The organism is Amycolatopsis vancoresmycina, from assembly GCF_000716785.1.
Classification (GTDB): Bacteria; Actinomycetota; Actinomycetes; order Mycobacteriales; family Pseudonocardiaceae; genus Amycolatopsis; species Amycolatopsis vancoresmycina.
In genome coordinates this window covers 1-57,671 of sequence record NZ_JNYY01000021.1, presented here as the reverse complement: position 1 = coordinate 57,671, position 57,671 = coordinate 1, and the positions used below count along the sequence as shown (strand labels likewise).

At 72.5% G+C, this 57,671-nt stretch carries 40 protein-coding genes (1 of these 40 running past the window's edge); 20 read left to right on the top strand and 20 right to left on the bottom strand.

Features of this window, described 5'->3' with window-relative positions:
- Positions 1–46 carry the beginning of an aldehyde dehydrogenase gene (locus OO60_RS36595; RefSeq protein WP_003083453.1) on the bottom strand. The gene continues 1,445 nt to the left of window position 1, outside the view, so 46 of the gene's 1,491 nt are visible here — the first part of the coding sequence; its start codon is at positions 44–46; the stop codon falls past the left edge of the window.
- Positions 47–161: 115 nt separating this feature from the next.
- On the opposite strand from OO60_RS36595, the gene OO60_RS36590 reads away from it, so the two are divergent.
- Positions 162–722, top strand: coding sequence for a TetR/AcrR family transcriptional regulator (locus tag OO60_RS36590; RefSeq protein ID WP_003083451.1), 561 nt, complete (start codon positions 162–164; stop codon positions 720–722).
- Between the two features lie 33 nt (positions 723–755).
- Here the strand turns inward: OO60_RS36590 and OO60_RS36585 are convergent, their stop codons facing one another.
- Entirely contained in the window at positions 756–1,415 is a 660-nt protein-coding gene (locus tag OO60_RS36585; protein WP_033263067.1) for a lytic polysaccharide monooxygenase auxiliary activity family 9 protein, read from the bottom strand.
- A gap of 170 nt (positions 1,416–1,585) precedes the next feature.
- Between OO60_RS36585 and OO60_RS36580 the strand changes: the two genes are divergently transcribed.
- Both OO60_RS36580 and OO60_RS36575 read left to right on the top strand, forming a co-directional pair.
- A complete protein-coding gene (locus OO60_RS36580) occupies positions 1,586–2,965 on the top strand; it encodes a DHA2 family efflux MFS transporter permease subunit (protein ID WP_063963007.1) in 1,380 nt (459 codons plus the stop codon).
- Entirely contained in the window at positions 2,962–3,411 is a 450-nt protein-coding gene (locus OO60_RS36575) for a MarR family transcriptional regulator (protein ID WP_003083447.1), read from the top strand. The genes OO60_RS36580 and OO60_RS36575 overlap by 4 nt, the downstream gene beginning before the upstream one ends.
- A 139-nt stretch (positions 3,412–3,550) precedes the next feature.
- Here OO60_RS36575 and OO60_RS36570 read toward each other — a convergent pair whose 3' ends face one another.
- A complete protein-coding gene (locus OO60_RS36570) occupies positions 3,551–4,444 on the bottom strand; it encodes a TIGR03619 family F420-dependent LLM class oxidoreductase (RefSeq protein WP_003083445.1) in 894 nt (297 codons plus the stop codon).
- A gap of 205 nt (positions 4,445–4,649) precedes the next feature.
- Here OO60_RS36570 and OO60_RS36565 point away from each other — a divergent pair, with 205 nt between their 5' ends.
- From OO60_RS36565 to OO60_RS36550, 4 genes are all read left to right on the top strand, one after another.
- Positions 4,650–5,012, top strand: coding sequence for a YciI family protein (locus OO60_RS36565; protein WP_003083444.1), 363 nt, complete (start codon positions 4,650–4,652; stop codon positions 5,010–5,012).
- 8 nt (positions 5,013–5,020) lie between these two features.
- On the top strand, positions 5,021–6,223 hold the full coding sequence (locus OO60_RS36560; RefSeq protein ID WP_033263086.1) for an RNA polymerase sigma factor: 1,203 nt from the start codon (positions 5,021–5,023) through the stop codon (positions 6,221–6,223).
- Between the two features lie 85 nt (positions 6,224–6,308).
- Positions 6,309–7,205: an ankyrin repeat domain-containing protein gene (locus OO60_RS45205; protein WP_004561356.1), complete on the top strand. Its 897-nt coding sequence runs from the start codon at positions 6,309–6,311 to the stop codon at positions 7,203–7,205.
- Positions 7,206–7,279: 74 nt separating this feature from the next.
- A complete protein-coding gene (locus tag OO60_RS36550; RefSeq protein WP_155849060.1) occupies positions 7,280–8,794 on the top strand; it encodes a hypothetical protein in 1,515 nt (504 codons plus the stop codon).
- Here the strand turns inward: OO60_RS36550 and mhpA are convergent.
- Genes mhpA through OO60_RS36530 form a run of 4 tightly spaced genes read right to left on the bottom strand, consistent with a single transcriptional unit; the run spans position 8,721 to position 14,228 of the window.
- Complete coding sequence (mhpA, locus tag OO60_RS36545; RefSeq protein WP_004561354.1) at positions 8,721–10,289, bottom strand: bifunctional 3-(3-hydroxy-phenyl)propionate/3-hydroxycinnamic acid hydroxylase MhpA; 1,569 nt, start codon at positions 10,287–10,289, stop codon at positions 8,721–8,723. The genes OO60_RS36550 and mhpA overlap by 74 nt on opposite strands.
- Positions 10,286–12,175 carry an acyl-CoA synthetase gene (locus OO60_RS36540; RefSeq protein WP_004561353.1) on the bottom strand — a complete coding sequence of 630 codons (1,890 nt, stop codon included), beginning with the start codon at positions 12,173–12,175 and terminating at the stop codon, positions 10,286–10,288. Before OO60_RS36540 ends, mhpA begins: the two co-directional genes overlap by 4 nt.
- Positions 12,172–13,107, bottom strand: coding sequence for a fumarylacetoacetate hydrolase family protein (locus OO60_RS36535; protein ID WP_004561352.1), 936 nt, complete (start codon positions 13,105–13,107; stop codon positions 12,172–12,174). Before OO60_RS36535 ends, OO60_RS36540 begins: the two co-directional genes overlap by 4 nt.
- On the bottom strand, positions 13,104–14,228 hold the full coding sequence (locus tag OO60_RS36530) for a VOC family protein (protein WP_004561351.1): 1,125 nt from the start codon (positions 14,226–14,228) through the stop codon (positions 13,104–13,106). The genes OO60_RS36535 and OO60_RS36530 overlap by 4 nt, the downstream gene beginning before the upstream one ends.
- A gap of 116 nt (positions 14,229–14,344) precedes the next feature.
- Between OO60_RS36530 and OO60_RS36525 the strand changes: the two genes are divergently transcribed.
- On the top strand, positions 14,345–14,983 hold the full coding sequence (locus OO60_RS36525; protein ID WP_004561350.1) for a TetR/AcrR family transcriptional regulator: 639 nt from the start codon (positions 14,345–14,347) through the stop codon (positions 14,981–14,983).
- On the opposite strand, the gene OO60_RS36520 is transcribed toward OO60_RS36525, so the two are convergent.
- On the bottom strand, positions 14,970–15,620 hold the full coding sequence (locus tag OO60_RS36520; RefSeq protein WP_004561349.1) for a TetR/AcrR family transcriptional regulator: 651 nt from the start codon (positions 15,618–15,620) through the stop codon (positions 14,970–14,972). The genes OO60_RS36525 and OO60_RS36520 overlap by 14 nt on opposite strands.
- A 108-nt stretch (positions 15,621–15,728) precedes the next feature.
- Between OO60_RS36520 and OO60_RS36515 the strand changes: the two genes are divergently transcribed.
- The 3 genes from OO60_RS36515 to OO60_RS36505 are packed head-to-tail and all read left to right on the top strand — an operon-like array spanning position 15,729 to position 21,348.
- Complete coding sequence (locus OO60_RS36515; protein WP_004561348.1) at positions 15,729–18,401, top strand: MMPL family transporter; 2,673 nt, start codon at positions 15,729–15,731, stop codon at positions 18,399–18,401.
- Positions 18,401–20,359, top strand: coding sequence for a YhgE/Pip family protein (locus tag OO60_RS36510; protein ID WP_033263066.1), 1,959 nt, complete (start codon positions 18,401–18,403; stop codon positions 20,357–20,359). Before OO60_RS36515 ends, OO60_RS36510 begins: the two co-directional genes overlap by 1 nt.
- Before the next feature lie 17 nt (positions 20,360–20,376).
- Entirely contained in the window at positions 20,377–21,348 is a 972-nt protein-coding gene (locus OO60_RS36505) for an amidohydrolase family protein (RefSeq protein WP_004558908.1), read from the top strand.
- Positions 21,349–21,354: 6 nt separating this feature from the next.
- On the opposite strand, the gene OO60_RS36500 is transcribed toward OO60_RS36505, so the two are convergent.
- Positions 21,355–22,770: a M1 family metallopeptidase gene (locus tag OO60_RS36500; protein WP_240490826.1), complete on the bottom strand. Its 1,416-nt coding sequence runs from the start codon at positions 22,768–22,770 to the stop codon at positions 21,355–21,357.
- A gap of 116 nt (positions 22,771–22,886) precedes the next feature.
- A complete protein-coding gene (locus tag OO60_RS36495; RefSeq protein ID WP_004558906.1) occupies positions 22,887–26,555 on the bottom strand; it encodes a P-loop NTPase fold protein in 3,669 nt (1,222 codons plus the stop codon).
- Positions 26,556–26,757: 202 nt separating this feature from the next.
- Here OO60_RS36495 and OO60_RS36490 point away from each other — a divergent pair, with 202 nt between their 5' ends.
- From OO60_RS36490 to OO60_RS36465, 6 genes are read left to right on the top strand one after another with little or no spacing between them, the layout of a single operon-like run.
- A complete protein-coding gene (locus tag OO60_RS36490; RefSeq protein ID WP_162186960.1) occupies positions 26,758–29,028 on the top strand; it encodes a VWA domain-containing protein in 2,271 nt (756 codons plus the stop codon).
- Positions 29,029–29,073: 45 nt separating this feature from the next.
- Positions 29,074–32,214, top strand: coding sequence for a tubulin-like doman-containing protein (locus tag OO60_RS36485; protein ID WP_004558904.1), 3,141 nt, complete (start codon positions 29,074–29,076; stop codon positions 32,212–32,214).
- Positions 32,211–34,376 carry a serine/threonine-protein kinase gene (locus tag OO60_RS36480; RefSeq protein ID WP_156081345.1) on the top strand — a complete coding sequence of 722 codons (2,166 nt, stop codon included), beginning with the start codon at positions 32,211–32,213 and terminating at the stop codon, positions 34,374–34,376. The genes OO60_RS36485 and OO60_RS36480 overlap by 4 nt, the downstream gene beginning before the upstream one ends.
- Positions 34,373–35,326 carry a hypothetical protein gene (locus tag OO60_RS36475; protein ID WP_033263064.1) on the top strand — a complete coding sequence of 318 codons (954 nt, stop codon included), beginning with the start codon at positions 34,373–34,375 and terminating at the stop codon, positions 35,324–35,326. Before OO60_RS36480 ends, OO60_RS36475 begins: the two co-directional genes overlap by 4 nt.
- A complete protein-coding gene (locus tag OO60_RS36470) occupies positions 35,323–36,423 on the top strand; it encodes a hypothetical protein (protein ID WP_003084173.1) in 1,101 nt (366 codons plus the stop codon). The genes OO60_RS36475 and OO60_RS36470 overlap by 4 nt, the downstream gene beginning before the upstream one ends.
- Complete coding sequence (locus tag OO60_RS36465; protein WP_003084174.1) at positions 36,420–37,667, top strand: PqqD family protein; 1,248 nt, start codon at positions 36,420–36,422, stop codon at positions 37,665–37,667. The genes OO60_RS36470 and OO60_RS36465 overlap by 4 nt, the downstream gene beginning before the upstream one ends.
- Positions 37,668–37,697: 30 nt before the next feature.
- On the opposite strand, the gene OO60_RS36460 is transcribed toward OO60_RS36465, so the two are convergent.
- Together OO60_RS36460 and OO60_RS36455 are read right to left on the bottom strand one after the other, a co-directional pair.
- Complete coding sequence (locus tag OO60_RS36460) at positions 37,698–38,576, bottom strand: helix-turn-helix transcriptional regulator (protein WP_003084175.1); 879 nt, start codon at positions 38,574–38,576, stop codon at positions 37,698–37,700.
- A 52-nt stretch (positions 38,577–38,628) separates the two neighbouring features.
- Positions 38,629–39,411: an SDR family oxidoreductase gene (locus tag OO60_RS36455; protein WP_003084176.1), complete on the bottom strand. Its 783-nt coding sequence runs from the start codon at positions 39,409–39,411 to the stop codon at positions 38,629–38,631.
- 135 nt (positions 39,412–39,546) lie between these two features.
- Between OO60_RS36455 and OO60_RS36450 the strand changes: the two genes are divergently transcribed.
- Positions 39,547–40,815, top strand: a complete 1,269-nt coding sequence (locus OO60_RS36450) for a glycosyltransferase (protein WP_003084179.1) — start codon at positions 39,547–39,549, stop codon at positions 40,813–40,815.
- A 9-nt stretch (positions 40,816–40,824) separates the two neighbouring features.
- Here OO60_RS36450 and OO60_RS36445 read toward each other — a convergent pair whose 3' ends face one another.
- Positions 40,825–43,677 (bottom strand): ATP-binding protein, encoded by a 2,853-nt coding sequence (locus tag OO60_RS36445; protein WP_051767872.1) that lies wholly within the window; start codon positions 43,675–43,677, stop codon positions 40,825–40,827.
- A gap of 36 nt (positions 43,678–43,713) precedes the next feature.
- Complete coding sequence (locus OO60_RS36440) at positions 43,714–44,607, bottom strand: LLM class flavin-dependent oxidoreductase (RefSeq protein ID WP_240490716.1); 894 nt, start codon at positions 44,605–44,607, stop codon at positions 43,714–43,716.
- A 54-nt stretch (positions 44,608–44,661) separates the two neighbouring features.
- On the opposite strand from OO60_RS36440, the gene OO60_RS36435 reads away from it, so the two are divergent.
- Positions 44,662–45,531: a LysR family transcriptional regulator gene (locus OO60_RS36435; protein ID WP_003090279.1), complete on the top strand. Its 870-nt coding sequence runs from the start codon at positions 44,662–44,664 to the stop codon at positions 45,529–45,531.
- A 16-nt stretch (positions 45,532–45,547) separates the two neighbouring features.
- On the opposite strand, the gene OO60_RS36430 is transcribed toward OO60_RS36435, so the two are convergent.
- Genes OO60_RS36430 through OO60_RS45200 form a run of 4 tightly spaced genes read right to left on the bottom strand, consistent with a single transcriptional unit; the run spans position 45,548 to position 51,458 of the window.
- Entirely contained in the window at positions 45,548–46,027 is a 480-nt protein-coding gene (locus tag OO60_RS36430) for a hypothetical protein (RefSeq protein WP_003090269.1), read from the bottom strand.
- Positions 46,028–46,075: 48 nt separating this feature from the next.
- Positions 46,076–47,641: a hypothetical protein gene (locus OO60_RS36425; protein WP_003090266.1), complete on the bottom strand. Its 1,566-nt coding sequence runs from the start codon at positions 47,639–47,641 to the stop codon at positions 46,076–46,078.
- Between the two features lie 8 nt (positions 47,642–47,649).
- Positions 47,650–48,687 carry a hypothetical protein gene (locus OO60_RS36420; protein WP_003090263.1) on the bottom strand — a complete coding sequence of 346 codons (1,038 nt, stop codon included), beginning with the start codon at positions 48,685–48,687 and terminating at the stop codon, positions 47,650–47,652.
- A gap of 2 nt (positions 48,688–48,689) precedes the next feature.
- Positions 48,690–51,458 carry a hypothetical protein gene (locus OO60_RS45200; protein ID WP_003090260.1) on the bottom strand — a complete coding sequence of 923 codons (2,769 nt, stop codon included), beginning with the start codon at positions 51,456–51,458 and terminating at the stop codon, positions 48,690–48,692.
- A 70-nt stretch (positions 51,459–51,528) separates the two neighbouring features.
- Here OO60_RS45200 and OO60_RS36410 point away from each other — a divergent pair, with 70 nt between their 5' ends.
- On the top strand, positions 51,529–51,747 hold the full coding sequence (locus OO60_RS36410; RefSeq protein WP_033263063.1) for a hypothetical protein: 219 nt from the start codon (positions 51,529–51,531) through the stop codon (positions 51,745–51,747).
- A 45-nt stretch (positions 51,748–51,792) separates the two neighbouring features.
- Here OO60_RS36410 and OO60_RS36405 read toward each other — a convergent pair whose 3' ends face one another.
- Both OO60_RS36405 and OO60_RS36400 read right to left on the bottom strand, forming a co-directional pair.
- Complete coding sequence (locus OO60_RS36405) at positions 51,793–52,995, bottom strand: cytochrome P450 (protein ID WP_003090253.1); 1,203 nt, start codon at positions 52,993–52,995, stop codon at positions 51,793–51,795.
- Positions 52,995–57,671 (bottom strand): RHS repeat-associated core domain-containing protein (locus tag OO60_RS36400; RefSeq protein ID WP_051767871.1); only part of this gene is annotated, 4,677 nt, incomplete at its 5' end. The genes OO60_RS36400 and OO60_RS36405, both read right to left, overlap by 1 nt.

The window sequence follows — 57,671 nt, the reverse complement described above, 5'->3', positions numbered from 1 at the left end:
GGGTGGTCCACGTGCCGCCGATGAAGAGCTGGTGGTGGGTGATCACGGCTAACCTCCTATGTGTCACATCAACGTAGCACTTCATCAAGATAGGTGACGCTTCTGTGAGACGTTGCACAAGTAGTGCCTCACCGCTGTGGCGCTTGGCGTAGGTTGACGACATGAGAGCCGACGCCGCCCGCAACCTCGAACTGCTGCTGACGACGGGCGCCCGCATGCTCGCGGAAGACCCCGCCACGAGCATCGCGGCGATCGCGGCGGCGGCTGGCGTGGACCGCCGGACCGTCTACCGCCGGTTCGCGGGCCGCGAAGAGCTGCTGACGGCGGTCTACCAGGCCCGGCTGGCCGCGATCGAGGCGGCGATCGAGGCCGCCCGGCTCCGCGAGGCGCCGGTGCCGGTGGCCCTGCACCGGTACGTCGAGGGGATCGTCGGGGTGAACCGCACCTGGCCGACCGAGATCAGCCGGATGCGCACCGACCCGGAGATCTGGGCCCGCCGCCTGCGGGCGGTCGACGAGGTGGACCGCTTCCTGCAGCGAGCCACCGACGAGGGCCACCTCCGGCCGGGCCTGCCCGACCGGTGGGCGGGCAACGTACTCGGCCAGCTGGTGCATCTGTCCACAAAGGACTTGCCAGGACTGGGCGACGCGCAGGCCGCCGACGTCATCGTCGAGACGTTCCTGCGCGCCTTCGGGAACGTCGTGAGTGGTAAGGAGAGTTAGAACTCGCCTTACCACTCACGACAGCTGGGATCGCTAGCCGAAAACCACGTCACTGCACCACATGTACGTCTGGTCCTGGTGCGAAGCCTGCCAGATCGTGAACACGACGTGGTGTCCCGTGTAGCCCGACGTCTTCACGTCGAACGTGATGTCCTTGGCCGGGGCGTAGCGGCCGGTCTGCGTGATGAAGTCGAGGTTGCCCCAGCCGAGGCGCTGGGTGGTGGGGTCGAACCCGTTCTTGCTCACGTAGACCCGGAAGTAGTCGGCGCCGTGGCTGGCCTGGTCGTACAGGTGCATCGAGAAGTTCGCGCCGATGGTGCTGGTCCGCCACGGGCCTGGGGTGTTCAGGGAGTTGTTGCGCGACAGGGCGTTGCTGCAGAGCTGGCCGTCGGGGGTGGCGCCCTGGAAGTTGCCCTTCAGGCCGTCCCGCAGGGCGCTCATCCAGTTCCACATGGTGTCGGCGTTGGCCTGGAACGCCTGGTAGCACATGGGATCCTGCTGCTGCATGGCCGGATTCGTGTGCTGGTTGCCCCAGTCCTGCCAGCACTGGTAGGCGCGCGTGCGGGGGCTGACGATGGTGCCGTGCGCCGAAGCGGCCGGGACACCGACGAACACGCACGTCAGCAGGGCGACGACGAGTGCGATCACGCTCCGCCGTCCGGTGCCGGACCGGGGGATGCCGCGCATACGCATGATGGGCCTCCATTCTCGGGTGATCGAGCGTTGGTGATCCATGTGGGAGCGCTCCCAGCGTAGGTGGCAGCGTATCCGTGATCCGGACAAACCTCAACCAAGAAATCGGTCATCGCGGCAGCTGATCACCCACATCGCCGAACAAGTAGTTGTTGTGCAACAATTACTTCGTGGAGACGCGGGGGATCGTGCTGGCGACGTGCTGTCTCAGCGTGGTCGTGGCCGGGCTGGACACGACGATCGCCAACGTGGCGCTGCCCTCGATCCGGCAGTCCCTGAACGCGCCGGTCAGCGGACTGCAGTGGGTGGTCGACGCCTACGTGCTCGTCATCGCGACCCTGCTGCTGTTCGCGGGCTCGGTGGCCGACCGGTTCGGCCGCCGCCGGGTGTTCCAGACCGGGCTCGGGCTGTTTTCGCTCGGCTCCCTGCTGTGCGGCCTCGCGCCTTCGCTCGGGGCGCTGGTCGCGTTCCGCGCGCTGCAGGCCGTCGGCGGCGCGATGCTGAACCCGGTCGCGATGTCGATCGTCGCCACCACCTTCCCCGAGCCGAAGGAGCGCGCCCGCGCGGTCGGCACCTGGGGCGCGGTGGCGGGGCTGGGCGGGGCCTGCGGGCCGGTGCTCGGCGGGCTGCTGGTCAGCGGCCTGGGGTGGCGGTCGATCTTCTGGGTCAACGTGCCGATCGGCCTGCTGGCCATCGGCCTGGCGCAGCGGTTCGTCCCGGAGTCCCGAGCAGCGCGCGCCAGGCGGTTCGACCCGCTCGGCCAGCTGCTCGTCGTCACGTTCCTCGGCCCGGTGACCGCCGCCGTCATCGAAGGACCCCGGCACGGCTGGGCCTCGCCCCTGGTCGTCGGGCTGTTCGTGCTGGCCGCGGTCTCGGTGTGCGGCCTGGTGCTGACCGAGTCCCGGCGCGCCGAGCCGCTGGTGGACGTCCGCGTCTTCCGCAGCCCGGCGTTTTCGGGCGCGGCGGTCATCGCGCTGCTCGTCCTGACGGCGGTGGGCGGGTTCCTCTTCCTCACCACGCTCTACCTGCAGGAGGTCCGCGGGTACCGCGCGCTGCACGCCGGCCTGCTCACGATCCCGATGGCGGCCGCGGGGGCGGTGTGCGCGACGGTGTCCGGGCGCGTCGTCGCGGCCCGGGGCGCCCGGCTGCCGCTCGTGCTGGCCGGGCTGCTGCTGACGGTGGGCGCCGGCCTGCTCGCCGGGTCCGGGCCGTCGACCGGAGCCGGCTACCTCGTGCTCGCCTACCTGCTGTTCGGCGCCGGGTTCGGCCTGGCCGGGACGCCGATGACCACCGCGGCGCTGGCCGGGCTGCCCCGCGACCAGGCGGGCGTCGCGGGGGCGATCGCGTCGACCTGCCGCCAGACCGGCGGCGCGATCGGCGTGGCGGTGTGCGGTTCGCTGGTCGCGAGCGGCGTGCCCGCCGCGACGGCGTGGACCGTGCTCGCCGGCTGCGGTGCCGCCACGGTGCCGCTCGGCCTGCTCTCGACCGGCCGCCGGGCCCGCTACAGTGGCGGCCGGTCGAGCGAGCAAGCGATGGACGTGGCCCGATGAACCCCGAACCGACCCCGGCGGCGCAGGTCTGGACGGAGATGCTGGCCTTCGTCACCGGCCAGGACCGGCTCCGCGCGCTGCGCCTCGAGCTGGACCTGGGCGTGGGCAAGGCGGAGCTGCTGATCAAACTGGCCGAAGCCCCGATGACCCTGCGCGAGATCGCCCAGGCGGCGGAGGTGGACCCCTCCGCGGCGACGGTCGCGGTCGACCGCCTGGAGCGCCGCGGCCTGGCCGAGCGCCGCGCCAACCCCGGTGACAAGCGCAGCCGGCTGGTCCACCTCACGGAGGCGGGCCTGCAGGCCGCGGCGGCGGCCCGGCGCATCCTGACCGAACCACCGGCGGCGTTGGCCGCGCTCGAAGCGGCGGACTTGGCGACGTTGACGCGCATCTTCGCCACTATGGCCGCCGGACTGCCCGGAAAAGATGGCGGCGGCCGGCCGCGGTGACCGTCGCGCCTGCCGCCCCGACGGCAGGGTGATCACCACGGCGAGCCGCCGCCTACCCCGGACGAGCCCGCATCCAGGACCCGTCCCCGGTGACGTGCCCACGGACGCGGGATCTCAACCGTCCCGTCCGGAACCCGGGTCAGCCCTCGGCCGTCAGCTCCAGCAGGCGGCCGGTCTTGTCGAGCTGTTCTTCGACGCTGCCGACCACGTAGGAGAGGTCGACGAAGGTGTGGTCCGGCTTGACCAGCTCGACGATCTTGGTCACCGAAGCGGCGATCGTTTCCAGATCCGTGCCGGGGGCGGCGTTCACCCGCAGGGCCACGCCGAGCGCCTGCGGGTCGCGGCCGGCGCGCTCGGCCTCGGCGCGGAGCTGGGCCAGGGTCGAGGTGATCACATCGGCGGGGAACGCCTCGGGGATCGACCACGCGGGCAGCCAGCCGTCCGCCCGCCGGGCGACCCGCTGCAGCGCCTTCCCGCCGAACCCGGCCAGGTGGACGGGCGGCTTCCGCACCGGTTTCAGGTCGATGTGCGAGGCCGGGACCGTGTACCCGATGCCGTCGTGCGACACGATGTCCCGGGTCCACCAGGTCTCGAGGAAGTCGAGCAGGTCGTCCAGCCGCCGGCCGCGTTCGCCCATCGGCACGCCGACGGCGTCGTACTCGTCCGGCGACCAGCCGATGCCGAAGCCGGGCAGCAGCCGGCCGTTGCTCGCGACGTCGATGCTGGTCAGCAGCCGCGCGAGGTTCGCGGGCTGGTACTGGGTCGCGTTGATGGTGCTGGAACCGAGCACCGCGGTCTCGGTCACGGCGGCGGCGATGGCCAGCGCGGTGAAGGGGTCCTGCGCGGTGTGGAACTCCTCGGGCATGGTCTCGTAGCCCGGGTAGGGCACGACCGGGGCGACGGGCGACAGCAGCCGGTCGCCGACCCAGAGCCCGGCCGCTCCCGCCCGCTCCGCCTCGCGCGCGTAGTACGCGATCCCGCCCGGTGTGGCCGCCGCCTTGCCGAAAACCGGAAGGGTGAACCCAAGTGGCATTGCTTCTCCCCTGAAGAGTGAACGGACGCTGTCGGTCCTCCTGCCACTACTACGCGCATCTAGTTGTTCGTTCAAGCAGTTCTCGCCGGGGTCGGCGCTAGGCTCGCGGCGCCGGGGTGCGAAAAGTTTTCTCCGGGGCCGTGTCGATCCGCGCGCCGGCCGTTCGACCAGGGGGCGCACAGGCCCACTGGAGAAGGAGCACACGGTGTCGAAGTACATGCTGATCATGCGGGGCACGGACGAGTCGAACGCGGCCATGATGGCGAACATCGACGAGATGATGGCCACGAGCCGCCAGTTCATCGAGGACCTGCTGAAGGCGGGCGTCTACGTCGGGGCCGAAGGGCTGGACGATCCGCAGCAGGGGGTCGTGGTCGACTTCAGCGGGGAGACGCCGGTGGTCACGGACGGGCCGTACGGGGAGACCAAGGAGCTGTTCGGCGGGTACTTCTTGGTCGACGTCGCCTCGAAGGCGGAGGCGGTCGAGTGGGCCAAGCGCGTCCCGGCGGCGCCCGGGGCGAAGGTCGAGGTCCGGCGGGTGCCGGGCAGCGACGAGGTCCCGCAGTGACCGTCGACGTGGCGGCCGTCTGGCGGATCGAGTCGGCGCGGATCGTCGCCGCGCTGACCCGGTTCACCGGCGACTTCGGGCTGGCCGAGGACGCGGCCCAGGAGGCGGTGGCCGAAGCGCTGGTGTCGTGGCCGCGCACCGCCCCGGCCGATCCGGCCGGCTGGCTGATGGCCACCGCCCGGCGGCGCGCGATCGACGCGATCCGCCGCCGGGCGGCCCTGCGCGACCGGTACGCCACGCTGGCGGCCGACGCGCCGGCGGTCGTCGACGAGGTCGACCCCGACCGGATCGACGACGACGTGCTGGCGCTGATGTTCGTCAGCTGCCACCCGGTGCTCTCGCCGGAGTCCCGGGTGGCGCTCACCCTGCGCGTGGTCGCGGGCCTGTCGAGCGCGGAGATCGCCCGGGCGTTCCTGGTGCCGGTGCCGACCGTCCAGGCCCGCATCACCCGCGGCAAGAAGACCATCGCGGCGGCCGGGGTCCCGTTCGAGCTGCCCTCGGCGGCCGAGCGCCGCGAGCGGCTGGGCGGCGTGCTGAGCGTGCTCTACGTGATCTTCACGGAGGGCGCGACGGCCACGGCAGGCGACCGGCTGGTCCGTCCCGAAGTGGCGTACGAGGCGATCCGGCTGGCCCGGACCCTGGCGGCGCTGCAGCCGGACGAGCCGGAGGTCCACGGCCTCTTGGCCCTGTGCGAGCTGACGGCGGCCCGGTTCCCGGCCCGGACGGCCCCGGACGGCACCCCGGTCCTGCTCGAGGACCAGGACCGGCGCCGCTGGGACGTGCCGGCGATCCACCGCGGCCTGGCGGCCCTGGCCAAGGCGGCCCCACGGGGTCTCGGCCCCTACGGCCTCCAGGCGGCGATCGCGGCGGTCCACGCGTCGGCGCCGTCGGCCGGGGAGACGGACTGGGACTGGATCGTGGTGCTGTACGAGGCTTTGGGCCGGGTGGCGCCCTCCCCGGTGGTCGAGCTCAACCGCGCGGTCGCGGTGGCGATGGCGTCGGGCCCGGGGGCGGCGCTGCGGATCGTGGACGAGCTGGTCGCGTCGGATCGGCTGCCGGGTTCGCACCTGGTCCCGACGGTGCGCGGCGAGCTGTTGTCCCGGCTCGGCCGGGCCGGGGAGGCGCGGGCGGAGCTGGAGCTGGCGGCCCGGCTGTGCGGGAACGAGCAGGAACGTTCGGTCCTGCTGCGCAAGGCGGCCGCGCTGGACTGACTCGCCGGCCGGAGGCGGGAATCGCTGCCCGTCCGGACGTTGTGCACCGGTTCGTCCCGATTCATCATGGGGGCGGAGGGTGGCCATGCGCACGGACGAGCGGATCGGCAGGGCACTCGCCGCGCGTGACGGCGCCGCCATCGCCGGACTGGCCGAGCAGGGGGTCGATCTCGGCGACATCGCCGTCGACACGGTGGCGGGCGCGCGGACGCTGTTGGACGAGGTGCTGCGCCTCGGTGACGTCGAGCTGCTCCGGGCCGTGCTCGCGGCGCCCGGCATCTCGGCCGCCCGCGGGCTCCCGGACCACGGCTACTGGGAGTGGGCGCAGGACGCCCCGCTGCCGGTCATCCGGGAGTTCCTCGTCGCGCCGGGAGCGGACCTCGCGCACGCCGACGCGGACGGGTACACGATCCTGCACGAGGTCGCCGCCGGCCGCGCGGATCCCGCGGTGCTCGGCTGGCTGGCCGGCCGGATGCCGGCCGACCCGGTGGCGGCGAACGGGACGACGCCGTTCTTCGCCGCGGCGGTCCACGGGCACCTCGAAGCGGCGTCGGTCCTGCTGCGGGCCGGTGCGGACCCGAACGCGGTCAACCGGGACACGGGCTGGACGGCGCTGACCACCGCGGTCGTCGCCGGGCGGGACGACCTCGTGCGCGGCCTGCTCGCGTTCGACGGGGTCGACGTCAACCACGCCGACGCCGAAGGCGCCACCGCCCTGCACCACGCCGCCCGGCTCGGGCTCGGCTCCACCGTCGAACTCCTGGTGTCCCGGCCGGGCACCGATCCGTCCCTTGTGGACGATCTGGGCCGCACGGCCGTGATGGACGCCGCGCTGCGCGGCCACACCGCCGTCGTCGACGTGCTGCGGAGGGCCGATCCGGACGCCCCGGTCGACGCGCCGCCACCACCACCGCCGGTGGACGACCTGCCCGAGCCGAACCCGGTGCCCCCCATCGCCGATCCGCCGCCGGGTGCACCATGATCCACCGCGAAGAAGCCGCCGCGCCACGCCGACCGCACGCTGCCCGAGCCGAAGCCACCTCCGAAACCAGGCCCTTGTCCTTGCTGACCATGCAGCGGACGGCGGGCAACCGGGCGATCGGCGCGCTGCTGTCCGGGCGCGTCCAGGCGCATCCCGTTGCCGTGCAACGCCGCCGCGTGCCGACCGGTGCGCAGACCGGGCCGCTGACGTCGGTCGGCGCGACCGACCGCGCCCAGCACACGGCCGGCCTCGAGCGGGTCAACGAGCGGGCGCTCACCGAGCTCGCCCCGGCGGACCGCGCCGCGGTGCTGACCCGGGCGCACACCCTCGCCGGCTCGCCGGCGGCGTACAACGCCTTGCCTGCACCGGATCGGGCGCGGCTGCTCGCCGAGGCGATCCGCGCGCAGGCCCCCGGTCTCGTGCTCGGCGACCCGGCGTTGATCAACATCGGCGTCCGGCCGGGGGCACTGGGTGTCGCGGACGCCGCCAACATCGCCGCGCTCGTCACCAACGCCACCGCGTTGATCAACACCGTGATCGGCGGTGCGCACGACGGCGACCTGCGCCAGGTGTTCGGGCCACCGAACGTCGCGACGGCCAAGGCCCGCTACCGGGCGGCCCGCGACCGGATGAACTACCTGCACACGCACCACCGGATCGTCACCGACCGGTCCGGCTACAGCGCCGAAGCGGGCGTGGGCGGGCTGACCGACGCGAACCGGATCTCCCTCATGCCCGGCGCGATCGACCACCCGGCGAACGACGAGAACGTGGTGCTGATCATCCACGAGGCGATGCACGCCGGGAACTTCGGTGTGGTCGACGACCGCGGCTACCCGGCGTCGCCGTCGTTCGTGAGCCTGCGGGCCGTCGACAAGCTCGGCAACGCCGCGCACTACGAGGTCGTGCCCCGGCGGGTGCGCGGGCTGCCGAACTCGTTCCTCCACACGGTCTTCGTCCCGGCCGGCTCGTCGGTCACCCTCGGCGGGCACACCCACACGGCGCCGCCGTTGACGACCACCGAACAGGCGGCGCGGCAGGCGTCCGAGGCGGCGCGGGCCGCCTGGAACATGGGTCTCAACCTGCACACGCTGTGGGTGCGGCTCCACCTGCACCCGGCGGACTGGACCGGCGCGGCACTGGCCGGCGAATTCGGCCCGGGCACGGCCGCGACCTTCTCGGCCTGCATGCCCTACTGGTCGCTGGTCCAAGGGCTGACCGTGCACACCCGGCCGGGCCTGAGCGCCGCCGCGGCCACCCCGTCGGCCGCACCGGTGACCGCGGTGGACGTCGCCCTGTCGGAGGGCCTGGTCCGCCTGCTGTCGCTCGCGACGCAGACGGTGGACACCCAGTTCGCGTCGGCGGCGGCCACGAACGCGTTCCTGCTGGCCCAGACGACGGCACCGGAACGCGCGGCGGCCTCGACGATCCCGTTGCTGAAGGAACTGCTCCTGATCGCCGTGCGCCGTTCGGTCGGCGAGCTGACGGGAACGCCGTTCCGCGACGTCCGGGTCATCACGACGATGGCCGCGGCGGCGCCGACGTATGCGCTGATGCTGGCGCCACGGGCGCCCGCGGGATTTCCCTGACGCGGTACGGAGGGATCGCCGCGCAGAGGGCGGCCAGGTCGCGGCCGGCGCGGTGGACCGTCGCGTCGGGACGGACGACGGCCGCGCGGGCGAAGCCGCGGCGCAGCCAGTCGTGCAGCGGGCTCCCCGGCCGGGCCACCACGAGCACGGCGCCGCGGTGTTCGATTTCCGCGCGCTGCGCGGGCGACGGCTCGGTGGTGCTGACGAAGGCGAACCGGCCGGCCGTCACGTCGTCGAGGCGACGGCCGCCGCCGACCGGGGCGTTGGGACACTGCCGGCCGGCCAGCGACGGCCGCAGGCGCGGGCGCACCACCAGCGGGGAGCGGTGGAGCGCCGGGGTTTCGGTGCTGAGCACGCGCTTGCGCAGGCCGGGCACGAGGTGCAGGCGGGGTGCGGCGACGCGGCGGAGGAGGCTGCCGAATTCGCCCCCTTCGGTCATCGCGGTGCCCATCAGCTTCGCGAGCCGGATCATGGTGGTGACGTGGGGTTTGCGTTCCGTCTCGTAGCTGCCGAGGACGGATTCGGGCAGCGTCCCGTCGAGCACGCCGGCGAGCTTCCAGGCGAGGTTCATCGCGTCGCGCATCCCGGCGCCCATGCCCTGGCCGATGAACGGCGGGGTGAGGTGGGCGGCGTCGCCGAGGAGGAAGACCCGCCGGTCGCGCCAGCGGTCCGCGACCTGGGCGCGAAAGGTGTATTCGGCGACGCGGACGACATCCAGGCGATCGGCCGGAGTCTCTCCGGTCCACGGCTTCAGCAACGGGAGCAGCGCGGCCGGTTCGCGGTAGCCGTCGGCCGTTTCGCCGTCGGCCAGCTGGAATTCCCAGCGGTAGCGGTCCTCGCCGACGCGCATGTAGGTGGCGGCGCGGGCCGGGTCGGAGACCTGGTGCACCCCGTCCCAGGCGCCGAGTTCCGCGTCGGTGCGGATGTCGGCGACCAGCCAGCGCTGGGTGAACCCGAGGTCGCGCCGGACGGCGCCGATCGACGTCCGGGTCGAGCCGTTCGCCCCGTCGCAGCCGAGGACGTACTGCGCGCGCACGGATTCCGGCCGGCCGGACTCGGTGAACGCGACCCGCACCCCGCCCGCCTCCGGGGCGAGTGACGTGACCTCCGCGCCGCCGCGCAGGGTGGCCGCGCGGTGGCGCCGGAGCCCCGACCGCAGGAGCGCTTCCAGCTCGGGCTGGTCGAACATGCTGGCCTCGGGGTAGCCGTGCCTGCCGTGCGCCGCGTCGCGCCGGAACTCCGCGAGCACGTGCAGTTCCCGGTCCACGAGCCGCAGTCCGTTGCCGGGCCGGGAAATCGCCGAGAACTCCGCGAAGAGACCGAGCCGGCCGAGGATGCGGCAGATCTCGTCGTCGAGGTGGACCGCGCGGGGCTGGGGGCAGATGGTCTCCCACCGGTCGAGGACGAGGGACTCGACGCCGTGCTGGGCCAGCAGGGCGGCGGCGGTGAGGCCGGTCGGGCCCGCACCGATGATCACCACGGGCACGTCGGTCACGAGGCACCGGCCAGTCGCCAGCCGATCGCGTAGCGGCCGAGGACCGCCTTGACCGCCGGCTCGTCGGCGTCGCCCGAAGTCCGAACCACCGCGACGACCGAGCCGTCCTCGACCTCGGCGCCGACGTCGATCACGCCGGGCAGCCCGGCCAGCGCTTCGGTGAGCTCGCGGCGGGTGGCGTCGGCGCGCAGCGCGGGCTTGTACGGCTTGCCGAGGTCGGTGAGCGGCAGGGCGTCGAGCACCGTGACGGTCTTCGGCGCGGCCGCGGGCTCGGGAGCCTGCTCGCGTGCCCAGCCGGCCAGCTCCTGCTCGGTGACCGCGGAGCCGGGAGCGAGCGTCACGTAGGCGACGGGGACCTCGCCGGCGTGGGCGTCCGGCCGGCCCACCGCGCCGGCGGCGGTGACCGCGGGGTGGGCGAGCAGGGCGTCCTCGACGAGCGCGGGGTCGATGTTGTGGCCACCGCGGATGATGAGGTCCTTGGCGCGGCCGGCGAGGTGGACGAACCCGTCGGCGTCGATGCGGCCGAGGTCGCCGGTGTCCAGCCAGCCGTCGACGAGCTTGCCGAGGCCGTCGAGGACGTGGCCGTGTTCGTCCTGCCCGGTGACGTAGCCGGGGAACACCGTCGGACCGCTGATCGCGAGCACGCCGGTGTGGCCGGGTGGAAGGTCCTCCCAGGTGCCGTTTTCGCGGACGCGCACGGTTTTCAGGCGCTGGTAAGGCAACCGCTGGCCGACCGAGCCGGGCCGGGGCGCGCCGGGGAAGCTGCGTGCGCTGGCACAGGTCGCTTCGGTCAGGCCGTAGCCTTCGACGAGCGTGACGCCGGTGTGGGACTGGAAGCTTTCGCGGACGGCGGCGGGCAGGGGCGCGGCCCCGACCATGGCGAAGCGCAAGCTGCTGATGTCCGCGTCGACCGGGCACTGCGCGAGCACGGCGTAAACCGTGGGGACGGCGCTCATCGTGGCGATCCGGTGGTGTTCGACGATCTTCCAGAACTCGCCGTAGAGCGGGACGTCGCGGTAGCCCAGCGGCCCGGCCCACACCGTCGGCTGTCCCTTGAACAGCGGTGTGAGCAGGGTGACGACCAGCGCGTTGACGTGGAACAGCGGCAGCGCGGCGAAGAGGGTGGCGTGCTCGTCGAGCAGCGAGTTGGCGCCCAGCATCCAGGCGTCGGTGACTTCGACGGCGTGGGTGTGCGCGGCCAGTTTCGGCGCGCCGGTGGTGCCGCCGGTCGGGAAGAACGCCGCCAGGTCCTCCGGGCGGGGCGGTTCACCGAGGAAGGCCGTCGAGTCCTGCCCGGCCGCCAGCTCGCCGAGGTATCCGACGTGGACCCCGGGCAGGCTCGGCAGGTCCGGGGCCGGGCCGGCGGCGCCGGTGGGCCGGAGGACCAGGAGGGCGTCCACGAGCCCGTCCCGGGCGAGGGCCTGCGCGGTCTCCCACACGGCCGGGGCCAGCTCGGGACCGGCGGTGACGAGCACCCGCGCGCCGGACCGGCGGAGGAGCTCGGCGAGGTGCCGGCGCGAAAGGCCGCCGTTGAGGGGCGCCGCGATCCCGGCGAGCTGCGCGGCCAGGATCGTGGGCACCAGCTCGGCGGTGTTGGGCGACAGGAGCGCGACCGCGTCCCGCCGTCGGACACCGAGTCCGTGCAACAGGTTCGCGTAGCGGTGGACGTCGCCGAGCAGTTCGGCGAAGGTGCGCCGCTCGGGTTCGCGCCAGCGCGCGGCTTCCGGCAGCACGGTGATCGCGGTGCGGTCCGGCCAGGTGGTGGCGGCGCGCGTCACGAGGGCGTAGGTGGAGGCGGGGAGGCCGCGTGCCGCCAGCGGCACGGCTTCGATCGCGGCGACGTCGGCGGGCGCGGAGTACTCCGGCCAGAGCGGGTTTCCGGTCATCGCGCGTGCCTCACGACCGTGCGCTGGGTGCCCAGGTCGATCGCGCCGTCGTCGGTGGCCACGCCGGCCTCGATGACGTCGCCGTCCTGGAGGTACCGCGGATTCCGTTGCTGGCCACGGAAGAACAGCTTCCACTTGAGCGCCGGTGGCAGGAGGGAGCCGATGATTTCCAGGGGCTTCGGCGGAGCGGACAACGCCGTGCCGACCGGGGTGCCGGTCAGGACGAGGTCGCCCGGGTCGAGCCGCTGGAAGCGCGCGAGGGCGCGGAGGGCGGCGGCGGGGCGGTGGATCATGTCGGCGACCGTCCGGTCCTGGCGGGTTTCGCCGTTGACCCGCAGCCGCAGCCGCAGGTCGGTGAACCGCTTGAGCTCGTCGGCGTCGAGCAGGACCAGCGCGGGCCCGGTGGGGGTGAACGTCGGGTACGACTTGGCTTCGTAGAACTGGGTCTGGGGCAGCTGGATGTCCCGCGCGGAGACGTCGTCGGTCACCACGAGGCCCGCGACGTACTCCGCGAGGTCGTCGCCGATCTCCGTGCCGACCGGGATCTCGGTGCCGATGACCAGGCCGATCTCGACTTCGTAGTCCAGGAGCCGCACGTGGGCGGGCCGCACCACGTCGTCGTGCGGACCGCTGATCGAGCCGGACGACTTGCGGAAGAACGTCAGCGGCACGGTGTCCGGGTTCCCGCCGGTGTCCTCGACGTGCGAGGCGAAGTTGGTCATCTGGGCCACGACCCGGCACGGGGCGGTGACCGGCGAGACGAGCTCGAGGGTTTCCACGCCGACCGTGCGCCCGCTCGCCGCCGCGGCGTCGAGGGCCGGGCGGTCGGCGAGCAGCTGGGCGGTGGTCGTGGCACGGGTGACGACCTCGGCCGCCCCGGCCGGGGTGGCCACCCACCACTTGTCGGCGGTGCGCAGGACGGAAATGCTCATGACACAGCTACTTTCAGCAGGCCGCGAAGGCGGTCGAAGTCGAATTCGTTGTCCTCGCGCAGCGCGCCGATGACGGCACGCAGCTCACGGAACGCGTCCCGGCCGGGTTTCACGCCGAGGAAGTCCTTGGTGGCGGGCGGGCCCCACTGGGCGAGTCCGGACGCGGTCATCGGCGCCCAGCCGGGCTCGAGCGAGCTGTCGAACAGGTCGCCGTCGCTGAAGTGCTCGACGAGGAACCCGTCGGGGTCGCGCCAGTAGTCGAACAGCTGGCTGCCCTGGATGTGCCTGCCGATGCCCCACGACCGGCGGTAGCCCCGGTCGAGCAGGTACTCGCCGCCGGCGGCCAGCGCGTCGAGGTCGGCCACCTGGTAGGCCGAGTGCACGTACCGGTTCGCCGGCCCGAGCACCACCGCGAGGGTGTGGTGGTCGGCCGGGGTGGCACCGCGGTCGCAGCGGATGAAGCTCATCACCGGGCCGCGGCCGCGCTGCCCGGGGTAGTAGAGGAAGTCGCTCACGATCAGGCCCAGGTGGGCCAGGTACCAGTCGAGCGTTTCGCGGTACTTCCGGGTCTGCAGCACGACGTGGCCGAGCCGCTGCACCTTGACCGGCTCGCGCCGCGGCCGCTGGGTGGCGTTCACCCGGGTGACGTCGTGCCCGAAGTTGAAGGTCGGCGGGTCCTGCTCCGGCAGCGCCGGGAGTTCGTGCGTGCCGGACACGACCCGCACCCGGGCGCCACTCGGGTCGGGCAGGTCCACGGTGACCCCGCCGAGGCTTTCCGGCAGGGGGGTGACCCGGTGCCCGGTCGCCTCCGCCAGGCGAAGCACGTCCGCCGGATCGGCGGCCCGGAACGCCGGTCCGGTGAACCGCGAGCGCGCGCCGCGGCGGATCAGGACGCAGGGCGCGCCGGGTTCGGTGCCGCGCAGCTGCAGCTCGTCCGCCGTGCGCAGCGACGTGGTGAAACCGAAGGCACGGGCGAACAGCTCGGCCTTGCCCAGGTCCGGTTTCTCGAACTCCAGCCACGCCAGGTCGTGGACCTTGACGACCGGATTGGGCGCCCGTCCCGGGTGTTCCCCGGGCAGCGCGCCGTGCTCGCTGTGCAGGTCGGCGTGCGGATCGGTCATCACCCCTCCTTTGGGTTGACGATATCGTCACTTGCGATGACATCGTCAGTCAAGTACTTCTGACGATTTCCTCATTTCTGAGGTGATCCGCTAAGGTGACGCCGGGAGGTGCGGGCATGACCGAGGAAGTGGCCGTCGACCGGTCGGCGCGGCGCAAGGCGCGGACGCGTGCCGCGCTGCTCCGGGCGGCACAGGCCTTCATCGCGGCCGGGAACACGAACGTCCCGATCCTGGAGCTCACGCAGGCCGCCGACGTCGGGATGGGGTCGTTCTACAACCACTTCGAGAGCAAGGAACAGCTCTACCGGGCCGCGGTGGAGGACGCGCTGGACCGGTACGGCGCCCTGCTCGACGAGCTGACCGCGGACCTGGACGACCCGGCGCTGGCGTTCGCGCAGAGCTTCCGGTTGAGCGGCCGCCTGCACCGGCTGCAGCCCGAGCTGAGCCGGGTGTTGCTGAACAACGGGCTCGCGCTGGCGACGTCGGAGCGCGGGCTGGCGCCCCGGGCGCGCCGGGACATCGAGGCCGCCGTCGCAGCCGGCCGGTTCACCGTGCGCGACCCCGAGCTCGCCATGGTCACGGTGGCCGGCGCACTGCTGTGCCTCGGCCAGTTGCTGCACGACCGGCCGGAGCGGGACGCCGCGGCGGCGGCCGACCAGGTCGCCGAGGACCTGCTGCGGATGCTCGGCCTGTCCGACGGCGAAGCTCGCGAACTGTGCGGGCGCCCCTTGCCCGAAGCGGTCAGCTCGACGTGACCAAGGCCGTGAACAGCCGGGGGAGCACGTCGGTCAGGTACCGGTTGTCGGCCCGGTCCGGGAGTTCGTCGAGGATCGCGCGTTCGAGCATGGTCTCGTAGAGGGCCACGATCGTGACGACGGCGCTGCGCGGGTCGACGGTCAGCCGCAGGTTGAGCCGGGCGAGCAGGTTCTCCAGGACGCCGGCGAGCGCGTCGTGGAACCGGCGCTCGGCGGCCGCGGCCGGCGCGCGCAGTTCCGGCTGCCGCATGGCCTGGGCGCGGAACTCGGCGTTGAGCAGGTACCACGTCTCGTCGGCGGCGAGGGACTCCATGAACAGGAGGCCGGCTTCCCGGAGCACCCGGTCGATGGTGCCCGGCTCCGCGGCGCCGGCGGCTTCGTCCACGGCGACGCGCAGCCGTTCGGCGCGCTCTTGCATCTCCACCTCGTAGATCGCCAGGAACAGCGCTTCCTTGCTGGCGAAGTTGGAGTAGAAGGCGCCGCGGGTGAAGCCCGCCCGGTCGCAGATCAGCTCGACCGGGGCGTCGCGGATGCCCAGCTCGGTGAACACGTCGTAGGCCGCCGCCATGACCCGCCGCCGGGTCTCCGCGCGCCGGCGGGTCATGCCCTTCGGGGTGCCCAGATCCGCGGTCGCCATGTCGGTCACCTTACTTTCCGCCTCACTCGGAGGAGTGACGGGATCCACTATGCATCGGATACATCGAGTATTACGATACACGACGTATCCGACCTGTAGGGAGCCCTCGTGTCGTCGTTCCTTTACCGGCTTGGCCGCGCCGCCGCCCGGGCCAAGGTGCTCGTGGTGGCGCTGTGGGTGGTGGTGCTGGCGGCGGCCGGCGGCGCGGCACTGGTGGTCAACCAGGGCACCGACGACGCCTTCGCCATCCCCGGGTCGGAGTCGCAGGACGCGCTGGACCACCTCGGCCGGGTCTTCCCGGAGGTCAGCGGCACGTCGGCGCAGCTGGTCCTGGTCGTCCCCGCCGGCGCGAAGGCCGACACCCCGCCGAACCGCGCCGCGGTGGCGCGGGCGGTGACGCGGATCGGGCAGCTGGACCAGGTCGCCACCGTCGTGAACCCGTTCGGCGAGAACGTCGGCGGCGCGGTGTCGGGCGACGGCCGGGCCGCGCTGATCGCCGTGCCGTTGAAGGTGCAGCTCGCCGCGGTCGACCCGGCCACCAAGACGCAGCTCGCGGCGATCGCCGACGACCTCGGGAAGCAGACCGGCGCGCAGGTGCACACCGGCGGCGACGCCTTCTCGAACCGCGTCCCGAAGCTCAGTCCCACCGAGGGCATCGGCCTGCTCATCGCCCTGCTGGTCCTGGTGCTGATGTTCCGCTCCCTGGTCGCCGCGGTCATGCCGCTGGTCACCGCGGTCCTCGGGGTCGGCGTCGCGATCGGGCTGATCTTCCTGGCCACCCCCGTCACGCCCATCTCCTCGACCGCGCCGATGCTGGCGGTGATGATCGGGCTCGCGGTCGGCATCGACTACGCCCTGTTCCTGCTGTCCCGGCACCGCGACCAGCTGGCCGAGGGCCTCGACGCCGAGGAGTCGATCGCCCGCGCCACCGCCACCGCGGGATCCGCGGTCGTCTTCGCCGGGCTGACCGTCGTCATCGCCCTGCTCGGGCTGGCCGTGGCGGGGATCCCGTTCCTGACCACCATGGGCGTCGCCGCCGCGGTCGCCGTGGCGCTGGCGGTCGCGATCGCCGTCACGCTGGTGCCGGCGCTGATGTCCTTCGCGGGCTGGCGGTTGCGGCCGCGCACCCCGAAGCCGAAGCGGCGACGGCGGAAGCCCCGGGTCGCGCGCTGGTGGGTGCGCACCGCGACGAAGGCGCCGCTGGTCACCGTGCTGGTCGTGGTCGCCGGGCTGGCCGTCTGCGCGATCCCGGCCACGAGCCTGCGGCTGGCGCTACCGGACAACGGCACCGAGGAGCACGGCAGCCCGGCCCGCGACACCTACGAGGTCGTCAGCGAGCACTTCGGGCCCGGCTACAACGGCCCGCTGATCGTCACCGCCGACATCATCACCAGCACCGACCCGGTCGGCCTGGTAAACCGGATCGCCGGCGAGATCCGGCACGTCCCCGGCGTCGCCTCGGTGCCACTGGCCACCCCGAACCCCAAGGGTGACACCGGCATCATCCAGGTCGTCCCCACCACCGCGCCGGATTCCGCGCAGACCGATGAACTCGTCGCGCGGCTGCGCGGGCTGGAGCCGCACTTCCGTGACGGCTACGGGACGCAGACCGCGGTCACCGGCATCACCGCCGTCGGCATCGACGTCTCGGCCCAGCTCGGCAGCGCCCTGCTGCCGTTCGGGATCCTCGTCGTCGGGCTCTCGCTGATCCTGCTGGCCATGGTGTTCCGCTCGATCTGGGTGCCGATCAAGGCCACCGCCGGCTACCTGCTCTCGGTCGCCGCGGCCTTCGGTGCGACGTCCTTCGTGTTCGTGCAAGGACACTTCGCGGCCGCCCTCGGCGTGACGCACACCGGCAGCGTGATCAGCTTCCTGCCGATCATCCTGATGGGTGTCCTCTTCGGACTCGCCATGGACTACGAGGTCTTCCTCGTCTCGCGGATCCGCGAGGACTACGTCCACTCCCGCGATCCGCACCACGCGATCGAATCCGGGTTCGTCTCCGCCGCCCGCGTGGTGGTCGCGGCGGCGGTGATCATGTTCGCGGTGTTCGCCGCGTTCGTCCCCGAAGGCAGCGCCACCATCAAACCCATCGCGTTCAGCCTCGCCGTTGGGGTCTTCGTCGACGCCTTCGTCGTGCGCATGACGCTGGTGCCCGCGGTGCTGGCGCTGCTGGGCCGCCGGGCCTGGGGCCTGCCGCCGAAGCTCGACCGGGCCCTGCCGGTGTTCGACGCCGAAGGCGACGCCCTCGTCCACGAACTGCGGCTCGCGGACTGGCCCGGCACCGACGAGGCGGTCAGCGCCCGCGGCCTGCGCCTGGAGGACGACCGCGGCCGTCCGGCGTACCGCGACGTCGACCTGCGCGTCCCCCACGGCGGGGTGCTGGTGCTGCACGGCACCGGCGCCTGTGGCAAGACCGCGCTGGCGTACACGCTCGCCGGCCGGGTCACCAAGTTCACCGGCGACCTCAAGGTGCTCGGCCGGGTGCTGCCCCAGCACACCCACGCGCTGCGCCGCGAGGTCGCCGTCATCCCGTGCCGCGGCACGCGGGACCCGGCCCGCCAGATCGCCCTCGACGGCGACGCCGGGCTCGTCGTGGTCGACGACGTCGACCTCGTGCTGCGCGCGGACCTCCGCGACCACGTGCGCCGGCTCGTCGCCGAGCGGGGAACCACGACCTTCGTGCTGACCTGCCAGGACCCCGAGCGCATCGGGGACCTGCTGCCCGCGGCCGCGCACCTGCACGCCCTCACCGCCGTCCAGCCCGCCGAGGTTTCCTGATGCTCAAGCCCTTCGCCGATTCCGCCCGCGCCCTCGCCACGGGCCCGCTGACCTGGCGCACCTGGACCGGTCTGATCGCCGTGCCGCTCCTCGTCATGGGGTTGCTGACGTGGGCGTTCTGGGCACCGGACACCAACCACGGCACCGCGAAGGCCGCCGTGGTCAACAACGACCAGCCCGTCCAGGTCGGCGGCCGGACGATCCCGCTCGGCCGTCAGCTGGCGGGAAACCTCACCCACAGCGGCGATTCGGCCTACGACTGGGTCCTCACCGACGCCGGTGACGCCGCCGCGGGCCTCGCCGACGGCAGCTACGCGGCCACGGTGACGATCCCGGAGGACTTCTCCGCCCGCGCCACCTCCAGCGCCACCGGCAAACCGCTCGAAGCCCGGCAGGCCCAGGTGCAGGTGCGCACGTCCGACGCGGCCGGCGTCGGCGATCCCGGCCTGGCCGACCACCTCGCCCAGGCCACCCAACGGACGTTGAACCAGCAGGTCGTGGAGACCTATTTGGACAACATTTACGTCGGGTTCACGACCCTGCACCAGAAGGTCGGCCAGGCCGCGGACGGCGCGGCGCAGCTCGCCGACGGCACCCGGCAGCTGGCCGACGCCGCCGGGCAGCTGAGCACCGGCGCCGGCCAGCTCGCCGCCGGCACCGCTCAGCTCGCCACCGGCTCGGGCAAGCTGGCCTCCGGACTCACCCAGGCCGAGCGGGACACCGCGCAGCTGCCCGCGTTGACCCGGCAGCTGGCCGCCGGGGCCGACCAGGTCGCCGACGGCAACGAACAGCTCGCCGCCGTCGTGGTGCCGCTGGCGAACCGGATCATCGCCGCGATCGACGCCGTCCCCTCGGCGGGCAGCGCCGCCGCGCAGTTCCGGCAGCTCGCCGGCGACTGCACCGGCACCGCGGCGTTCTGCGGCCGGCTGCGCGAGACCGCGGACCGGTTCACCACCGACGCGGGGAAGATCGACGGCGTCAAGGCATCCGTCCGCGCGAACGCCGTCAAGGCCCGCGACTCCGTCCAGGCGCTGGCCACCGGCGCCCGCAAGGTCGCCGACGGCAACGCCCAGCTCGCCGCGAAGTCCCGGCAGCTGGCCGCCGGGATCGCCGCCGCCGCCAGTGGCGCGAGGCAGCTCGACACCGGCATCCGGCAAGCGAATTCCGGCGCGCAGCAGCTCGCTTCCGGAGCCGGGCAGTTGAAGAACGGCGCCACCAAGGCCGACACCGGTGCCCACGACCTCGCGGACCAGCTGGACCAGGGCCGTGACCAGGTGCCCAGCTACACCGACGCCGAACGCGCGCACCTCAAGACCGTCGCCGCGGAGCCCAGCACCGCCACCACCGACGGCACCCCGATCGGCACCCTCGCCCTCACGCTGTTCGCCGCGCTCGCCCTCTGGGCGCTGGCCCTCGCCACCTACATCGTCACCCAGGCCGTGCCGGACGGCGTGCTGACCGCGCGCGAGCCCACCTGGCGGATCATCCTCCGCGCCGCCATCCCCGGCGCGACCGCGGCGGCACTGGCCGCGCTCGCCATCGCCGCGATCGCCGTCCCCGTGCTGGGACTCGGCTTCGCCGGCACCGTCGGCTTCCTGTTGATCGCGCTGCTGGCCGCTTCGGCGTTCGTCGCCCTCAACCAGGCCGCGACGGCGATCTTCGGCCGCGCGGGCCGGACGGCCTCGCTGGCCGTGCTGGTGCTGGCCGGCGCGACCGGCGTCGTCTCGACGCTCCCCGGGCCGCTGTACGCACTCGCGGACTACCTCCCGACCCACGGCGCCATCCTGGCGCTGCGGGCCGCGGCCACCGACGGCACCGGCCTCACGACCGGGGTCGCCCAGCTCGCCGCCTGGCTGGTGGCCGGCACCCTCGTTTCGATCCTGATCACCGATCGCCGCCGGTACCTGTCCGCCAAGAGCGTCCGGCTGCGCCGAACCCACCCGTTCGCGACCGTCTGACCGAGAGAGGAACCCCGATGAGCCGTGCCCAGCGCATCGACACCCACCAGCACCTGGTCCCGCCGGACTACGCGAAGTGGATGCACGAGAAGGGAATCCGGCCCGGCGGCGTCGACCTGCCCGCCTGGTCGCCGTCGGCCGCGGTGAAGTTCATGGACGGCCACGGGATCCGCACCGGCATCCTGTCGCTGTCCACCCCCGGGGTCTACTTCGGTGACGTCGCCGAAGCACGCCGCTGGGCCCGCGATGTCAACGAGTACACCGCTTCCGTGGTCTCGGATCGCCCAGACCGCTTCGGGTTCTTCGCGACACTGACCCTGCCCGACGTCGACGGCGCGCTCGCCGAAGCCGAGTACGCGCTCGACGTCCTGCACGCCGACGGCATCGTGCTGCTGGCCAACAACGACGGCCGGTACCTCGGGGACCCGGGATTCGCGCCGCTGCTGCAGTTCCTGCACGACCGGCAGGTCGCGGTGTTCGTCCACCCCGGAGAGCTGCCGGCCCCGGAGGTGCCCGGCATCCCGACGTTCACCGCGGACTTCCTCCTCGACACCACTCGCACGGCGATCAGCCTCATCCTGTCCGGCGCGCTGGCGGAGTACCCGGGGATCAAGTTCATCCTCGCCCACGCCGGCGGGTTCGTGCCCTACATCTCCTACCGGATCCTGCTGACGATGATGAGCACCAAGAACAAGGCGCAGCAGGCGTGGACGCTGCTCGACCAGAAGCACCAGGTGCCCAAGCAGCTCGCCGTGCTGCGCCAGTTCTACTACGACATCGCGCTGTCGGCCTCACCCGCGGCGCTGCCGAGCCTCCTGGAAGTGGCCGATCCGGACCACATCACCTACGGCAGCGACTTCCCCTTCGCCCCGCCGCCCGCGGTGTCGTTCCTGAACAAGCAGTTCGAGCGCTACCCGCTGGACGGTTCGCTGCGCGCGGCCATCGACCGCGGCAACTCGGAGCACCTGTTCCCGCGCCTCAAGAGCTGACCGCGGTCAGAGCGCCGGCTTGCCCGGCTGGTAGAGCCAGGTCCGGAAGAACGAGCCGAGGTCGCGGTGGGTCAGCCGCTCGACGAACTGGGTGAACTGCCGCGTCGAGACGTTGCCGTACCGGTTGGCCGCCGGCCACAGCCTGAGCACGTCGAAGAAGGCGCGGTCGCCGATCTTCGTCCGCAGCGCCTGCAGCGTCATCGCGCCCCGGTTGTAGACCAGGTCGTCGAAGATGTGGTCCCGTCCGGGGTCGGCGACCACGCCGCTCCAGTCCGTTTCGCCGGCGTAGGTGTCCGCGAAGGTCTGCTGCACCGGGATGCCGTTGTACTTCTCCTGGTAGAGCCACTCCGAGTAGGTGGCGAAGCCTTCGTTGAGCCAGATGTCCGACCAGTGCACCGGGGTGAGGCTGTCGCCGAACCACTGGTGGCCGAGTTCGTGCGCGAGCAGGTCGCCGTCGACGTCGCTGGTGCGCTGGTCGTAGACCGGCCGGCTCTGCGTCTCGAGGGCGTAGTGCACGCCGACGTCGGCGAGGATGCCGCCGGTCGAGTCGAACGGGTACGGCCCGTACACCGAGGACTCCCATTGGACGATCTGCGCGGTGGTCTGGTTGAACACCTGGCCCTGACCGGGTTTGCCGTCGATCGACTTCCCGATCGCGGTGATGTTCGGCAGGCCACCGGCGAGCGCGCCGCGGGTGACGTCGTAGCTGCCGATGGCGAGCATGCTCAGCTCGCTGGCCATCGGCTTGTTCATGGACCAGCGGAAGGTGGTCCGGTGGTCGTGCGTGGTGGTGGGCCCGGGTTCGCCGTTGGCCAGCACGGTGAGCCCGGCCGGCACGGTGATGGTCTGGGTGTAGGTCGCCTTGTCGTCGGGGGTGTCGTTCACCGGGTAGTAGGTGGCCGCACCGATCGGCTGGTTCAGCGCGACCGCGCCGTCCTTGGTGGCCACCCAGCCGGACAGGCCGAGCGCGGGGTCGTCGATCTTCTGCGGCACACCGGCGTAGCTCACCGAGACGACGAACGGGCTGCCCTTCCGCAGCCCGTAGGGCGGGGTGATGACGAGTTCCTGGGCACCACTGCGGGTGAAGGCGGCGTCCAGGCCGTTTACCGAGAGCTTGCTGATCGTCAGCGGCCCCTGGAAGTCGAGGTCGAAGCGGGAGAGGTCCTGGGTGGCCGTGGCGAGGACGGTCGTGGTGGCATCGATGGCCTGCGTGCTCGGGCTGTACGCGAGCCGGATGTCGTAGTGGCCGACGTCGTAGCCGCCGTTGCCCATGTCGGGGAAGTACGGATCCCCGGCACCGGGAGCCCCGGGCGTGAACCGCGGCGCGGCCTCCGCGGCCGGCCCGGTGACGGCCACCAGCCCGGCGGACAGGGCACAGGAGACGATCACCAGCGGAATTCGGCTACGGTTCCAGCCTCGCATCGGCCCTCCTCGGCAATCATCGACGCTGAAGAGTAGGTCCGATCGGATGGCCGGATCAACCCTGGTCCGAGGCCACGAACGTCCGGTTCGGCCGGTTCCTGACCGGATGTGCCTGTTCACCCGGCGGCGTAGTGCTGGTACGTCGCAAAGCCGTACCGCGCGATCTTCACCGACCAGGCCCGGTACCGCTCGGGACACCGGTTTTCCAGGCGCAGCCGGTTGATCTCCGCCGCGAGCACGCCCGCCAGCTCGGCACAGCCGTTGCTGCACCGCCGGAAGACGGCGACGACGTCCCGATGCTCGCCTTCGTCGGGGCAGGGCCGGACGGTGCTCAGGTGCCGGATCAGCGAGGCGAACTGCTCCGGGGAGCGGACGAGCCCGGCGGACAGCACGGCGGCCGCCTGGAAGTCCTCGCGCAGGAATTCCTCGCGGTGGCCGAACTCGCCGGCGAGGATCAGCCGGTAGATGTTCGTCAGCTTCTTCACCGCCCGCGGCCCGGGCAGGATGGCCGTCAGCGAAGCCAGCAGGTCCAGTTCGTCCTGGCTGATCCGCGGCAGGTGCGGCGGCGTCTGCCCGAGGTCGCGCGCCGACAGCGAGCGCAGGCCGGCCGCCGGTGGCGCCGCCGCCGCGGGTGACCGGCCGGGTGGCCGGGCCGGCGCCGCGGCCACGGTCTCGAGCGGTTCCCCCTTCGCCGGTTCGAGGTCGTCGAGCAGGTGACGCAGGTACTCGTCGCCGCGACGGCCCAAGGGCTGCACGGCGAACGCGAGGTTGAACACCTTGTCCAGCAACCCCAGGTCGAGCGTGCGCTGACGGCGCTCGTCGACGGCTGCGGTCCGGACGCACCGCAGGGCTTCGAACACCGCGGGCGGGTCCACCGCGACCACCACGACGAAGATTTCGAACGTCATCAGCAGGTTGACCGCCTGCAGCACCTCGACCACCCGCGCCGGCGGGCACCGGTCCAGGTCGTCGACGTAGAGCACGATCCGTTCGATTCCCGCCTGGTTCTCCGCCTTCACGACCTTGTCCAGTGCCTCGGCGAGCCGGCTGAGGTCCTGGTGGACGTACCCGGTCAGGCCGCGGTAGCGCTCGTAGCGGTTGGGCTGGGACAGCTCCTCGCGGAGTTCCGTGAACAGGAACTCCGGATCGGCCCGCTTGAGTTCGGCGGTGTTCCGGCCGACCTTGTCGTCCAGCTCCTTCGCGCGCCGGGTCAGGATGTCCGCGAGTTCGCCCGTGCGTTTCCCGGCCTTCAGGAAACCGGCGATGACCGCGGCAGCCAGGGAGACGGCCGACCCCACCCAGCCGCGGACGTCGGGGAACACGAACGCGCAGGTGACCATCAGCGCGATGAAGAGCGCGGAACAAGTACCCAGCAACCGGCCGAGCTCCGTCCAGCCGGACAACGACTTGCGATGGGCCTTGCCGGCCTTCGGATCGTCCGCGCCGGAGCGAGCTGTCGAGAACAGAGCGCGTACGAGGTGCGCCCAGGCCAAGGGGAGGAAGACCGACGTCCGGGCCTCGTCGGCTGCGGTCAGGTGCTTCTCGAGTTCCTTCCGCTGCCGCAGCAGGTGGTCCCGCTCGGTCCGGAGCTCGGCCTTGTTCCCGGTGGCCGGCGGGTCGCGCAGGGCGTCCAGCAGCCGTTCGATCAGGCCGGTCCACAGGTGGTCGTCGCTGTAGTGCCAGGCGTTGAACCGGACCTGGCGGATCTCGCGCATCCAGAACGGCGACGGCTCGTCGCGCGCGCTGTCGGCCAGCCGCTGCACGAGGTCCTCGGTCTGCAGGATCAGGCTCGATTTCCCGGAACCCCATTCCCCGAGCAGCGCGATCGAGAGCGGCGCCCGGGTCTGCTGGGCGGCGAGCAGCTCGGCGATCGAACGCACGTCGTCGTCGGTGCCGATCTGGTCGTGCGCCGTGGCGCTGTCGCCGGCGACCAGGGGGTGGGGCGGCCGCGACCACCCCGGCGGCCCCGCTTCGACCGTCGCCGGCTGCTCGGGGGCGGCGGTGCTGACCAGTTCCAGCGCGCCGTCACCGCCGCCGGCGACGATCACCTCGCCGTCGGGCATCAGGCCGATCGTTTCGACCGCGTCGACGAAGTCCGGGTAGACGTTGCCGAGGGACTTGCCGGTGCGCCGGTCCCACCGTTCGACCGAACCGTCCTCGCCGCACGAGATGATCGAACCGTCCCAAGGGGACAGCAGCAGCTTCCGGACGTCGCCGTGCCCGGTTTCGATCGGCGGGCAGACCTGGTCCATCTCCGGCACGTTCCACACGGTGATCACGCCGGAGTCCGAGCCGGCGACGGCCGTCCTCCCGTCGCCGTCGAGGGCGACCGAGTGGATCTGCCCGCCTTCGGCGGCGACGGCGGTCTTGGCCGGGAGGTTGTGCCGGTGCAGGTCGCGGAAGGTGATCCGGCCGTCGTCGGAGCCGAACACCGCGCAGGTGCCGTCGCCGGACAACGCGATCGCCGAAACCGCCTTGTCCGCGACCACCCACGGTTGCCCGATCCGCTTGTGCGTTTCGGCGTTCCAGGCGATCACCTTGCCGTCGTTGCCCCCGGAGTAGATCCGCCGCCCCGTGGGGTCGACCGCGACCGCCCACACCTTGGCCTCGTGGTCCATCGGCGTCTTGCCCACCGGCACCTTGCCGACGCGGTCCCAGACGATGATCAGGCCGTCCTCGCCGCCGGAGACGAGCTGGGTCCGGTCCTTCGGCCAGGTGGCGATGGCCGTGACCGTGTCGCGGTGCTCGACGAGCTCGGCTTCGAAATCACCGCTCCGGTTCCACAGTCGGACGGTGTGGTCGGCGCCGCCGGTGGCGACGAGGTCGTCCTCGGCGCTGACCGCGATCGCCCGGACCGCGCCCCGGTGCCCGCTGAACTGTGCGGCCAGCTTGTGCTCGTCGCGGTACCGGGCCAGCGCGCCGTCGCCACCGGCGACGACCATGATCGGCGGGGCGGCCGCCGCCGCGATGGCGACCGCGAGGATCCCCGAGTCGTGGATCTCCCGAAGCTGCTTGGACAGTCCACTGTGGATGTTCCACTGCCGCAGCACGCCATCGGAGCCGCCGGCGACGAACTCGTCACCGCCTTCGCGCACGGCCAGCGCGTGCACGACGTCCGGCTGGCCGGTCCGGAACGACTTCAGCGTCCACTTGGCCAGGTCCCAGGCGACCACGGTGCCCCCGTCGCCCCCGAGGAGCACGAGCTGCCGTCCGGCCACCGCGGCGCACCGCACGGTTTCACAGCCCGGGACCTCGACCTCGGCGAGCACCTCGGGCGCGCCGTCCACCCGCCAGATCTGGGCGATGCCGGCGTGACCGCGGGTGCCGGCCAGCACCACCTGGTCGCCGCCGGGCAGGAACGCGACGGTCCGGGGTTCCAGGCCGGTGTCGGCGGAGAACGTCCCCGTCCCGTCGTGCCTGCACACGCGGAGCGAGCGGTCGTCGCTCACGCCGGCGACCCGGTACGCCGAGACCGCCAGCCCGCGGACCGGCCGGTAGCCGCGAAGGCCGGTCAGCTCGCCGGTGCCTTCGAGGCGGTCGTCGGCCAGGCGCCACGTCAGGACCCGCCCGTTGGCTCCGGTGCTGACCAGCGCGCCGCGGCTTTCGTCCAGCGCCAGTGCCAGCGTCCCGCCCTCGTGGGCCGAGACCGCGTCGAGGCGGCGGAACGGGTGCGTCGACCACAGCCGGATCGACCCGTCGTCCGCTCCGGTCGCGAAGCGCTCGCCCGTCGCGGTGACGGCGACGGCGCGGATGTCGGTGAGGGGACGGGTGGGGTGGCCGGTCATGGCTGCACAGTCGCCGGTGGCGGGCGCATTGTTTCGGTGGCCGATCACAATCGCGCATCGGGTCGTACTCATGAGTGAACGAACCGATCGTGACGATATTGCCCGACGATTGTCGTAACAGCCGGAGCGAGCCGGTCGACATCGGGGGGTGAACTGAATCGACTGGATCACGTAACGCGGTGGAGGACCCTTGATCGGCCGGGTGAGCGGACGCACGGGCGCATTGCCCATGGCCGCGGCGGTATTGGCGTTGACATTGTTGCTGCTCTCGAGTGGGACCTGGTCCGGCGCCTCGGCGACGCCCATGCCGAGGGTCGCCGAACAGCAGGGCGTGGGGATCAAGCCGGTCCGGATGGTGATCCTGGTCGACGAGTCGGGCAGCATCAGCGCGCAGGACATGGCCCGGGAGCAGGACGCCGCAAGCCTTATCTCGCAGGCGGAGCTGTCCCCGAACTCGACCGTCTCGGTGGTCGGGTTCGCCAGTGACAGCGGCTCGAAGCCGGCGGTCGACGTGGTCTGCCCGCCGCTGACCCTGGCCGGTCCTGCCGAGCGGGAAAGAATTGCCCAATGCGTCGGTGAACTGCGGAAACGCACTACCGAGGAAGGCGCGGGAACCGATCACGCCGAGGCGCTCAAACAGGCGCTGAGCTATCTTGATCAGGGATCTTCGCCGGACGAGCAGAAAATGATCTTCCTGCTCACCGACGGCGTTCTCGACGTCGGCGACAGCCCGCGCTACGGCGTCGGCAAAACCGCACAGCAGCGCAATGCCGCGGCGCACGAGGTGATCCGGGAAAATCTTGTCAAGGCGCGGGACGCGCACGTGCAGATCTGGCCACTCGGATTCGGGAATGTCGACAAGTCGGCGCTCGACGAGTTCGCGCAGGGCGGTTTCCAGAACGGCTGCGGGCCGGGCGTGCCCCAGCCGTCGGCCACCGTCGTGTCCGGTTCGGCCGACGTCGCCGCGGCGCTGCTGCGCTCGTTCAGCTCCGGCAGCTGCACCGGGACCGGCCCGGTGACGCAGAACCAGCTCGGCTCCGGGGCCGGCCTCGACGTGCCGGTGACGGTGCCGGCGATCGCGACCGACGGCTCGATCGTGGTGGTCAAGCACGACGGGCGGGTCGCCGTCGAGTACGTCGACCCGCAGGGCACCGTCGTGCCCAAGAGCGGGAAGACCGCCTCCGGCCAGTTCTCCGTCAGCGGCGAAAGCGGCGCGGTCGAGGTGCTGCACGTGGTCGACCCGCTGCCCGGCACCTGGCACGTCCGGCTGACGTCGCTGCCGGACATCCCGCCGCAGAACGTGCTGACCACGGTGACCTGGCGTGGCGCCGCGCAGGCCCAGCTGCTCGTCGATCCGCCGTCGCCGGCCGCGGGCCAGGAGGTCACCGTGTCGCTGCAGGTCGTGCTGCGCGGCGGCCGGCCGGTGACCGATCCGAACCTGTTGCAGGGCCTCAACTTCGGGGTCGCGATGGAAAGCCCGAAGCTGCCGGCGCAGCAGCTCACCCTGCGCGACGACGGCCAGGGGCCGGACAGCGCCCCCGACGGGACCTACTCCGGCCGCACCACGATCCCCGCGGCGGCGGCGGGCCAGGTGACCTTCCACGGCACCGTGTCGGGGATCGGCATCAGCGCGGCCGACGCGCTCGCCGCCGTCCGGGTGGCGCCCGGAGTCCCGGTGGTGCTCGCCACGACCACCCTGCCGACGATCGCCACGAAGGTCGCGCCGGGGCAGTCCGCGGCGGCGCAGGTGTCGGTCACGAACAACTCCGGGCAGCGGCGGCGGCTGCGGATCGAGGTCCGCACGACCGGCCACGCCGCCATCACCGTGCCCGACGCCGTCCACGACGCCGACCCGGGGATCAGCAACTTCGGCTTCCAGCTGGTGGTGGCCGGGAACAGCGCGGACGGCGTGACGACCGGGACGGTGCGGCTGGTCGACGACGCCGACCCGGCGACGGTCTACCACGAACGCGCGTTCACCCTCGACGTGGAACGGCCCGGCCCGCCGTTCCCGTGGCTGCCGGTCCTCGGCGGGCTCGCGCTGGCGCTGATCCTGCTGGCGGCCGTGGCCGCGGTCGTGGCGCGCCGCCGCACCCAGGAGGTCAAGGACCTCACCGTGCAGGCCGTCCGCAACGGCCACCGCACCTACCTCCACGCCGAGGACCACAACGCGGTGCTGTTCCCGTTCGTGGTCAGCACCCAGACCCGGGTCCCGGAGCTGCACCACACGAAACCCGGCGACCCGGACGCCTTCCTGCTCACCCGGTCCCGCGCCGGGCTGCGGATCAGGACGCCGTACGGGGAAACCCGCCAGGCCCAGCTCGACGAGGAGGTCGAAGTCGGCGACGGGCTGACGCTCGTGGTGACCCAGCCCCTGATCCGCGCCGGCGACGACGGGGACGACCCCGGTGACGACTACGCGGCCACCGCGTCCGGACCGGACGCGGTCGCGCCCGGCGATCCCCTGCTGTGACCCGCTGACCCGACGACCCACCGGGGCGACCCGGCAGGAGGACCCATGCAGATCTACCAGCCGATGTTGTTCGTCGGTCTCGGCGGCACCGGCTGCCGGATCGGCGCCGAGCTCGAACGCAAGCTCCGCGAAGAACTGTGCGGCCCGGACGGCACCGCGCTGCGCGACCGGATGCCCGGGGAGCAGATGCTCACCTACCAGCTGCCCGGCTGCCTGCAGTTCGTCTACGCCGACCTGGCCGAAGACGAGTTCGGGCACATCGAGAGCCGGGTGGTGCCCGACCGCATCCACCTGCCCGCCGCCGAACGCACGTACACGATGGTCCGCGAACTGGTGCCGCCGTACGACACCTATCCCGAGGTGGCACGCAGCCTGCGGCTCAGCTCGCAGCCGGTGGTCGACGGCTGGCTGCCGCCGCCGGAGCAGGAACCCCGCGTCGGGCCGCTGGCCAAGGGCGCGGGCCAGCTGCCGACGGTCGGGCGCGCGGCCTTGTTCGAGACGTTCCGGTTCGGCCTGGCGCCCGCCAAGACCTCGCTGCTCAAGGCGATCGGCCAGATCAACAACTCCGGCGGCCAGCTGTCCCGGCTCGGGGGCAAGCTGCGCGACTCCGTCGACGTCTTCGTCGCCTTCTCGGTCGCCGGCGGGACCGGTTCGGGGCTGTTCTTCGACTACCTGCACCTCATCGGCGACGCGCTGGCCGACCAGCGGTACAAGGCGCGGATCTTCCCGCTGGTCCTGATGCCGTCGGCGTTCGAGGACGGGCTCGGCGGCGGCCGCGCGGCCGAGCTCAACGCCGCGTCCGCGCTGCTGGACCTGTTCCGGCTGGTCGACGACCAGAACTCGCAGGTCGCCGGCACCGCGCTGGACCGGCGCGGGATCAACGGCTCGCTCGCCGTGCGCTACCCCGGCGGCAACGAGATCCGGTTGCGCGCCTCCACCGTGCAGACGGCGTTCCTGTTCAGCCTCACCGCCGGGATGCACCGCGACGACCTGCACCGCTCGGTCGTCTCGCTGCTGCTGTCCCTGGTCGGCACCGACCTGCCGGCCGATCCCGACGGCAACCAGTACGCCGACCGGAACTTCCAGTCCTTCGCCGACAGCTTCATCAACAGCTCCAGTGAACGCGGGATCTCCGCGGCCACCGGGATCGGCAAGCGCGGGGTGTCCACCAGCGCGGTCGCGTCGATGACCGTGCCCGCCGAGGACCTGGCCGACATCGTCTCGTCGCGGCTGCTCGCCGACGCGATCGAGGAGATGGCCACGCCGAGCGGGATGGCGGGGGAGAACAACCGCGAGCTGATCACCCGGATGTTCCGGGAGGCCAACATCGACCCGCTGCTGAACCGGGCGCCGCTGCCGATCAACTCGCCGGCCGCGGTCGACGGCGGCGAGGAGATCCTGGCGATGCTCAACACCCGCAAGCGCACGATGGAGTCGTCGATCCACGCGCTGGAACAGACGCTGGTGCAGGACGTCCCGGACCTGGCCAACCAGTTCGACCCGGCCAAGGCGGTCGCCAAGCTCGTCGGCGACACCGGCGTGTTCCGGCTCGGCCGGGTGCTCTTCGGCGACGCCGCGCTGACCGAGCCGTTGAGCAACAAGGGGTTCGCCAAGATCGTCGACAGCAGGCGCGGCGAACCCGCGCCCCCGCAGGGCATCCCGCTCGGCGGTCCGGCACCCGAGGTCAAGAAGACCAAGTGGTGGAAGAAGATCCGCTTCTCCGACCCGGTCGTCCAGGAGTCGCTCAAGCGGCAGGACGCCTGGTTCGCCTGGCGGGCGCAGCGGGCCTGGCACGCGGCGTGGAACGCCCAGGCACCGCGCTGGGAGCGCAAGCTGCGCGCGAGCGAACGCGAGCTTTCCGCGCTGCTGGACGCCTTCCGGGAGCACGCCCGCACCGAGGACGCCCGGTTCAACCGCCGGGCGAAGGCGCTCTACGAGCCGCGCGTCGGCGTGTCGTACCTGTTGCCGCGTCAGGGACAGCTGTCGTCGTTCTACACCGCGGTGGTGCGCCGGCTGGTCGCGGTCTACGCCGAGCAGAGCAGGCTGCTGCCGACCGCGACGCCCGCCGTCGTCGTCGACGCGATCATCGGCCCCCAGGGCTGGCAGGCGGCCTACGGCGAGTTCGCCGAGTTCGGTGTCCAGAGCGGGCCGGAGCGGGCCGTGGCGAAGCTGCGGGAGCTGATCAAGGCCGAGGTGATGCGGCTGTTCCGCTACCGGGACGACGTCCACCAGCCGCTGCTGGCGGGGCTGCACGACCTGCTCGCCGCGGCGGCGGGCCGCAACACGGGCTCGGTCGGCACCGACGACCTCGCGCAGTTCCGGGAGAAGCTGGCCGGGCTGGTGCCGGGCGGGTTCGCGCCGAGCGGCCGCGGGCGGCTGAAGATCCTCTTCTCCTACCCGTCGCCGGCCGGCAAGCGCGACGCCGAGCTGGAGAAGTTCCTGCGGCAGGAGGTGAACCTGCCCCGCGAGGTGGACGCGGTGCCCGAGTTCCGGCCGATCGACGCCGAGTCGATCGTGGTGGTGCTGTTCCGCTCGTCGATGGGGCTCACCGAGGTGCCCGAGGTGCAGAAGGTGCTGGTCAACTGGGCGGACGCGGTCGCGGAGGGCCGCAAGCACGACTTCCTGCCCTGGCGGCAGCGCACCGGGTACCGGTTCGGCTACCTCGCCACGACGGCCGAAGACCGGGCGCGCATCCTGCACCACATCCTCTGCGCGGCGTGGAACGGGTACCTGCGCACCGAGGGCGACCCGCAGTCCCCGGACTCGGTCGACGTCTACCTCGGCGACTCCGACCTCAACATGCGGCTCGAGCTGACGCCGTACTCCCCGCTGTCGAGCTGGAGCAGCCTGATCACCGCCTACGAGCGCTGGGTGCTCGCCGACAACGAGCAGATCCGGCAGGACTTCTGCGACCGGCTGATGGAGACGAAACCGCTGGGCCTCGACGGGAAGCTGGTCGCGCCGGACCCGGTGTTCACCACCCTGGTGTCGCTGGCCCGCACCGAGGCCAAGGAGACCGCCGAGCTGCTGGCGGAGGGCCGCAGTTCGGGACGGCGGCGGCTCGAGGCGATCCAGGAGTTCTGGACCACGACGTTCGAAGCGGCGCTGGCCCTGCGGTTCGCCGGGAGCGAAGACGCCCACCAGGAGAACCTCGCCGACCTGCACGAGTGGTGGGTGACCCGGTGACACCGGCGGCGGTGCAGGTGCTCGACATCCGCGGCGGCGGCCCCGATCTGTCCTTTTTGGATAGTCTGGACCGGGCGGGTGCGCACCGGCTCGGCCTGCCGGGGCGGGTCGTGGTCGTCGACGCGACGGACTGCCTGCTCGCCAACCACGACCGCTACCAGCGGCTGGTCTCGCTGCCCCACGTGCGGGCGGTGATCTGCGTGGCGGTCGGCCCGCTCCACCACGACGACGAGGTGTCCCTGCGCCAGTCCGCGGCCTTCCGCTCGGCGGGGGTCACGCTCTGGGTCGGCGACGAACGGGGCAGCCGCTGGGCGGGCGGCACCAGCCGGCCGCTGCCGGTCCTGGACGGCCCGGAGGTCCTCCCGGACCTGGTGTGCGCGCTGGGCAGCGTGGAGATCTTCGACGAGGTCCACGCGGCCGTGCAGCAGGTGCCGTACCAGACCGCGTGTCCCGGGCTGAACGTCGTGCGGGCCGCCCTCGACCGGGAAAGCCTGCGGGCGATGCACCGCGTGGTGCTCGCGGACCTGGCCGACCGCAGCGCGGCGGAACTGCCCGCGCCGGCGGCCCCGGCCCCGCCGCGCGCCGGTGCCCAGGCCGATCCGGCGCTCGACGTCGTCGTCCCCGGATCGCCCCTCGGCAAGAACCGGCAGGCGTTGCGGCAGGCCGTCGACACGACCGCGGACGCCGCGGCCGCGGTGGCCCGGACCGCCGGGCTGCTGCGCGGCGGACCCCCCGTGGAGCCCGCCCGCGTCCGGGCCGCGTTCGACGGCAGGCTGGACCGGATCGACGACCTGCTCGTCCTGATGGACCGGCAGGCCGCTGGGCACGGCGGGGAGGAACTGACCCGGCTCGGCGTGCCGGCGGGCGACCCGCCCGACCACCCCCGGCTCGCCGGGCAGCTGCGCGAGCTGGTCCGGGCCGAGCTGAGCCGCGGCCGCTCGCTGCGGGACCTGAGCGCCACCCTCCGCGCCGTCGCCAACCGCAGCATGGCGCCGGACGTCGAGAAGTTCCGAGCCGAGCTGCGCTCGCTGCGCCGCCACCTGACGCCCGAAGCCATCCGGCTCCCGGCGTCGGCCTGGCTCGGGCCGGCCGCGGTCACGGCCGTGCTGGCGGGGCTCTGCGCGGGCGTGGTCACGTGGCTGGCTTCGTGGCCGGCCGGCGCCGGGGTGGCGCTGGCCGGGACGCTGCTGGTGGCGCTGTTCGCCGTCCGGTACCCCGGCCGGTCACCCGGTCCGGGCACCCTGCTGCCCGCCGTCGCCGCCGCGGCGCTCGTCGCGGCGGCCGGGGCGTATGCGGGGACGCTCCCGCCGCCCGCGGACACCGGGCCGCCGGGTGCGGTACCGGCGGTCGTGGGGGCCGTGGCCGTGCTGGCCGCGGGCGTCTCGCTGGCGTGGCGCCGGGCGACCGCGAAGTGGCTGGCCGCCCTGCGGATCCCGGAGACGCGGGAGGCCGTCCAGCGCGCGGAGTCGCTGGTGGCGGCCAAGATCACCGAGCACGTCCGCGGGATGGCCCACGCGAGGCGGCTGACGGACGCCGCACTGGCGCTGGCTTCGGACACCGGCGCCCTCGCCGACCTGTACCGGCTGCGGGCCGGACCGGAGTCCGGGCAGCGGATCGAGGTCCTGCCGGACCTGGTCACCGTCCTGCGCGAAGACCTGATCACGTTGGTCATGCGCGCGCTCGACGACCAGTTCGCGACGATCGGCACCGACGTCGCGCTGAGTCCCACCCCCGCCGAGCTGACGGCGGACGCGGAGCGGGAACTCGGTGCGTACGAACAGTTCCTGGACGACCACGGCATCTACCGCAAGCCAGGGCCGGCCGGCGACGGCGGCGCGCGGGACCGGCTCAACCTGGCTTTCTGGCAACGCTCCGAAGCGGCCCGGCGGGCGCTGCGCACCGACGGGCGCGGCGAGTTCGTCCAGCTGTGCCGGATCGGCGACATCCGCGCGCTCGACGTCGGCTGGCGTGGCACGCGCGTGCTGCGGTTCGCGCCGGAAGCCGCCCAGCGCGCGCTGGTCGGGGCCGGCGACGAGCCGGTGCTCACCGCCGACCTCGAACTGGCCGGGGCCCTGCGGCTGGTGCCCCTCGCCGCCGGCCGGGTCGTGCACCAGCACCCGGCCGCCACCGGGCGGGACGAAGAGGACGGATCACCGACATGACGGGGACGACCGAGGCGGACGCGCTGTCCGGGTGCGACCTCGACGGCAGGTTCGCCCGCTGGAAGCTGATCGACCGCGAGGACCTCGCCCTGCCGGGCTCCCGCCTGCGCACCTGCCGGGTCCAGACGACCGACGGCGCGACCCTGATCCTGCGCACCACGCACGCCGACGGCGACGAGGGGACCCGGCTGCTGCTGGACAACGAGATCCGCGCGCTGGCCCGGCTCACCCGCGCCTTCCCGGACTGGCGGCCGCGGCCGTTCCCCGCGCTGGTCGGCTACGCCATGGACGTCCCGCGGCCGTGGGCGCTGTTCGGCGACTACGCCGGCGTCCCGGTCCGGACGGCGGCCGACCGGCTGCTCGGGGCCCAGCTGCGGGACTTCATGGTCAACCTGTTCGACGCGCTCGCGCACCTGTCCCTGGTCGAGGTGGTGCACGGGCGGCTCGGGCCGGACAGCGTCCGGGTCGACGGCGACCGCGTCCAGCTGGTGCTCTTCGAAGACGCCGCGTTCACCGGTGAGCGGGGCCGGCTCGGCGCCGCCCCGGCGGCTTCGCGGACGGACCTGGTCGCGGCCGGCCACCTGCTGTACGAGGCGTTCACCGGGCACCCGGTCCGCGGCGGGCGGCCGGACCTGGCCGAGGTGCCGCTGCTCGCCGCCCGGCTCGGCGACCTGTTCACCGGGACCGGCCCCGGTCCCGACGCCGCCGAGGTGCTGCGGCGGCTCGGCCGCGAAGACGTCCCCCGGCTCGAAGGGCGGGACGAGCTGGACGCCGGCCGGGCCGCCTTCGACCTGGCGCGACGGCGCAAGTCGCCGCCGAAGCCACCGGCCCCGCTGCCGCCACCGCCGTCCTCGCGCCGCCGGTCGTCGCGGACCGTGGCGCTGGTCGCGGCGGCCGCCGCCCTCCTCGTCGTGGCCGTCCTCGTCGTCCTGATCGGAGTGTCCGCGTGAACCCCCTCGCCGAGCGCGTGATCACGTGCCCGACCTGTCTGGACAAGTTCGGCTGGAACGACACCGAACTCCTGGAGTACTCGCCGAAGGAAGGCCGGTACAGCCCGGCGGTCTGGCCGGACCACGGCAACCCCGCCAAGGTCGCCGACGCGCGCAGCCGCTGGTACGTCCGCTGCCCGAACCCGTCGAAGGACAGTCCCAACCACTACCTGCCCGCGACCTACGTCGACTACGACGACCCGCTGGTGATCGCGCTGGTCGGGCGGCCGCTGTCGGGCAAGACGCACCTGGTCGTGGCGATGATCCGCGAACTGCTGGGCGGCAGCGCCGCGGGCGCGGCCGGGCTCACCGCGAAGGCACTGGACTACCACCAGCACGTCACGTTCAAGCGGACCTTCCTCGACACCTTCGAAAAGGGCGACAAGCTGCCGGCGACGCTCAACGAGTCGGGCACCCACCTGGCGTGGCTGGTCGTGGAGCACGGCCCGGTCCGGCGGCCGCTGGTGTTCTTCGACGTCGCGGGCGAGGACTTCCGCGCCAGCGACGAAAACGGGCGGCACACCCGGTTCCTCGTCGCGGCGGGCGCCTTGCTGTTCGTCGAGGACGCGCCGCACGTGCTGCGCAACTTCGCCGAGGCGCACGACCTGGCGAAGGACCCTTCGCTGTCGAGCCCGTTCGGCGCCAACGCGACTAACGAGTTCATCCAGGAGGCGATCAACCGCCTGCCCGGTGGCGGCAGGCACCTGCCGGCCGTGGTCGCGCTGACGAAGTCGGACCGGCTGCGGTACCTGGCCCCGGCCGACCGCTGGCTGCGTCACGAGCCGGGCGGCCGGGTCGACCCGGCCGACCTGGTCGCCGAGAGCCGCGACGTCTACGCGCTGCTGCACCGCGCCAACGCCACGTCGATGACCAAGCTGTACCAGGACTTCCGCGACTGCACGATGCACTTCGTCTCGGCGACCGGCGGCGCGGCGGGCGAGGACGGCCGCTTCGGCTCGGGGATCCGCCCGATGCGGGTGATGGTGCCCCTGCTGTCCCTGCTCGCGATGGCCGGCGTGGTCCCGGTGGCCACCCGGTCGCAGGGAGTGCGCCGATGAGCTACCCGGGTGCGGTGGAGCAGATCCTGTTCGGCCTGACCCCGCAGGGCGGGCTCGGGGTGACCGCGGCCTCCCGCGGGGTCGACTACCAGGCGCGGACGGCGTGGAACAGCAGGCTCAACAAGTACAACCGGCTCAACCCGACGTTCGGGCCGGAGGGCGCTTGGGTGCCGAGCCGGGCGTTCTCGTACTTCGAGTTCGGCAACGGCGACGCCGCGGTGCTCGCCCGGTTCGACACCGACCGGGACGGCCGCAACAGCTCGCACGCGCTCGTCGGCCCGGCCGGCGTGCTGGCGCCGCACGCGATGTTCCTCTCGCGGTGGCCGGGCTGGCGCCAGGACGCGCGCGAGCCGTTGTGCGTGGAGGACCCGGCCGCCTGGAACGCGCTGCGGGAGCCGTGGCTGGCCGAGGCGTGCGATGCGGTCGGCGCCGACTACGGCACCCTGCTGCTCCTGCTGGAATCCGTGCTGTCGGACGACGACGACGAGTACTTGACGGTCTTCGGCCACCGCAACCCGCTGCCGTTCCTCACCATCGCCAAGGAGATCCTCGACCCGGTCCTGTCGACCCCGGGTGACCGGTTCGCGTGGACCTTTTCGACGTACGAGGATTCGGACACCCGGCGCGAGGCGTCACCGGCCAACGACGGGGCACCGCGGTTCTGGTGCGTGCTGCGGCTGCCGGAGTCGGGCGAGACGGCGCGGCGCCGGGTCGGGGCCGGCGGCCCGGCCGGGGAAAGCCCGGTTTCGGCGCTGGTGCGTGAGCTGGCCGAGCAGTACTCGGCGGACCCGGAGGCGTACCGGAAGGACGTCCGGGCCAGGCTCGACGGGCAGCACCGGCGTGACCGGCGGCTGACGGCCCTGACCCAGGAGACGCCGGCCCGCGACCCCCTGCCCCCCGCCACCCCGCCGTCCGTCCCGGAGCACCGGCGTCCGGCGGAAACCCCGCGGGTCACCGGAGCCGAACCGGTGGCGGTCCTGTTCGACCGGCTCGACCGGGCCCAGCAGACCGAAGCGGACCGCGCGGCCCTGCAGCGGATCCGGGCGGAGTGGGCGGTGCTGACGCGCCAGTCGAACATCGCGCGGCGGCTGGAGAACCAGCTGCACGTCCAGGCCAGGGTGCTCGGGGTGGCGCTGGCGATCAGCGTGCTGACGATGCTGCTGACGCTGGTCTTCTGGCCCCGCCCAGCCGCGCCCGCGCCGCCCGCGCCGCTGACGGTGACCGTCCCGGCCGTCCCGACGTGACGCCTCACCGGGTCCCGAGGCGGCCGGTGATCACCGGACCGTCGCCGGCTTCTCCTGGCTGGCCGCCCACGACGCCAGCAGGGCCAGGCCGTCCGCGGTCGCCGTGCCGGCGGGTGCGGTGTAGACGTTGAGGAGCAGGCCCGGTTCGGCGGACAGCTCCATCGACTCGACGTCCAGGTCGAGCCGGCCCACCACCGGGTGGTGCAGCCGCTTGCGGCCGGACCGGTGGAGCCGGACGTCCTGGGACGCCCACCGCCGCCGGAACAGTTCGCTGCGCGTCGACAACTCGCCGACCAGGGCGATCAGCTCCTCGTCGTGCGGATTGCGGCCCGCTTCCATGCGGAGTTTCGCGGCCACGTCACCGGCGATCCGGTCGTAGTCGACGAAGAACGTCTCTGCCGCCCCGGGATCCAGGTACACGAACCGCGCCGTGTTCGCCGGCCGTTGCGGGCCGGCCAGTACCGGTGCATACAGCGCGCGGGCGAGCTGGTTCGTGGCCAGCACGTCGTAACGGCCGTTGCAGATCCACGCCGGCGCATCGGTGACGGCGTCGAGCACCTGCTGAAGCGCCGGACGCACGGTCGCGGCGGGGCGACGGCGGCGTGGACCGCCGGGCCCCCTGGACTGCCGCGCGAGGTGGTACAGGTGTTCGCGCTCGGCCTCGTCCAGGTGCAGGGCCGAGGCCAGCGCGTCGAGCACCCCGTCGGAGGCGCCGGCGAGGCTGCCGCGCTCCATGCGCACGTAGTAGTCGACCGACACCCCGGCCAGCAGCGCCACCTCTTCGCGACGCAGACCCTTCACCCGCCGGTTGCCGCCGTACGCGGGCAGTCCGGCTCGCTCGGGCGTGATCCGCGCGCGGCGGGAGCTCAGGAACTGCTTGATCTCGGTGCGCAGGTCGATCGTGGCCACCTCGTCACCGTAGGCCGGGTCCGCGGGCGGAGGGAGGTTCTGCGGGTACCCCCTAGGTCCCGGTGGCGGTCGTGGCGATGCCGCCGTCGACCGGGATGACGGTACCGGTGACGTAGGACCCGGCCCGGCCGGCGAGGAACACGGCGACACCGGCCATGTCGTCGTCACGGCCGAGGCGGCGCAGCGGGGCCTTCGCCGCGATCGTGTCGCCGACGGCTTCGAGCGTGGCCGCCATCATCTGCGACGGGAACGGTCCCGGGGCCACCGCGTTGACCGTGATGTGCTGCGGGCCCAGTTCCCTGGCCAGCACCCGGGTGAGCTGGTGGAGCGCAGCTTTGCTGCCGGCGTAGGAGTAGTTGGGCGACTCGGCGACGTGGATGGCGGCGATGCTGCCGATGTTGACGATCCGCGCGGGATCATCGGCGGTGCCCGCCTTGCGCAGGGCCGGCAGCAGCGCCTGCACCAGCCAGAACGGCGCCTTGAGGTTGAGGTCGAGCACGGTGTCCCAGGCCTCGTCGGGGAACGTCTCCAGCGGCTCGCGCCACATCGCGCCCGCGTTGTTGACGAGGATGTCCAGGCGTTCCGAGCCGGCCGTGACGAGATCGGCGAGGCGCCGGCATTCGTCGTGTTTGGACAGGTCGGCGGGAATCGCTTGGACGTCCCCGAATTCGGACAGCGACTCCTGTGCTTCCGCGCACGCGTCCGCCGTGCGTGAGCTGATGACGACGCGGGCGCCCGCCTGCAGCAGGCCGCGCGCGATCATCAAGCCGATGCCTTTGGTGCCGCCGGTGACCAGTGCGTTCTTCCCGCTCAGATCGAAAAGGTTTTCCGCCATACGGCCAGGCTGGCAGGCGTTCTGGCGGCCCGGGAGGCCCTGTCGATACCGGTCCTGTGAGAGCCCCCCTTGCCGTGCCCGAGCACACGGAGGTCAGGAAAGAATCCGGAAAGGGGCGGCTGGTTCGATCGCCGCATGCCTTTGGACCTCCTGTTCGCGACCCTGCCCGTGCCCGGCCACGTCGGCCCGCTGCTGCCCATCGCCCGCACCCTCGCCGCACGAGGACACCAGGTGCGCTGGTGCTCCGGGCAGGTGTTCGCGGACCGGATCCGGGCCACCGGCGCGGAGTTCGTGGCGATGGACCCGGCCATCGACCACCTGGGACGCAACGTCGACGAGCTCTTTCCGGCGCGCACCCGGCTCAACGGGGTCGCGAAACTGCGCTACGACATGCGCTCGGTGTTCCTCGAACCCATTCCGGCGCAGGTCGCGGACCTGCGGCGGGAACTCGACCGGCGGCAGGCCGACCTGGTGCTGCACGACGCCGCCCACGTCGGCGCCTCGCTGCTGGAACACCTGGACGGCCCGCGCGCGGTCAGCGTCGGGGTCACGCCGCTGATGCTGCCGGCGCCGGAGGTGCCTCCGTTCGGGCCCGGGCTCAAGTACCGGCGCGGGCCGCTCGCCCGCCTGCGCAACGGCGTGGTGCGCCGGCTGCTGGACGACGTCGTCTTCAAGCCCGTGTACGACCACCGCGACCGGATCCTCGCCGGACTCGGCCTGCCGGCCGGGGAACGCGGGCTGTCGGGTGTCTCGTCGCACCTGCACCTCCAGAACGGCGTGGCCGGCCTGGAACACCCGCGTGAACAGCTGCCGCCGCAGGTGAAGTTCGTCGGGGCGCTGGTGGACCCGGCGCCGGCGGCGGAACCGCCGGAGTGGTGGGACCGGATGATCGAGGCCGGCCGGCCGATCGTGCACGTCACCCAGGGCACGGTCGCCGACACGGACCTGGCGCAGCTCGTGCTGCCCACGATCCGGGCGCTGGCGGACGAAGACGTCACCGTCGTCGCGAGCACCGGTGCGCACGAGGTCGGCCCGTTGCCGGGGAAGGTGTTCACCGCCCCGTTCCTGCCCTACGACCGGCTGCTCCCGGAGATCTCCGCGATGGTGACCAACGGCGGGTTCGGCGGGGTGCAGCTGGCGCTCGCCCAAGGCGTGCCGCTCGTCGTCGCCGGCCGCACCGAGGACAAGCCCGAGGTCGCCGCCCGCGTCGAACGGTCGGGGGCCGGTATCAACCTGCGCACCGCGACACCGTCGGAGAAGACGCTCAAGGCGGCGGTGCGCACATTGCTGGACGGCGGGTCGTACCGGCGGCGCGCGGAAGAGCTGGCCGCGGAGTACCGCGGCCGCGACGCGGGGGAGCTGTGCGCCGACCACATCGAGCGGCTGGCCGGCGTGCGGGTCTGAGGCCCGGGTTCAGACCAGGGCGGCGAGCGGCGTGCCGGCCGGCCCGCCGGACAGGGCCTGGCGGAGGTCGTCCAAGCCGGTCAGGTCCTGCAGCAGCACACCGAGCGCGGCGCGGTGGAGCGGGTCGGGGATCCGCGCCACCGCCTGTTCCGCCGGTGGCTTCCACCGAGGACCCGCCAGCGCGGTGAGGTGCGCGGCGGCCACCGCGGCGCGGACGGGCAGGGCCCGCTCGGCCGCCACGGCCTCGCGGAAGCAGGTCACCGCGGCGGTTTCGTCGCGACGGCGGACGTGGGCCAGCCCGAGCAGGTTCGCGGCCGCGGCGCCGAGGTCGGCCGCGGCGAGCTCGGCCGCTTCGGCCCGGATCCGGTCGAGCACGGCGACCGCGGCCGGCGGATCGTCGTCGAGGTCCAGGTAGGCCAGGCGCAGCTCGGCGTACCCCCGCTTGACCGGGGCGTGCCCGGTGCGCGCGACGTCGCGGGCCCGCGCCCACCGCTCGCGGGCGCGGGAGCGGTGGCCGGCGTGCTCTTCGGCGTCCCCGAGCCGCAGGTGGGAGAAGACGACGCCGAACCGGTCGTCGATGCCTTCGAAGTACCGCAGGTTCGCCTCCGCCGCGGCCACGGCGGCCTCGAGGTCGCCGTCGCGGCGGTGCTGCTCGGACCACACCGCGTCCAGGATCGCCCGCAGCCACGGGTGCTCGAACTCCGCCATGACCGCTTCGGCTTCGTCGAGGCAGGCCCGGGACTCGGCGCCGGGGCGCAGGTGCACGGCCACGGCCGCGATCGCCGGCAGGGCGATGCGGACGCCGTCCCGGTCCGCCGTGGTGCGGTAGAGGGTGCGCACGCGGTCCGCAGGCCGCCACGGGTCGGCCAGCGCCCCGGAGGCCCGGCCGAGGTAGCTGTGCCAGGCCAGGGCCACGGCGAGCGGTCCGTCGCACCCGGACCGCGGACCGGCGTCGAAGCAGTCGATGGCCCGGCCGAGCCACCGCGCGCCTTCGGCCTCGCGTCCGCAGACGTACCAGAGGTAGCCGAGCAGGCCCTGCAGCCGGAGCGCGCGGGGTCCGTCACCACGCTGCAGCAGCCAGGCCGTCACCGCCCGCACGTTGGGGAGTTCGGCGAGGAAGCCGGCCAGGAGTTCCTGCTGGCGCGGGGAGCTCAAGCCGGCGTAGACCTCCTGGGCGAACGCGATCCGGACCTCGGCGTGCCGGTCGCAGAACGCAGAAGTGTCCATAGTGGACGCCGCGTAGCCGCGGACCGTTTCCAGCAGCCGGAACCGCCCGTCGTGGCCGGCGACCACCAGCGACTTGTCCACCAGCGCCGCCATTACGCCGGTGGTGGCGCCGCACACGCGTTCGGCGTCGGCGAAGGTGCAGCCGTCCCGGAAGACCGAAAGCCCGGCGAACACCCGGCGTTCGGCATCGGACAGCAGGGCGTGGCTCCAGTCGAGCAGGGCACGGACCGAATGGTGCCGGGCCGGGGCGCGCCGGGCGGCGTTCGCGAGGTCGTCGAGCCGGGATTCGATCTCGCCGAGGGAAAACAGCCGGGTGCCCGCCGCGGCCAGCTCCAGCACCAGCGGCAGCGCGTCGAGCCGGGCGCAGAGCCGGCCCACCGCGGCGTCGGCGTCCCGGACGGCCGGCGCGCGGTCGCGGAACAGCCGGATCGCGTCCGGCAGGGCGAGCGGGGCCAGCGGGACCGGGCGTTCGCCCGCGATGTTCAGCGGTTCGCGGCTGGTGGCCAGCACGGTGAGCCGCGGGCAGCGCCCGAGCAGCAGCTCCGCGGCCTCGGCGGCGTCGTCGACGACGTGCTCGCAGTTGTCCAGTACCAGCAGGACTTCGCGCTCGCGCAGGTACGCGAGCAGCCGGTCGCGGGCCGGCGCCGCGGGCTCGCCTGCCGGCAGGGTCGCCGCGACCGCGTCGAGCACGCTGCCGTCGCGGGCGACGGAGGCGAGCTCGACCAGCCAGACGCCGTCGGGGAAGCGGCCGCGCAGCCGGTGCCCGAGCTCGCGGGCGGCCCGCGTCTTGCCCACGCCACCGGGCCCGGTCAGGGTGACCAGGCGCCGTTCGCCGAGCAGCCGCCCGGCGGTGCCGAGATCCGCGTCGCGCCCGAACAGGGCACCGGCCGGGTGCGGCAGGTTGCCGCCCGGCGGAAGCGGAGGTGCGGGCTCGTCCCGCAGGATTTCCAGGTGCAGCGCGGACGTGCCGGGGCCGGGGTCGGTGCCGAGCTCGTCCGCCAGCCGCCGCCGCAGGTCGCCGAAGACGGCGAGCGCTTCCGGCCGGCGTCCGCCGCGGTGCAGGGCGCGCATCAGCAGTTCCGCGAACCGTTCCCGCAACGGGTGTTCCGCGACGAGCCCGGCGAGCTCCGGCACGAGTTCCCGGTGCCGGCCCAGCGCCAGTTCCGCGTCGAGCACGGTGTCCAGCGCGGCCAGGCGGAGCTCCTCGAGCCGGACCCGCCAGACGTCGGCGAAGTCGTAGCCGACCGGCTGCCGCCACTGCGCGAGCGCCTCGCGCAGCACGGTGACCGCGGCCGCCGGATTCCCTTGCCGCGCCAGCTCGCGTCCCGTTGCGCAGGCGTCGGCGAAGACGTCGGCGTCGACCTCTCCGGCGCGGGTGAGCAGCCGGTAGCCCCCGGGTTCGGAGACCAGCCGCGGCTCCGGCAAGGCGGCGCGCAGCTTCGCGATCTGCACGTGCAGCGCGTTGACGGGGTCCTTCGCGGATTGCCCGGTCGCGAACAACCGGCCGGCCGGGACCACATCCGGCCGGGAGACCAGCAGCATCGCCAGGATGGCCCGGCCCCTGGCCCCCGGCAGCTCGACGGGCGATCCGTCGTCGCCGAGCACCTCGACGGGACCGAGCAGGCGGAACAGCATGGCCGGCAGTTTCCCACGCCGCCCGTGCCCCGGCCGTCAGCCGGCTTGCAGCAGGTCCAAGGTGCGGCTCCGGTCGTTGAGGGGGACGACGATCAGGTCGGTCACTCCGGCGTCCTGATAGCGCTTCACCGCGTCGGTGACGGTCGTGTCGTCTCCGATGACGAGGGTGTCGGCGGGGTTGGCGAGTCCCGCGCGGTCGAGGGAGGCGCGGTACGCGGGCATCCGGCCGACCGTGGCCAGTTGTCCGGCGAACTCGGCGCGGGCGCGGTCGGGGTCCGGGCTCAGCAGGGTGACGGCCTGGGCCACGATGCGCGCGCCGGGGGCCGTGCGCGGTGCGATGTGCTTGGCCACCATGTCCGGCGTGACCCAGGCGGCGGCCACTCCGTCGGCGAGGTCGTGGGCCAGCTCGAGCATGCGTGGTCCGAGCGCCGACAGCAGGAGGCTGGGCGCCGGGGCGGCGATGTCGAGGCGCGTGTCGACGGTGAAGAACTCGCCGTCGAACCGGACGGGCCGGCCGTTGAGCAGGGGGCGCAGCACGGTGAGGTACTCGCGGGTGTGCCGCAGCGGCGAGGTGTAGGGGAGGCCGAGCTGGTCCTGGACGTACCAGGCGTGGCTGGGGCCGACGCCCAGGGTGAGACCGCCGCGGGCGGCTTGGATGGTGAGTGCTTCGGCCGCGGTGGTGACGGGGTGGCGGGGAAAGGTGGCGACGATGGCCGTGCCGACCTCGGCCGGCCGCGGGCCGAGGGCGGCGAGCAGGGTGAGCGGGTCCCAGCCGCCGGGGTTCTGGTTGGTCCAGAAGCTGTCGAGGCCGCGTTCGGTGGCGTCCGCCGCGGCGGACGCCACCTCGGCCGGGGACGTGGGAGTGATCAGGCCGGTGCCGATGTGCATGACTCCATCCCAGCTGCCGCCGCGCAGCGGAACCAGATCCACTTAGACTGCTCAGCGATCACTTTTTGTCATCGTGGGCTCAGGCGGTGGAGGGTCGTGGAACTGCGCGCGCTGCGGTATTTCGTGACTGTGGCGGAGGAGCTGCACTTCGGCCGGGCCGCCGAGCGGCTCAACATCGTGCAGCCGGCGGTGAGCCACCAGATCGCCCGGCTCGAGCGAGACCTCGGCACCCGGCTGTTCGACCGCTCGCCGCGGCACGTCCGGCTCACCCCGGCCGGGGTGCGAGTGCTTGAGGCGGCCCGGGAGACGCTCGCCGCCGCGGCACGCGTGCGCGTGGTCGCCGGAGAACCCGCCGCCCACCTGCGGATCGGTGTCGCCCCGGGGCTGACTGCGCGGCTGGAACGCGCGGCGGAGCTCTTGCTCGACGGGGCCCGGCCGGCCCAGGCATCGCTGGTGGACCTGCCGGTCCCGGCACGCCTCGCGGCCGTCCGCGGCGGCGAGCTGGATCTCGCACTGGTGCGCGGCCCGGTGGAGGCGGACGGCGTCCGAGTGGTCCGCGCGTGGTCCGAGTCCCTGCTGGCGGTCGTGTCCGACGACCACCCGGCGGCCGGCCTCGCGGTGGTGCGTCCGTCCGATGTGGACCGTGCCGCACTGCGCCTGCCGGCACGGGAGGAGGACCCGGCGTTGCACGACGCGATCACGTCAGCGTTGCGCGGGATCGGCGGGGAACCAACGGGCAGATCGGGCGGCTCGGTCCTCACCGTCCTCATCGAGATCGGCAGCGGGCACGGGTCCTGGACGCTGCTGACCGCGGAGCAACTGCAGGGGTTCGCGGCACGCCGGGTCCGCGCGTTGCCACTGGACCCGCCGCTGAGCATCGACGGGCACATCGTCGCTTCGCTGCGGACTCCGGAGGACTGCGTGTCCTCGTTCGTCCGCGCGTTCACCGACACCCCGGACCGATGACAGTGCGCCGTGCTGATCAGCTCGTGGGCCGAAGCCAGCCGGCTGTCTCGCGGTGGCGGCCGAGCCCGGCGGCGTCGAACTCGTCGAAGTGCTCGCCCTTGACCACGCCAAGCCACCGCAGCGCCCGGGAGATGGGGCTGCCCTCGGCCGGTATCGGCTTTCCTTCGGCCAGGTGCAAGGGGCCGAGCACTACCTGACCGCCGTCCCACAGCTGTGCGGCCTGGGTTCCGCTCCCACCGAAGTAGTCAGCTTCGACGTAGGCGACGGGACCGCCTGCCGAGCAAGCGGCCAGGGCCCGCCCGAACCCGGCGGGTGCCTTCCAGAACACGTCGAGCTCGGCCGCTCCGGCGACGGTGATCTCGTCGAACAAGGCGTCGGTCATCGGCAGCAAGCAGAGGTGCCGGGTGAGCGGAACGATGCGTGCGTACTCCGCCGTACCCGCCAACTCCCGGAGGACAGGCTCGGCGGCGATGGCTCCCTGCAGCTGATATCCCATGCGCTGATTCTCGTTCCCGTCCGATCTCACGAGTAGGCGGGCGGGTGATCACCTGAGGGTGAAGGGCGGCCGATACCACTCCTGATTCGACCGGATCGTGGCCTCGCTGGTCGGCCGGTGCTCCGGACCCGTCGTGCCGAGCGACAAGGTGAAACCCTCAGGATCGGCGTCGTGCGGGAAGAACAGGCCGTGGATGAAGACCGTGCCCGCGGTCTTCGCCTGGAACGACCGCGACTTCCGTGGCGGGCCGCCGCCCACCGGCACCTCGTGCACCTCGACCTCGCGGTGCACCTCGATCGAGAACCACAGGACGATGTCGTCGCCGGCCGAGATGTCCTGCGGGTGCTGCCGCAGGCCGGGGGTGAACAGGGACTTCCAGTCCTCTTTGCTGAGCAGGTTCAGCGCGACCCGGTTCGGGTCCAGCCGGGGATCGTTCTTGGTTACCGCGAACCGGATGCTCTGGATCCAGATGGCGGGGTCGACCAAGGGACCCCACATCCCACCCAGCGGCGCCGTCCGAGGCGCCACGCCGGCCGGCCAGACCGCCGGATCCACCAGGTCGTCGGGATGCGAGCGCACGCCTTGGGCGAGGCCGGTGGTGGCGCCCCAGCGCCAGTGCAGGTGCGCCGCGTGGAACGCGCCCGGTGCGGAGATGATCGGTTCGTCCGGGCCGCGTGCACCCCACCAGTGCAAGTTGTCCCAGCAGCGGACGTTGAGCGGAACGCCGCCGGGCCTGGACCGGGTGGGGTCCGCGAAGATCGGCACTCCCTTGGCGAGGCCGGGGGCGGTGATCTCGAGAACCGCAGGTTTCTCCACGGCGTCGAAGGCGGCTCGCGAGACGCCCTTGGACTCGGAGCCCTTCACGACGCTGAAGACGATCGCCGACGCCAGGAGCGAGGCCGGGTTGTCCTCGTCGGCGAAGGCGCCGGCCTGGTTGCCGAACTTGGTCAGCAGCTGGTTCTCCAGCAGGTCGTGATGGCGGTCGATGGTGAGGTGCAGGCGGTAGTCGAAGCGGATGCTGCTGATCCGGGTGAAGCGCCGGCCCGGGTCGTGCGTGGTGTTCGGCACGAGGGCGTAGCGGATCATCGGGTGGCAGCGGGCCGCGGCGATGCTTCCGCTGGGTTCGTGGCGGGGCAGGTCGGAGTAGCGGGAGAACAGGAAGAACTGCGTCAGGTTCAGCCCGGCGTGCTCGCAGTTGGGCAGCGACAGGAACAGGATCGGTGCCTCGTACGTCGCCGAAATGCCGTACCCCGCCGGGCTGGTGCCGTTCTTGAAGTACCTCCCGAAGCTCAGCGCGGCGTCGCTCGCCTGGAGGAATGCGCGCTGGCTGGCGTTGTCGGGCATGCTCGTGGCGGGCGGGGACAGGATCGTGATCGGGGAGACCGTGAACAGCGCGCCGTCGAGCTGGTAGAACGTCTTCTTGGTCGAGACGACCGTGCCCGGCGGGTCGATCACCTGCGTTTCGACCCAGATGCCGACCGTGCGGATGTCGGTGGCGAAATTGTGGTCGTCGTGCCGCACGTTGCGCAGCACGATGCCGCCGGGCAGCGGCTTTCCTCCGGTGTCGGTGTCGCAATCCAGCGACCAGCGGGTCGCCCGGTCGAAGAGCTTCATGGTGTTCCTCAGGCGTTGGGGAAGGCCGACGGGACGAACGGCGACGAGAAGACCTGCTGCTGGTGGTGCTTGAACGCGCCGGTCTTGCGGTCCCGCACGTTCAGCAGTACGACGTATTCGCCGTTGTCGAGGTCGACGGCGCTCGCCGTGGCGTTGCCCCCGCTCACGGTCGGCACGACCCGCGGGGAACCGCCGCCCAGCTCACGGATGCCGTTCTCGGCGGTGCCGTAGGAATGAACCGCCCAGTTGTAGGCGTAGTCGCCGCTGCCGCCTTGGGCGAGGGCGAGCAGCCGCATCCGGGAACCGTGCTGCTCGATCCGTCCGACGTCGACCGTGAGCGACCACGGCGAACCGCTGACCGGTTGGTAGTCCTGGTCTCCTTCGACGAAGTAGTAGGGCGACAGGTAGTACTGCGGGATGCCCTCACCGGACAGGACGTAGCCGAGTTTGGGCTTGCGGTCGCCGCCACCGGCGAAGGCCGAAAAGTCGGTGTACCAGCGTTCGCGTGAGAGCGGCCGCCACCGGGTGCACACGCCGATGATCCGACCGGCGTGCCCGACCCGAACCTCGATCTGCGACCCGCGCACCGCGGCCCGGACCGAGGCCGCGCCGTCGAGGTAGAGCTGTGGTTCGGCGCGGTAGAGCCAGTGGTCCCACGCCGAGCCGTCCGGCCTGGGCACGGCACTCAGCTGCGCGCGCCGCAGCAGAGCTGCCGGCGGGAACAGCGCGATGTCGCGAAGGACGTCCGGCCACTGATGGTTCGCGCTCGAGCAGGACTGCGCGAGCGCGGCCAAGGCGGTTTCCGCGGCGCGGAGGGCCGCGGGCGCCGGTGGCAGCGCGGGTGGCGCCTTGCGGTCCCACAGCTCCTCGACCGCGGTGTACTGGAGCCAGCCGCTCGACTCCGACACCGTGAGGCGCTGCGCGTTCGACGGCGTGACGCGCAGCGCGGTGAACACGGCTTTGGCGACCGCGTCCTGCTCACGGACGAGGGCGGCGGGGTTCGCGAGCGCGTACACGCGCGCCATCGCGTCGACGGACGATGCCATGGCTAGTTGGTGGGCTGCCAGTCGTCGCCGACCTTCTTCCACGCGGGAAGGTCGTTGTTCGGCCGCAGCCGCACCAGCGTGGTGGGCAGGTGGACGAGCCAGGGATCACCGACGGCGACCTCGCCCTGCGGCGCGCCGGTCTGCTCCTGGATCTCCGTCACGATCGGCAGGTAGAGGGAGCCGGAGATGTCCGGCGGCGCTCCGCCGTTCCAGATTTCGCCGGTCTCCAGGTAGTGCACGACGGCGGCCTCGAAGCCCGGCCGCACGGGGAAGACGACGCGTGCCGCGCCGGCGCGCAGGAAGTCGGCGAACGTGGGGTCGGTGTCGTCGAGCAGCATGCGGTTCTTCCAGCCCGGCTTCCAGCCCCAGAAGTACGGGTAGGAGAAGTAGACCAGGTGCTCCCACTCGAAGGCCTGCTCGAAGAAGCGCACGTACGGCATCTGCTTGTCGGTGCGGGCGAGGTCCGGCTGGGCGTAGCCCTCCGGCGTGAGCTGCAGCGCGCCGAACCCGTCGAACTGCTGGCCGGTGATCATGGTGACGCACTGGCGCCGCAGCTCGTTGGCGACGAGGCGCTGGTTGAAGTCGGGGTTGCGGCCGGAGATCACCGTGCCCGCGGCGGCTCGCGCCTGTGACAGCGCCTGCTCGTACGCCTGTTGCTTGGCGAGGAAGGCCTGGGTGATCGTGGCGTGCACCTTCTGCTGCCACGCGGCCACGGCCCGCTCGGTGCGGTAGCAGAAGATCTCGATGTTGGCCGAGAGCTCCTCCATCTTGCCCGCCTCGAACGAGACGGCGACCGAACCGACCTCGTCGGCCATGGTCACGTACGGGTTCTCGGTCAGGATGTTCAGGCTGTTGCTGCCGATGTTGATGAACCAGAAGCCGCCGGGGAAGACGTCCCAGGCCGCCGAGATGAGCGCGTACTTGGCCCGGTAGCCGTCGTCGATGGTGAAGGTGTCCGACTTCGTGGTCTCGTGCGGGTCCTGGCTCATCGACGCGTCGTACGCCTTGGCGATCGTCTTGACCGGCACGGGCGGCGGCTCGAGCCCGGTCGCGTCGTAGCGCTTGGCCCACACCGTGTAGTTCGACTCGGTCAGCTCGTCCGCCCGGATCGTGAACGGCGGCGGCTCCACCAGCGTGTCCGCCGAGTTGGCGGTCGCGATCTGGGAGAGGATGAAGTTCGTTCCCGGCTCGGGCACGGTGATGTCGAACATCAGGCGCTTGCCGTAGTTGTAGACCTGGGCCTGCAGCACCTTGTCGATCCACTGGTAGTAGCCGACGACGTGGCCGGGGCCGTCGGTGTTGTCGAACGCGTGGGAGTACTGCTCTTCGAACTCGGCGATCGTCGTCGTGCTGCGCCGTTCGAGCACCCGCTCCGAGAGCTTGCTGACGGACCGGTCGACGACGTCCTTGCCGAAGTCGGAGGCCTGTTTGGCCGCCGACTGGGTCGCCGTGCTGGTCGCGAAGTCGGCGTTGGCGTTGACCTCGACGAACGGGCCGTACTTCGCGTCGACGGCGACGCCGGCCTTGAACGACGACTCCGTCGAGATGGTGTCGGAGGTCTCCCGCTGCAGCGAAAAGCGTTCGGTGGTCTGGTTGTCCCGTTCGGTCTCGCTGGTCGACTCGGTCTCCTGCACGATGGTCGTCTCGGTGCGGTCGAGCCGGCGCGTGCTGCGGGACAGCTTCTCCGTCTTCAGCACGTTCTCGACGTGGGCGAGCTCGCCGCCCTCGTACCGGAGCGTGTGCTGCTTGACCAGCAGCAGGTCGCCGATCCCGACCGGCTTGACGTTGCCGCGGCCGCTGGGGAAGGGCTGGTGCGGGTCGCCGACGTAGCCACCACCGGCCGACGGCACGAAGGACCCGCCGATCGCGAGCCTCGCCTTGGTGCCGGCCACCTCGATGTCGTCGAGGGCGGTCTGCAGCTGGACGCGCCGCTCGTGCAGCTGCGACACCACCACGGGCAACGCCTGGGTGCTGAGGTCGAGGCCCAGCTCGGCGGCCGTGCGGGTGGTCGTCTCGGGCAGCTGGGCGACGGCCTCCGGCGACAGCTGCCAGGGCGTCACGATCGCGGCCTGCCCGGAGACGCTCACCTCGGGCGCCGGCTCGTCGGCCTGCAGCGGGATCACCACGCCACCCTTGGTTTCCTGCCGGAAGCTCGTCACCGGCAGCCGGCCGAGCGCGTCGATGGCGCTCAGCACCGCCGCCAGCTTCTCCGCGGGATCCGGTGGCGGGGTGTCCGCGGCGGGTTCGGCCTCCGAAGCCGCGGCGACCGGCTGCGCCGGCGGCGGCGCGAAGTCCACGATCTGCAGGACCCGCAGCGTGATCGGGTCGGTGCCGGCGGCCGCCAGCTGGATGGCGTCGTAGCCGCGCAACAGGTTCGCCAGTGCCGGGGCGTCGGCTCCCGCCGAGTCCGACGTCAGCTTCAGCGCGCAGAGGACGTCGATGAGCAGCTTCCGCTCGGTGTCGAAGTGCGAGTCCTTCACCACGTCGGCCGGCGGGTGGTTGCTGTTCTCCGACTTCACCAGCGCCACGACGTCCTTGAGCGCTTTCGAGTCGTCGCCGACGAAGGCGGCGACGTCCCGGGCCAGGTTGGCGAACACGAACCCGGCCGTGGCGGTGGCCGGCGGGTTCTGCCCGATGAACGTGACGGCGGCGGCCTGCGCCACGTCCCGGGTCGCCGTGGCCGCGACGAACCTGGGCACGAGCTTGAGAACGGTGTTCGAGGCGGTCGGGGACGCCGGCCGGACCAGCAGGAAGCGGAACAGGTCTTCCATCGGGTGGATCTCCTTGGGACGGGGCCGCTCGCACATCAAGGCGCGAGTCGGTGCGGGTACCTGCCACCCGATGCTGGCAGGCGCCGTCGACAATCCGTCGACAATCGGGCTGCACCGCCACCAGGCCGGGAAGCTCGGCGTGGCGGGCGAGACCGTGAACGGTCTAGTGGCCGTCGAAGGACTGCTTGCTGCGCTCGATGAACGCCTCGACGGTGAGCGGGTGGCCGACCAGCTCCGTGACCGGATGAACGGCATCGCCGAGGACGATCAGCTGAGGTCGCAGGCATAGCCGGAGCAGGCTCCGCCGGCCGCTGCAGTCAGCCGGCTCCGGTGTTCACCACGTGACCAAGAGCCGCCGCAGGCCCCGGGTCAGGCTGTCGGGCTGCCACGCCAGCTCGTCGTCCCGCTCGGCCACCTTCAACCCGGGCACCCTGGTCACCAGGGCGTGCAACGCGACCTGCAGTTCCATCCTGGCCAGCGGCGCGCCGAGGCAGAAGTGCGCACCCCGGCCGAACGACAGATGACGGGCCGCCTCGTGGCGGTCCACGTCGAACCGGTCCGGGTCGGGGAAGACGGCAGGGTCCCGGTTGGCCGCGCTCACGATCGGGAACACCGCGGTGCCCGCTTCGACGGTCCGGCCGGAGAATTCCACGTCCTCACGGGCCATTCGCGGCTGCCCGGCGTGGCCCAGCGCGACGACCCGGAGCAGTTCCTCGACCGCGTTCGGCACCAGGTCCGGCGCCGCCACCAGACGTTCCCACTGGTCCGGGTGGCGCGACAGCAACAGCACGGACTTGGCCAGCTGCGCCATCGTGGTCTCCTGGCCGGCGCCGATCAGCAGCATCACGGTGATCAGCAGTTCGGCTTCGCTGAGCCGGTCGCCGTCCTCGTCGTGCACCTGGGTCAGCGCGGAGAGCAGGTCGTCGCCGGGGCGGTGGCGCTTGCGCTCGATCAACCCGAGCAGGTGCGCCGCCGCCACCGCGCCGGTCGCCGCGAACGCCTCGTGGTCGAACGCGGTGGTGATGGACATGGCTTCGATGAAGGCGAGCAGGGGTTCGCGCTCGTCGTGGGCGATGCCGAGCAGTTCGCAGATCACGATGCCGGGCAGCGGTTCGGCCAGCGCGCTGACCAGGTCCGCCGGCGGCCCGGCGGCCAGCATCCGTTCCACCAGGCCGGTCGCGACCGTTTCCACGCCCGGCCGCCGGAGTTCCACGTTGCCGGTGGTGAACGCCTTGGCCACCAGGCGGCGCAGTCTCGTGTGGTCGGGCGGGTCCATGTTCGGCATCATGTCCGGCGACTGCAGGCCGGGGACGATGGTCGGCGCGTCCGGCGTCGCCAGGGCGGCACGGCTCATCCGGGGATCGGACATCGCGCGCTGGACGTCGTCGTAGCGCGTGACCAGCCGGACCTCGTGGCCGCCGGCCAACCGCACCAAAGGCACCGGGTCCGTGTGCAGCATCCGCATCGCCTCGGCGGCCGGGTCGGTCGACGGTGGTGCATCGAACGGGAACAGTGGTGGCCGACCGTGCGCGGTCATCAGAACCGCCCTTGCTTCTTGCCCCAGAAGTACTCGTTGGCCAGGTTCTTCTTGATCTGGTCGGAGAGCCCGGCGTAACGCGGGTCGGTGTTCAGGACGTTCTCGATGTCCTTGACCGCGTTCTGGGTTTGCGTCTTCTTTTCGGGCGGCAGGTTGTCGAGGTCGTTCTGGAAGTCCTCCCAGGTGTGCTTCGTCTTGTTCGCCCGGCCGGGGATGTCGTCGAGCGTGTACGAGGTCCGCGGCGGATCGTTGAGGTTGAACTTGTTCTCGTGGTGCAGCACGTTGTGGTACTCGATGACCGACTGGTTGGTGTTGGAGCCGTTGTAGCCGAGCTGGTCCTGCTTGATGTGGCCCATCTCGTGGTACAGGGTCTTGTCGGGTTGGCCGGCACCGAGGTTGATCGTGCCGGAGTGGTGGTTGTACCCGCCGCCGCCCTGGAGGTCGAGAGCGTCGTGGGCCTTGTTGTGCCCGAACTCCCCGGCGACGGTGTCCGCGTCGTAGCCCATGTAGTGGCCGACCGTCTTGCCGTGGTCGGCCGGGCCGAAGCCGTGGGCCACGCCGGGCGGCAGGTCTTCGATCTTGGTGTTCAGCTTGACGTTCGGGTCGTCCGGGATCTTCAGGGTCTTCTGCGGCCCGTCGATACCCAGCTCGTTCTTGTAACCGTCGTACTTCTGGTCGAACGGCCGGTTGTCGTTCGCCGGCCGGTTGTTCCCGGGGTGATCGGGACCCGCGGGCTCGTAGTCGATGGGCGTGTGGTTGTTCTGGCTGCCGCCGGAGTGCGACGGACCGCCGCCGGTGCCGTCGTGGCCGCCGCCGGGTGTACCCGTGCCGTGGCCCGCCGGGGGAGGCGGAGGTGGCGGCGGTGCGTTGTGGCCTGGCGGGGGTGGCGGTGGCGGTGGCGCGTTGTGGCCCGGCGGAGGTGGCGGCGGTGCGTTGTGGCCAGGCGGGGGAGGCGGTGGCGGGGGCGGGTTGGAGCTTTGGACGTGGGTGGCGTCGTTGCCGGCGTTGGCATGGGGCGGTGGCACCGGGTGCGGTGCCTGTGCGGGTCCGTCGCCGTCGTCGGCCAGCTTGCTGCTGTTGCAGCCGAGGCCGAGCGGATCGGCCTCGGACAACGGGTTGGGCACGTAGGCGATCGGGTTCGGCGCCGGGGCGAGCCCCAGCGGGTCCTGGCTGAGGTACCGGCCGGTGCCCGGGTCGTAGTAGCGGAAGACGTTGTAGTGCAAGCCTGTCTCGTCGTCGGCGTACTGGCCGGGGAACCGCAGCGGCGTCGACACGCTGCCCGGGCGGCCGGACGGCACGCGGCCCCACAGCGACGTGGTGGCGTGCCAGGCCACGACCCCGTGTGCGTCGATCATGTCGACCGGCGTGCCGATCTGGTCGGTGACGAACGAGAAGAACCGCACCCCGGTGCCGAGGTGTTCGGTCTGCGTGACCGGGCGCGTGCTGGCGGGGTAGTGGTCCCAGGTGAGCACGAGCTCGCGGCCGTGCGCGTCGCGGTGCACCTGCTCCACCAGCAGCTGGCCGCTCCAGGTGAACGTGACTTCTTCGGACACGCTGCCGTCCGGCGCCAGGCGCTGCTTCGCGGTGCGACGGCCGAGCGGGTCGTAGCGGTAGCGCCACTCGGTGCCCTGGGGCGTCCGGACGCCGAGGAGGCGGTCGAGCGGGCCCCAGCGGTAGGTCCAGGTGCCACCCGGGTCACTGCGGGTGGTCAGGCGGCCCTGCGCGTCGTAGCCGAACCTGACCGCGCCGGCGGCGGCCAGCGTGTTGCCGGTGTAGCGGCGCGGTCCGAGCTCGGCCGCCGCCAGCTGCGCGTCGACGATGTTGCCGGCCGCGTCGTAGCGGTAGCTCTCGGTTCCGCCTCGCGCGGCGACGTCGGTGACGCGACCGGCCGGGTCGAGCCGGAACCGAGCCGGCCCGGAGAGGGCGTCGTCGACGCCGGCGAGGCGGCCGTCGGGCTGGTAGAGGTAGCCGCGCTGCTGGGTCACGCGGGCGGTGTCGCGCGCGGTCACGACCTGCTGCGTCAGCTGGTGCTCGGCGTCGAACGCCTGGGTCAGCGTGGCGCCGGTGCCGGTGGTGCGCTCGACCTCCCGGCCGGCCTCGTCGTGGCGGAACGAGACCACCTGCCCGGCGACGAGCAGCGACACCGGTGTTCCGGCGGCGTCCCAGGTCCACGCACTGTCCACTCCGGACGGAGTGCGGCGCCGGACGCTCGTCCCGTCGTAGGAGTAGGCGATCGCCCGGCCGTCGACGGTTTCCCGCACGACGCGGCCGGACTCGTCCCGCTCGATCTCCACCACGCTGTCGCCTTCGGTGGCGCGCACGAGGAAACCGACCGGGTCGTAGGCGTAGGTGGTCACGCCCGCGCCGGTGCGGCGCTCGACCACGTTGCCCAGGGCGTCGTAGGTGAACGTCGTGGCCGCGCCGAGGCCGTCGACCGACTTCACGAGCTGGCCGGCGCCGTCGTACTCGAAGTGCAGCACGCGGCCGTCGAAGTCGGTCTCGGAGACCGTGCGCCCGGCGGCGTCGTAGGTGTAGGACCAGCTCAGGCCGGCGGGGTTCGTCACGCGCGTCAGGCGCAGCTCGGTGTCGTACTCGTAGGCGGTCCGGGCGCCGGTGGCGTCGATCTTCGCGACGGTGAGGTCGAACGGGCCGTACTCGTAGCGGTCGCCGCCGTGCTCGACGACGTTGCCCTCGGCGTCGTAGCGCCACTTGTCCTGCCGGCCCGTCGGCCCGATCCGGAGGGTGCGGCGGCCCTCGACGGTCCAGTCGAGCCGGGTCCGGGCCCCGGAGGCGTCGGTGACCACGCGCGGACGCCCGAACAGGTCCCGCTCCACCGGGTCCGCGACCGGGGCCGGCGCGACCTCCGCGCCCCACTGCCGGTCCTGCCGGAACTCGACGTCCGCCGCGGCGCGCACCGCGAGCAGATCGGGTGCGGTCCCGGCCGGGTACACCCGCCGATGGGTCCGGGCCCCGTCGGCGACGGTGAGCGTGAGCGAACCGTCCACTCCGGACTCGACGTCGGCGCGGGTCCCGTCCGGCCGCACGATCGCCGTGAGCAGACCTTCCGCGGTGTACTCGAACGCCGTGGTGCGGCCGAGCGGGTCGGTGCGGGACAGCAGGCGGTCGTAACGGTCCCAAGTGGACACCGTCGTCCCGCCGAGCGGGCCGACCTCGCGCACGACCTGGTCGGCCTCGTTGACGTGGAATTCGGTGCGGTGGCCGAGGGAGTCGGTGTAGGTGGTGAGGCGGTTTTCGTAGGCGAACTGGCCGTCGTAGAACCCGCGGTCGCCGACGGTGCGCACGCAGCGGCCTTCGGCGTCGTAGACGTAGCGGTACCAGACGCCGTTGCGGTCCTGCCAGCCGGTGATCCGGCCGTCCGCGTCGTAGTCGTAGGTCTCGGCCAGACCCGAGGAGTTGATCACCCGGGTCAAGCGGCCGAGCTCGTCGTAGCCGAAGGTGCGGGCCAGCACGGTGAGGTTCTTCTGCGGGTCGACCACCCGGATCGCCGTGATCCGCCCGCCGGCCGAGTCGAGCTCGACCAGGTAGCCACTGGTGTGCCTCAGGAGCTTCGGCGCGCCGAGCGGGTCGTACTCCACGTCGACCCGGTCGCGCTCGGCGCCGATCACCGCCGACACCGGAAGGATCTCGCCGCCCCGGCCCGGAAGCGTTCTGAACAGCAACTCCTTTCCCCGTAGGGGATCCGTGACCGAGTACGTGCCGTCTTCGCCGACACTCAGCGGCCGGCGCGGACCCTCCACCGGCAGTACCGGGGAACCGGCTGCGGGAAGCGGGTAGACGAGAATCGTGCCGTCCGCGCAGTAGAAGGTCGCGTTGCGCGCGTCGAACTCGAGGCGCTGGTCCACAGTGGACGTCCAAGTCGGACCGAACCACCGCCCCGCGCGGTAGTCCGAGAGGTGCAGCCGCTCCAGGACGAGTGGGTCGGGCAGGCGCAGGTCTTCCTGCTCCAGCACGACGGCACCGCGCACCACGTCGACCGGGTCGGACTTGCAGACCCGGGTGTCCTTGTCGACCGCGGTGTCGCGCGGTTTGTCCGGCTTGGGCGAGGGTGCCGGCCCCCTGGTACCGCCACCACCGGGCGAGCCGTTGCCCGGCGATCCCCCGTTGGCGGGTGGCGGATCGGCCTTCGCGGGTGGCGGGGTGCCGTGGTCGCCGGAGGAGTCACCGCCCCCGTTCTTCCCGGGCGGCGGCGTGTTGTCCTTCGGCGGCCCGTGGTACCCCGAGGTCGACGTGCTGTCGTCGCCGCCCGATTTGCTCGGAGGCGGCGGATCCCCGTGTCCGCCGCCACCGGGGGTTTTCGTCGGTGGTGCCTTCGGGGTGGCGTTGATGTCGCCGGCCTTGGGTGGCGGGGCGGTCTTGCCGACCTTGATGTTCTTGAGTGCCTTGCCCGCGTCCTCGAAGAGCGTGCCGGCTTTCTTCAGCAGCGGTACCAGGGCCTTGAGCGCCTTGACCAGCTTGGTGACCAGGTCGGTGATCTTCGAGGCGGTTTTCGCGACGGCGGTGACGACCTGCGGCACGACCCAGGTGAGGCCGATGCCGAGGGTGAACACGACCTGCAGCGCCCAGCTGATCAGGTGCCCGACGAGCTCGGAGATGATGTCGCGCACCAGCGTGCGGACCGCGGCCACGACCTCACCGGCGGTCTTGACGCCGCTGGA

What these genes read in the sequence shown, in the direction of transcription:
- OO60_RS36590 (WP_003083451.1), top strand. Translation starts at nt 162, where the DNA reads ATGAGAGCCGACGCCGCCCGCAACCTCGAACTGCTGCTGACGACGGGC.
- OO60_RS36585 (WP_033263067.1), bottom strand. Translation starts at nt 1,415, where the DNA reads ATGCGTATGCGCGGCATCCCCCGGTCCGGCACCGGACGGCGGAGCGTG.
- OO60_RS36575 (WP_003083447.1), top strand. Translation starts at nt 2,962, where the DNA reads ATGAACCCCGAACCGACCCCGGCGGCGCAGGTCTGGACGGAGATGCTG.
- OO60_RS36570 (WP_003083445.1), bottom strand. Translation starts at nt 4,444, where the DNA reads ATGCCACTTGGGTTCACCCTTCCGGTTTTCGGCAAGGCGGCGGCCACA.
- OO60_RS45205 (WP_004561356.1), top strand. Translation starts at nt 6,309, where the DNA reads ATGCGCACGGACGAGCGGATCGGCAGGGCACTCGCCGCGCGTGACGGC.
- OO60_RS36540 (WP_004561353.1), bottom strand. Translation starts at nt 12,175, where the DNA reads ATGACCGGAAACCCGCTCTGGCCGGAGTACTCCGCGCCCGCCGACGTC.
- OO60_RS36535 (WP_004561352.1), bottom strand. Translation starts at nt 13,107, where the DNA reads ATGAGCATTTCCGTCCTGCGCACCGCCGACAAGTGGTGGGTGGCCACC.
- OO60_RS36530 (WP_004561351.1), bottom strand. Translation starts at nt 14,228, where the DNA reads ATGACCGATCCGCACGCCGACCTGCACAGCGAGCACGGCGCGCTGCCC.
- OO60_RS36525 (WP_004561350.1), top strand. Translation starts at nt 14,345, where the DNA reads ATGACCGAGGAAGTGGCCGTCGACCGGTCGGCGCGGCGCAAGGCGCGG.
- OO60_RS36520 (WP_004561349.1), bottom strand. Translation starts at nt 15,620, where the DNA reads ATGGCGACCGCGGATCTGGGCACCCCGAAGGGCATGACCCGCCGGCGC.
- OO60_RS36510 (WP_033263066.1), top strand. Translation starts at nt 18,401, where the DNA reads ATGCTCAAGCCCTTCGCCGATTCCGCCCGCGCCCTCGCCACGGGCCCG.
- OO60_RS36505 (WP_004558908.1), top strand. Translation starts at nt 20,377, where the DNA reads ATGAGCCGTGCCCAGCGCATCGACACCCACCAGCACCTGGTCCCGCCG.
- OO60_RS36500 (WP_240490826.1), bottom strand. Translation starts at nt 22,770, where the DNA reads ATGCGAGGCTGGAACCGTAGCCGAATTCCGCTGGTGATCGTCTCCTGT.
- OO60_RS36495 (WP_004558906.1), bottom strand. Translation starts at nt 26,555, where the DNA reads ATGACCGGCCACCCCACCCGTCCCCTCACCGACATCCGCGCCGTCGCC.
- OO60_RS36485 (WP_004558904.1), top strand. Translation starts at nt 29,074, where the DNA reads ATGCAGATCTACCAGCCGATGTTGTTCGTCGGTCTCGGCGGCACCGGC.
- OO60_RS36475 (WP_033263064.1), top strand. Translation starts at nt 34,373, where the DNA reads ATGACGGGGACGACCGAGGCGGACGCGCTGTCCGGGTGCGACCTCGAC.
- OO60_RS36465 (WP_003084174.1), top strand. Translation starts at nt 36,420, where the DNA reads ATGAGCTACCCGGGTGCGGTGGAGCAGATCCTGTTCGGCCTGACCCCG.
- OO60_RS36455 (WP_003084176.1), bottom strand. Translation starts at nt 39,411, where the DNA reads ATGGCGGAAAACCTTTTCGATCTGAGCGGGAAGAACGCACTGGTCACC.
- OO60_RS36450 (WP_003084179.1), top strand. Translation starts at nt 39,547, where the DNA reads ATGCCTTTGGACCTCCTGTTCGCGACCCTGCCCGTGCCCGGCCACGTC.
- OO60_RS36445 (WP_051767872.1), bottom strand. Translation starts at nt 43,677, where the DNA reads ATGCTGTTCCGCCTGCTCGGTCCCGTCGAGGTGCTCGGCGACGACGGA.
- OO60_RS36430 (WP_003090269.1), bottom strand. Translation starts at nt 46,027, where the DNA reads ATGGGATATCAGCTGCAGGGAGCCATCGCCGCCGAGCCTGTCCTCCGG.
- OO60_RS36425 (WP_003090266.1), bottom strand. Translation starts at nt 47,641, where the DNA reads ATGAAGCTCTTCGACCGGGCGACCCGCTGGTCGCTGGATTGCGACACC.
- OO60_RS36420 (WP_003090263.1), bottom strand. Translation starts at nt 48,687, where the DNA reads ATGGCATCGTCCGTCGACGCGATGGCGCGCGTGTACGCGCTCGCGAAC.
- OO60_RS45200 (WP_003090260.1), bottom strand. Translation starts at nt 51,458, where the DNA reads ATGGAAGACCTGTTCCGCTTCCTGCTGGTCCGGCCGGCGTCCCCGACC.
- OO60_RS36410 (WP_033263063.1), top strand. Translation starts at nt 51,529, where the DNA reads ATGCTGGCAGGCGCCGTCGACAATCCGTCGACAATCGGGCTGCACCGC.
- OO60_RS36405 (WP_003090253.1), bottom strand. Translation starts at nt 52,995, where the DNA reads ATGACCGCGCACGGTCGGCCACCACTGTTCCCGTTCGATGCACCACCG.